The sequence below is a fragment of the Xanthomonas sp. LMG 12459 genome (assembly GCF_009192905.1).
Taxonomy (GTDB): Bacteria; Pseudomonadota; Gammaproteobacteria; order Xanthomonadales; family Xanthomonadaceae; genus Xanthomonas_A; species Xanthomonas_A sontii.
Map to the genome: position 1 here is coordinate 1 of NZ_NSGT01000040.1, position 45,024 is coordinate 45,024.

Sequence of the window (45,024 nt, forward strand, 5' to 3'; positions counted from 1 at the left end):
CCCTTGGCATCGTTGAACCACTTCACGGTGCCGTTTTCGCGATTGCCAGTGCCGTTCATGATCGACTTACTCCTTGGAACACGTCTCAGGGGTGGGTACGCCGTGGGGTGCGGCGGCTGGTTGCAAGGAGGAAGCGAGGTATAACGATGTAGCGGATCGGTGGATCTACCGCATCAGGCCACGATTCACGGTGACCTTTGCAAACGCAGCGGCTGCAACTTACCCCGGTCAAAATGAAAATGCAATCAGCAAAAAGACCCCGTCTGTCAACCCCCAAACCTCCCCCGCGGTGAGCCACGTGGACCCTGCGTTCATCTATTACATCTGTGCCGGCCTCCTGGTTCTGGTCGGGCTGGCAGGGGTGCTGCTGCCGGCCCTGCCCGGCACGCCGCTGATGTTCGCCGGGATGCTGCTGGCGGCCTGGGCCGACGGCTTCCAGCGGCTCGGCTGGCCGACGCTGACCGTGCTGGGCGTGCTCACCGCGCTGTCGCTGCTGGTCGACCTGCTGGCTACCGCGTTCGGTGCGCAGCGCGTCGGCGCCAGCCGCAAGGCGCTGTGGGGATCGGTGCTGGGCGGGATCGCCGGCATGTTCTTCATGCCGATCGGGCTGTTCGTCGGCCCCTTCGTCGGTGCTCTGGCCGGGGAGTACTGGCACGGCCGCGAACTGCGCCAGGCGACCCGCGTCGGCGTCGGCACCTGGCTGGGCATCGTCCTGGGCACCGCCGCCAAGCTCGGCCTGGCGCTGGCGATGCTCGCGGTGTTCGCGGTGGCCTGGCTGCTCTGACGCAGCACGCCTGAAGCCGGCGTCGCGGCGGCAGCATGAACGTGTGATGACCCTGTTGTCGTCACTTCCTGTATTTTCCCTGCCGGCCATTCACCCCGGCAGCGCACCACCCGCCCGCGCCGCCCGTTGCAGCGAGAACCGCATGTCCCATCGTCAGGTCCGTCCCCTGTTGCTGCTGTCGATCGCGGCCGTGCCGCTTGCGCACGCGCAGGAAGTCCTGCCCACCCCCGCCTCGCCGGAAGCCTGCGTGGCGATTTCCAGCGACGCCGCCCGCCTGGCCTGCTACGACCAGGCGTTGTCGCGCCGCACCGCCGATCCGCAGGCCGCCGATGCCGCGGCGCAGGCTGCCAGCGAACGCCAGAAGCAACAGCTGGACGCCAGCGTGCCGGAAGACGCCGGCGTCGCCGAGCGCACCCGCCAGCGCGCCGCCGCGATCTTCAAGCAGGACCGCTACGACAGCACCATCGCCAATGCCGGCAAGGGCTCGCTGCTGGACAGCCGCTGGGAACTGGCCAAGGACTCCAAGCTGGGCACCTTCCAGCTGCGCGCCTACAAGCCGGTGTACCTGCTGCCGGCGTTCTGGACCAGCAAGAAGAACGAGCTGCCGTCCTCGCCGAACCCGGTCAACACGGTGACCACCGCCGAGCCGCTGGACAGCGTGGAGGCGAAGTTCCAGCTGAGCTTCAAGACCAAGATCGTGGAGAACATCTTCGGCGACAACGGCGACCTGTGGGGCGCGTATACCCAGAGCTCGCGCTGGCAGGTCTACAACGCGGAGCAGTCGCGGCCGTTCCGCGAGACCAACTACGAGCCGGAACTGATGCTGGTGTTCCGCAACAACTACAGCCTGTTCGGCTGGAAGGGACGGATGACCGGCATCCAGCTGACCCACCAGTCCAACGGCCGCAGCGATCCGCTGTCGCGCAGCTGGAACCGGGCGATGCTCAACATCGGCCTGGACCGCGACAACTGGGCGCTGGTGCTGCGCCCCTGGTACCGCATCCCGGAGAGCCGCAAGCAAGACAACAATCCGGACATCGAGGACTACATGGGCCGCGGCGACGCGACCCTGATCTACAACCGCAACGGCCACGAGGTGGCGCTGATGGCACGGCATTCGCTGCGCGGCGGCGACCGCTCGCACGGCGCGGTGCAGCTGGACTGGGGCTTCCCGATCAGCAACCTGCTGCGCGGCCATGTGCAGGTGTTCGACGGCTATGGCGAGAGCATGATCGACTACAACCACCGCGCCACCTACGTCGGCGTCGGCATCTCGCTGCTGGAATGGTTCTGATCGGCCACGGCTGAGCGGCGCACGCGACGCCCGCCTGGGCGTCGCGTGCACCGATCGCTCAGAACCGGTAGTTGCCCTTCAGCCACAGATTGCGGCCCGGTTCGGCGATGCGAACCGGATCGGCCGGGAAGCCGAAGTCGGCGCTGCCGGCCAGGTTGAGATGTTCGCTGTAGCGGCGGTCGAACACGTTGTCGATGCCGGCGCTCAGCCGCAGCCCCTCACTGACCCGGTAGCCGCCGCTCACCCCCAGCGTGGCGAAACCGGCGCTGCGGCCGAGGTCGCGGCCGACCACATTGCCCTGGTCCAACGCCACCCGCCCCTGCCGCGCCACCGCGCGCAGCAACGCCCCGGCCGACCAGCGCTGCCCTTCCCACTCCAGTCGGAGCCGCGATTCCAGCGGCGGCATCTGCGGCAAGGGCGTGCCGTCGCTGCGGTTCTCGCCCCAGGCGTAGGCCAGCGTGCCGCCGAGGGTCAGGCCGTGCAACGGCTGCCAATCCATTCCCGCCTCGGCGCCGGCGATGCGCGCATCGACATTGTCGACGCGGGTGGTGGTGCCCATCATGCCGCCGTCGGCATAGGTGAAGAGGATGAAGTCCTGCACCCGCCCGGCGTAGGCGGAGACCCAACCCTGCACGGTCGCGCCGCGGTACTGCAGGCCGAGATCGAGCTGGGTGGTGCGTTCCGGGCGCAGCCCGGCGAAGGCGTTGGCCGCGCCCATCGGGCCCATGTCGGCAGAGAACAGCTCCCAGTAGTCCGGCATGCGTGCGCTGCGGCCCAGGCCGGCATACCAGACGGTGTCGGCCGAGAGGTTGCGCTCCACGCGCAGAAAACCGCTGCCCAGGTCTTCGCTGCGCGTCTGTCCGGCAGTGGGATTGGGCATGCCCATCATGCCGATGCTGCGCCGGGTGTCCTCGACCTGCGCGCGGTCCAGGCGCAGGCCGGCGATCCAGCGCTGCGCCGTGCCGGCGCCGAAGGTCGCCTCGGCGAAGGCGCCGAGATTGTCGAACCGCGCGTCGGTGCGCCACGGCACGGTCCGGTATGCGCCCTCGCCGCTGGCGCTGCGGTCGCGGTGGCGGCTTTGCTGGGTGTCGACGCCGGCCTGGACCACGACCTGGTCCCAGCGCCACTCCGATTCCACGCGCCCGCCGCTGGTGCGCCGGTCCACGTTGGCGGCCATCGGCATCGGCATCGCCGACTGCGGGTTGGGCCGGCGCAACGTGTAGTTGTCCATGACGTGGTCGGCGTCGTTGACGTAGGCGTTGGCGCGCAGCGCTTCCCAGGCGCCGGGCAGGTCGGTGCGCTCGAAGCGCGCGGCGTAGCTGGTGCGACGGAACTGGGTGCCGTCCATGCTGCGCCCGGCGTAGCGAGCCAGGCCGTCGCCGCTGCCGGCGGAGAGTTCCAGCAGGGTGTCCGGGTCCGGGGTCCAGCCGACCGCGGCGTCGGCATTCCACTTGCGCCAGCGCGACGGCACCACTGCGCCGTCGCCATCGCGGTAGTCGCCGGACTCGGAGCGGTTGGCGTCCACGCGGGCGTAGCCGCTGCGGTTGCCGCCGCGCAGGTCCAGATTCTGATCGTTGCGGTTCCAGGACCCGACCAGCGCGCTGGCCTCGCCTTCCAGCGTCGGCGCCGCGTAATGCGGGGTGTCGCGCTCGAAGCGCACGGTGCCGGCGGAGGCGCCGGGTCCCCAGCGCACGGTCTGCGGGCCCTTGACGATGGTGAGCCGGTCGAAGGTCTCCGGCGCGATGTAGGACAAGGCGTTGTCCATCCGCGCCGGGCACGCGCCGACCAGGGTGCCGTCGTTGCTGAGCACGTTGAGCCGCGAGCCGAACATGCCGCGCAGCACCGGATCGCCGTTGGTGCCGCCGTTGCGGATCGCGGCAAAGCCCGGCACGGTCTTCAGATAGTCGGCGCCGTCGCTGGCCGGCACCGGCTGCCGCGGCAGCTTCGGATCGACCGTCCAGGTCAGCGGCGCGACCGGCGCGGTGGCGGTCACCTGCATCCGGTCGAGGGTGGTGGCATCGGGCGCCTCGGCATGGCCGAAAGCGGGAAACAGACTGACAAGAATGCAGCACGACAACGCCGCCCGCGCGGGCGACGGCAGGAACTGAGGCATGAGGTGAACTCCAGAAAAGAACGGCGCCGGCGCGCCTAGCGCACCGGAAACAGGAGAGCGTTCTGGAGATTCGGTGGCGGCCCGCGTGCGCCGTGCGCACGCCAGCGCACAGCGGCATGGACGCGATGACGCAGCGGCGTCGCGGCCCTCGGCGCCGGCAAGGCCGTGGCCAGCAGCAGGACGATCGCCAGCCACGGCAGCAGCCGTGCGGCGAGCAGGCAGTAATCGCAGGCGGCATGCGCCGGGCCATGGTCGCGCTGTGCGCTCGACACCTCGTGGTGATCGGCGTGGATCGCGTGCGCGGCACCGTGTTCCGGTGGCAGTTCCGGCATCGCCTGCAACCCGGCCGTCGTGCACATCGGCACCGACAGGCTTGCGGTCTCCAGCAGCCGGCTGGCCACCGGCGCGACCACCAGCAACAGCGCGGCCAGCAAGGCGGGCCAGCGCATCAGGCGGCGCAGTCGGGCGGGAGCACGGAGGACGGACACCGCATCATTCTAGGCGGCCGCGTCGGCAGCGGGTCGGCCGCAGTGGCGGGTGCGACAACGTGACGCAGGAGGGGGCGCCGCATGCTGCTCGGCGACGCGCGACGCCTCTTGCGCGCGGTGAATCACGTGAGCGGTCAGCGCACGTGCTTGTGAATCAGCGCTTTGCTGATTCGGCGACTCTCATGTCGAAGACCAGAAAAAAGGATGAGCGGAGTCTCAACGAACCTATCTTCGTTGTCCGGGGAAGCTGCCGCGCCCCAACAGCCGACGCCCCACGACATAGCCACCGTTGCTTCCGGAACCACGCTTCCGCGCCATACCTCACGCCCAATCGGTAATGCCTTCCCGCCGATAGGTCTCGTGGAACGCCGGGCGCGCCTTCATCCTGTCGGCCAGCGCCTTCAGCGCCGGCCAGCTGTCGGTGGGCCGCGGCATGTTGCGCGACCAGCGCATCAGCATGACCAGCACGAAGTCGGCGGCGCTGCAGTGCTCGCCGAGCAGATACGGGCCGCCCTGCTCCAGGTGGGCCGCCACCTCGTCCCAGGCCTTTTCCAGGAACGTGCGGGCACTGGCGCGCACGCGCTCGGCATTGTCGGCGCCGGCCGGTTCGTCGGGATAGAACCAGTCGCGGTAGGCCGGCATCAGAGTGTAGGCGCCGAACAGCATCCAGCGGTAATAGGCCGCGCGTTCATGGGTGCCGGGCGGCGGCGCCAGGCCGGCGTGCGGATAGAGGTCGGCCAGGTGCATGGCGATGGCGACCGATTCGGTCAGCACCTGCCCGTCCAGCACCAGGGTCGGTACCCGCCCCTGCGGGTTGAGCGCCAGGTACTCGGGGCTCTTCTGCTCCTGGCGCTCGAAATCGAGCATGCGCAGTTCGAAATCGACCTGCAGTTCGATCAGCAACCAGTGCACGACGAACGAGGCGGTACTGGGCGAGCCGTAAAGCACGATGGACACGACGCTTTCCCCGGAGGCGGAACCAGCGCCGATTATTGCCGCGGCGCCGGCGCACCGCCAGCGCCGCGCACGACGCCGGCGACTTCGCCGGCGTTCGCGCTGCGGCCGATCAGGCCTCGACCACCACCGGGATCTTGCCGATGCGCGCCTGCCACTCGCGCGGGCCGGTCTTGTGCACCGACTCGCCGCTGGCATCGACCGCCACGGTCACCGGCATGTCCTTGACCTCGAACTCGTAGATCGCCTCCATGCCCAGGTCTTCGAACGCCAGCACCTTGCTGGCCTTGATCGCCTTGGACACCAGGTAGGCCGAACCACCGACCGCCATCAGGTACACCGCCTTGTTGTCGCGGATCGCGGCGATCGCCGCATCGCCGCGCTCGGACTTGCCGACCATGCCCAGCAGGCCGGTCTGCTCCAGCATCTGCCGGGTGAACTTGTCCATGCGCGTGGCGGTGGTGGGGCCGGCCGGGCCGACCACTTCGTCGCGCACCGGATCGACCGGGCCGACGTAGTAGATGAAGCGGTTGGTGAAGTCCACCGGCAGCGTCTCGCCGCGGTTGAGCATGTCGATCATGCGCTTGTGCGCGGCGTCGCGGCCGGTGAGCAGCTTGCCGTTGAGCAGGATCGTCTCGCCTGGCTTGAAGCTGGCCACTTCCTCGCGGGTGATGGTGTCCAGGTTCACCCGGCGCGCATTGGTCGGGTTGTAGGTGAGCTTGGGCCAGTCCTCCAGCGAGGGCGGATCCAGCATCACCGCGCCGCTGCCGTCCAGGGTGAAGTGCGCATGGCGGGTCGCCGCGCAATTGGGGATCAGCGCCACCGGCAGGTTGGCGGCGTGGGTCGGGTAGTCCTTGACCTTGATGTCCAGCACCGTGGTCAGGCCGCCCAGGCCCTGCGCGCCGATGCCCAGCGCGTTGACCTTCTCGTACAGCTCCAGGCGCAGCTCCTCGGCACGGTTGGACGCGCCGCGGGCCTGCAGGTCGACGATGTCGATCGGCTCCATCAGCGCTTCCTTGGCCAGCAGCATCGCCTTCTCGGCGGTGCCGCCGATGCCGATGCCGAGCATGCCCGGCGGACACCAGCCGGCGCCCATGGTCGGCACGGTCTTGAGCACCCAGTCGACGATGGAGTCGGAGGGATTGAGCATGGCGAACTTGCTCTTGGCCTCCGAGCCGCCGCCCTTGGCCGCGACGATGACGTCGACGGTGTCGCCGGGGACGACCTTAACGTTGACCACCGCCGGGGTGTTGTCCTTGGTGTTCTGGCGCTTGCCGGCCGGGTCGGCCAGCACCGAGGCGCGCAGCTTGTTGTCCGGATGGTTGTAGGCGCGGCGCACGCCCTCGTTGACCATGTCTTCCACGCCCATGGTGGCGTCGTCCCAGCGCACGTTCATGCCGATCTCGAGGAACACGGTGACGATGCCGGTGTCCTGGCAGATCGGCCGGTGGCCCTCGGCGCACATGCGCGAATTGATCAGGATCTGCGCGATGGCGTCCTTGGCCGCCGGCGACTGCTCGCGCTCGTAGGCCGCGGACAGATTCTTGATGTAGTCGACCGGATGGTAGTAGCTGATGTACTGCAGCGCGTCGGCGACGGACTGGATGAGGTCTTCCTGCTTGATCGAGGTCACGGCTGGCTCTGCGGCTGGCGGGGGGAAACCCGCCCATTTTAGGGCAAAGTGGCGGCCCCGCCCGCTGTCACACCGGCACGCCCTGTTCCGTCCTGGTCGTCATGACCCACGATCCGACCTTCGAATCCCACCGCCCCCGGCTGTTCGGCCTGGCCTACCGCCTGCTCGGCAGCCGCGCCGACGCCGAGGACATCGTGCAGGACGCCTGGCTGCGCTGGCAGGCCAGCGACCGCGGCACGATCCGCGACCCCGAAGCCTGGCTGGTGACCGCCACCACCCGGCTCGGCCTGGACCGCCTGCGCGCGGCGCGCAGCGGCCGCGTGCACTACGTCGGCCCGTGGCTGCCCGAGCCGCTGGAGATCGCCGACGACGCCGACCCGGCCGAGCGCCATGACCGCGCCGAGCAGGTGTCGCTGGCGTTCCTGGCATTGCTGGAGCGGCTGAACCCGCACGAGCGCGCGGCGTTCCTGCTGAAGGAGGCCTTCGACCACGACTACGCGCAGATCGGCCGCACCCTGGAGCGCAGCGAGGCCGGCTGCCGGCAACTGGTGCATCGGGCGCGCGAACGGCTCGGCCAGGGCCAGGCGCGCTTCGCGGTCACGCCCGAACGCCACCGCCAGCTGCTGGAGCGCTTCCTGCACGCCTCGCAGCGCGGCGATCGCGCCGCCATCGTCGCCTTGCTGCACGCCGACGCGCAGTTGCGCTCCGACGGCGGTGGCAAGGTCACCGCCAGCCTGCGCCCCCTGCACGGCGCCGAGCGCATCGGCCGGCTGTACTGGGCCGTGGCGCGGCGCGGCCTGGGCCTGCAGGCACGGATCGGCACGGTCAACGGCGAACCGGCGATCCTGCGCTTCCTGGGGCCGCGGCTGCAGTCGGCGACGCTGCTGGTGATCGACGGCGAGCGCATCGCCGAGGTGCTGACGCTGATGAACCCGGACAAGCTGCCGGTGCCGACGGCGCGACCTGCAGCCAGCCGTGACTGACCTGCGCCGGCGCTGTCACGCCGCGACGCACCGCCGCGTCCTGGAGGGGAAGGCGGCCATGGTGGCCGCCATGCGCGACCCACCATGCACTTCCATCGCATCGACTACACCCGCCACGAACCCGACGCATTCCGCGCCCTGCTCAGCGCCAGCCAGCAGGTCCACGACGGCACGCTCGGCAGTGCCCTCACCGAACTGGTGTTCCTGCGCGTCTCCCAGCTCAACGGCTGCGCCTACTGCATCGACATGCATGCCACCGCCCTGCGCAGGGCGGGCACCGAACCGCGCAAGCTCGACACCCTCGCCGCCTGGCGCGACAGCCGCTTCTTCGACGCCCGCGAGCGCGCCGCGCTGGACTGGGCCGAAGCGCTGACCACGCTGCCTGCCGGCGCGCCGCCGCAGGCGGTGTACGACGCACTGACGGCGCAGTTCGACCCGGCCGGGATCAGCGCGCTGACCATGGCCGTGGCCGTGATCAACGCCTGGAACCGGTTGGGCGTGGGGCTGCAGCCGGCGCTGCCGTAAGGGCGCTGCGCGCCGGGATTGGGGATTCGGGATTGGGGATTCGGAGGCAGGATCGCGTCGTCGGCAAGGATGCGTAGCATTTCAAAACTCCCGAATGCTCACCGCTGGACGCACGACCACGCATGCCAACACCAGGCAAACCCAGCGCGCGCGGCTCTGCTTGCACGAATCCCCAATCCCGAATCCCCGGCTTTTCAGCAGCCGAATGGCTGATCATCCCGCTGGCGTACGCCAGCAGTCCACCGACATGTCCCCGCAACACGCCGCCGCTAGCGTGGCGCGCATCCCAGACGTGGAGCGCGCGCATGATCGAGAACGCCCTTGCTGTCAGCCTGGCCGACGAGACCGACCTGGCCCTCGCCTCCCCCGAACCGCAGTCCCGCGCCAGCGCCAGCTACCGCCACCGCCTGCTGATGTGCGCGCCGCAGCACTTCGCGGTGGACTACGTGATCAATCCGTGGATGGAAGGCAACGTCCACGCCGCCAGCCGCGAGCGCGCGCAGGCGCAATGGAACGCGCTGGTGGCCGCGGCCGAGGCGGCAGGCGCCCGCGTCGACTGCATCGCTGCCGCGCCGGGCCTGCCGGACATGGTGTTCAGCGCCAACGCCGGCCTGGTGCTCGGCGACCGTTTCGTGCCAAGCCGCTTCCGCCACGCCGAACGCCGTGGCGAGGAAGCCTTGTTCGCCGCCTGGTGCCGCCAGGCCGGCCTGCGCATCCAGGAATTGCCCGAGCAGGTGTATTTCGAAGGCGCCGGCGATGCGCTGCTGGACCGCGGCGCACGCCGGCTGTGGATGGGCCACGGCCACCGCAGCGACCTGGCCGCCGCGCACGAACTGACCGACCTGCTGGACATCGAGGTGGTGCCGCTGCGCCTGATCGACGCGCGCTTCTATCACCTGGACACCTGCTTCTGCCCGCTGCGCGACGGCTACCTGCTGTACTACCCGGCCGCGTTCGACGCCGACGCGCAACAGGCGATCGCCCAGCACATCCCGGCCTCGCGGCGCATCGCCGTCGGCGAGGCCGACGCCCTCGCCTTCGCCTGCAACGCGGTGGACCTGGACGACACCCTGCTGCTCAACCGCGCCTCGTCCGAACTATGCGCCGCACTGGCCGCGATCGGCTACCGCGTGGTGCAGACCCCGCTGGACGAATTCCTCAAGGCTGGCGGCGCCGCCAAGTGCCTGACCTTGCGGCTGGACGAGTAAGCCGAAAGAGGCTCCAGCCAGACGCCTCCATCAGCCCCTCTCCCCCCGGGAGAGGGGTTGGGGTGAGGGTACGGCCGCCATGGAACGCCTGGCGGTAGCAAGCATTTCGAGGCTTCGCCCGTACCCTCATCCGCCCCTTCGGGGCACCTTCTCCCGCAGGGAGAAGGGAAGCGCTCGCCCCTCTCCCCAGGAGAGAGGTTGGGGTGAGGGTGCGACACGCCGCATGACACAGCCGTCGCGCCGGGCAGCCCACGCCGCTACGAACCCCATCAGCACAGCCCAAGGACCGCATTGAGCAACTCGCGCCACAACTGCTCGAGGTCGATGCCACCACGACCGCCGAACAAGCGGAACAGGCTGTAGCCGATCGCGAAGACCGCATACGACAGCGTCAACACCACCATGGTCGCCTCGCCACACCGCAGCAGCGCGGCGGCAAGCAGGACGAGAATCGTGCAGCCGAGCAGTTCGCGCCACGACGGCAGATGCGCACGCAGGCGGGCGAACACAGAGACGGCAGGGACGAACATGGCAACAGCCTCGGCTGGACAACGACGAGGCTACCCCATGCCCCGCCCTCAGCAAGCGCGCGCCCGCCACCGGCGTCAGCGACGGTGCAGCCTTCGTCGCCGCGCAGCCCACACTCCCCGCGCACACCCTGCCCCGGCACAATGCGCCGATGGCCTCAACCTCCCCCTCCCATGGCGGCGCCCGCGCCGCGTCCCGTACCAGTCCGAGCCTGCGCGAGCGCTTCGACGCGATGCGCAACCTGCCGCCCTTCCTGCGCCAGATCTGGCAGACCAGCCGCTGGCTGACCCTCAGCAGCATCGGCCTGCGCGTGATCCGCGCGCTGCTGCCGGTGGCCGCGCTGTACGTCGGCAAGCTGATCATCGACGAGGCCATCCACCTGGTTGGGCAATCGCCCGGGTTCGACACGCTGGGCCAGGCCCTGGCCAGCGGCCGCCTGAACCGGCTGCTGGAACTGCTGGCCCTGGAGCTGGCGCTGGCGATCGCCTCGGACCTGCTCGCGCGGCTGGTCAGCTATGCCGACACGCTGCTGTCGGAGCTGTTCAACAACACCACCAGCGTGCAGTTGATGGAGCATGCCGCGCAACTGGACCTGGAGGATTTCGAGGATCCGGAGCAGCAGGACCGGCTGGACCGCGCGCGGCGCCAGACCATGGGCCGCATGAACCTGATGAGCCAGTTGTTCGGCCAGGTGCAGGACGCGATCACCGTGGTCAGCTTCGCGGTCGGCCTGCTGGTGTACGCGCCGTGGCTCATCGCTCTGCTGGCGGTGGCGCTGGTGCCGGCCTTCATCGGCGAGGCGCACTTCAACGCGCTGGGCTACTCGCTCAACTTCCAGTGGACGGCCGAGCGCCGCCAGCTCGACTACCTGCGCCAGCTCGGCGCCAGCGTCGAGACCGCCAAGGAAGTGAAGATCTTCAACCTGCACAACTTCCTGATCGCGCGCTACCGCGCCCTGGCCGACCGCTACTTCCAGGCCAACCGCGCGCTGGCGCGCAAGCGCATGCTGTGGGGCACCCTGCTGGCGGCGCTGGGCACGCTGGGCTACTACGGCGCCTACGGCTACATCGCCTGGCGTACGGTGCGCGGCGACTTCAGCATCGGCGACCTGACCTTCCTGGCCGGCAGCTTCCTGCGCCTGCGGCAGTTGCTGGAAGGCCTGCTGATCGGCTTCTCGCAGGTGGCCGGGCAGGCGCTGTACCTGGACGACCTGTACTCGTTCTTCCGCATCGTCCCGGAGATCCGCACCCGCCCGGGCGCGGTACCGGTGCCGCGGCCGATCGTGCAGGGCTTCGTGTTCGAGAACGTCGGCTTCCGCTACCCGGACGCCGAACAGTGGGCGGTGCGGCACCTGGACTTCGCCCTGCGCGCGGGCGAAGTGCTGGCCCTGGTCGGCGAGAACGGCGCCGGCAAGACCACCCTGGTCAAGCTGCTGGCGCGGCTGTACGACCCGGACGAGGGCCGCATCCTGCTCGACGGGCGCGACCTGCGCGACTACGACCTGGACGACCTGCGCGCCAACCTCGGGGTGATCTTCCAGGATTTCGTGCGCTATCACTTCAGTGCGGGCGAGAACATCGGCGTCGGCCAGGTCGACGCGCTGGACGACGCGCCGCGGATCCGCGCCGCCGCGCAGCGGGCGATGGCCGCCGAGTTGATCGACGGCCTGCCGCAGGGCTACGCGCAGGTGATCGGGCGCCGCTTCAAGACCGGTGTGGACCTCTCCGGCGGGCAGTGGCAGAAGATCGCCATCGCCCGCGCCTACATGCGCGACGCGCAGGTGATGATCCTCGACGAGCCGACCGCCGCGCTGGACGCGCGCAGCGAGTTCGAGGTGTTCCAGCGCTTCAAGGAACTGTCCGACAACCGCACCGCGGTGCTGATCTCGCACCGCTTCTCCAGCGTGCGCATGGCCGACCGCATCCTGGTCCTGGCCGACGGGCGGATCGAGGCCAGCGGCACCCATGATGAACTGATGGCGCAGGGCGGCCGCTACGCGGAACTGTTCGAACTGCAGGCCGCTGGGTATCGTTAGCCCGTCCGCCCCTTCCGACACCGCCATGTTCCGTACCCTGCCCTGCCTGTTCGCCGCCGCCCTCGCCGTCCCGGCGCTCGCCGCTCCCGCCGCGGACACGCCGGCGCCGCCCGACTACGCCGCGGCCAAGGCCCTGGCCGACCGCGACGAGGCCGGCCTGCCGGCGGCCATGCAGGAACGCCTGCAGACCCTGCAGCGCGCGGCGCTGGACGAGGGCGTGGCCAGTTGCGCCACGCCGCGTCCGGACACCTCGCCGTTCACCGTGGTGGTGCAGGTGCAGGCCGACGGCAGCGTCGGCGCCAGTTGGCGCAACGGCACCACCCCGCTGGCCTTGTGCCTGGAACGTTTCCTGCGCCAGCGCTCGCTGCTGGCGCCGCCGCAAGCGCCGCTGTACCTGTCCTACGAGGTCTCGTTCGAGAAGTGAGCCGGATCGCCGCGATCGGCCCACCCCCAAATGAGAGTTGATCTCATTTGAACCGGCATGGGGTAGAATGGCCGCCGTTCCTTCCCCATCACGATCAACGGCATGTCTTCCGCTTTTGGCCCCGAAACGGTGCTCGATGTCCGCCACTGGACCGAGGACTACTTCAGCTTCACCACCACCCGCAACGACGGCTTCCGTTTCGACAACGGCCAGTTCGTGATGATCGGCCTGGAGACGGAGACGCGGCCGCTGCTGCGCGCCTATTCCATCGCCAGCGCCAACTGGGAAGAGCAACTGGAGTTCTTCAGCATCAAGGTGCCGGACGGCCCGCTGACCTCGCGCCTGCAGCACATCAAGCCGGGCGATTCGGTGCTGGTCGGCAAGAAGCCCACCGGCACCCTGCTGATCAGCGACCTGCATCCGGGCCGTCACCTGTACCTGCTGGGCACCGGCACCGGCCTGGCGCCATGGCTGTCGGTGATCAAGGACCCGGAGACCTACGAGCGCTTCGACAAGGTGATCCTCACCCACGGCGTGCGCTTCGAGAAGGACCTGGCCTACCGCGACTACTTCGAGAAGGAACTGCCGCAGCACGAGTTCCTCGGCGAGACCATCCGCGAAAAGCTGCTGTACTACCCGGCGGTGACCCGCGAGGACTTCCGCAACCGCGGCCGCCTCACCGAGTTGCTCGAGAGCGGCGAAATGCAGCGCACCCTCGGCCTGCCGCCGCTGAACCCGGAACACGACCGCGCGATGATCTGCGGCAGCCCGCAGATGCTGGCCGACCTGCGCCATACCCTGGACGCCCGCGGCTTCGTCGCCTCGCCGCGCATCGGCTCGCCGGGGCATTACGTGTTCGAGCGCGCGTTCGTCGAGAAGTGATGGCGCTGCGCGTCTCCCGTTGTAGGAGCGGCTTCAGCCGCGATGGGCTTTCCCGGTAAAACATCGCGGCTGAAGCCGCTCCTACCGGATAAGCGATACGGCGGCAGGTCAAAGCGAATAGTGGCGAAATAGTGTGGGAGGGACTTCAGTCCCGACGCCTTTAACTCGAACGCGTCGGGACTGAAGTCCCTCCCACAAGAGCAAGCATCCAGCATTCAAGACCACGCCGAGCGTCCTCGGCCGAATCGTTACCCCAGCGCCCGCTCGATCTCGTCGGCCAGCGCTTCCGGCTTGTCGGTCGGCGCATAACGCGCCAGCACCTGACCATCGCGGCCGACCAGGAACTTGCTGAAATTCCACTTGATCGCGGCGATGCCGAGCAGCCCGGATTTCTGCTGCTTGAGCCAGCGCCACAGTGGATGCGCGCCGTCGCCGTTGACCTGCACCTTGGCGAACATCGGGAAATCCACGTCGTAGCTGAGCGAACAGAACTGGCGGATCTCGGCGGCATCGCCCGGCTCCTGATGGCCGAACTGGTCGCAGGGAAAACCCAGCACCACCAGCCCGCGCTCGCGATAACGCTGCCACAGCGCCTGCAGCCCGGCGTACTGCGGGGTGAAACCGCACTTGGAGGCGACGTTGACGATCAACAGCACCTTGCCGGCGTAGTCGGCAAGCGGCTGCGCCTGCCCGTCGAGCGTGGTCGCGGTGAAGGCGTAGGCGGTGGTCGGCGTGTGCATGGATCCTCGTGGTGCGGCGCGCCGCAGCGGCGCTGGGTCGAGGCGATGCTACGCGGTGGCCGCACGCGTCGCCAGCGAACCGGGGCCGATGCGCGGGGCCGCGTCGCAGAGGTGGGCGCGAACGAGCCAACACACCGCCAGCGCACCACCGATGCGTGCCGGCACCGGCGCCGCCATGCGCGCGAGCGCACTGCATCAAGGTTCACGCCAAATGCCGCAAATCCTTGCGAAACAAGCGCCGATGCTGCAGCGCCCCCATGGCTTTCGTCACGGGTCACGCCTGCCGGCCTGGGGTAGCCTGCCCGATCACCATGATTGCGGATACCGCTTGATGACCTCTCGCCTCGCCCTTGCCCTCGCCGCCACGCTCGGACTCGCCATGCCCGCCTACGCCGCTCCGGCCACCACGCCCACCGCCGCCACGGCGGCCACGCAGGCCAACCCGTTCTTCGCCGAAAGCCCACTGCCGCTGCACTACCCGCAGTTCGACAAGATCAAGGACAGCGATTTCGCGCCCGCGTTCGACGCCGGCATGGCGCAGCAACTGAAGGAAATGCAGGCCATCGCCGATCAGACCGCCAAACCGACCTTCGACAACACCATCGTGGCGATGGAGAAGAGCGGGCAGGTCCTGGACCGCGCCACCACCGTGTTCTTCAACCTGGTCGGCGCCGACACCAACGACACCCGCAAGAAACTGCAGGCCGAGTACGCCGGCAAGCTGGCCGCGCACCGCGATGCGATCGCGCTCAATCCCAAGCTGTTCGCGCGCATCCAGACGCTGTACGACACCCGCAACCAGCTCGGCCTGGACGCGGAGGGCGTGCGCCTGGTCGAGAAGTACCACAGCGACTTCGTCCGCGACGGCGCCAAGCTCAACGACGCCGACAAGGCCAAGCTCAAGGCGATGAACGCCGAACTGGCCGAACTGGGCACCAAGTTCAGCCAGAACGTGCTGGCCGAAGTGAACGCCGCGGCGGTGGTGGTGGACGACGTCAAGCAGCTCGACGGCCTGTCCGACGCGCAGATCGCCGCGGCCGCCGAAGCGGCCAAGGCGCGCAAGCTCGACGGCAAGTACGTGATCGCCCTGCTCAACACCACTGGCCAGCCGCCGCTGGCCCAGCTCAAGGATCGCGCGCTGCGGCAGAAGATCTACGAGGCCTCGGTGTCGCGCGGCAGCCACGGCGGCGCGTACGACAACACCGCGCTGGTGTCGCGGATCATGACCCTGCGCGCCGAACGCGCCAAGCTGCTCGGCTATCCGAACCACGCTGCCTACTCGCTGGAAACCCAGACCGCCAAGACCCCCGAAGCGGTCAACGCCATGCTCGGCAAGCTGGCCCCGGCCGCGGTGGCCAACGCCAAGCGCGAGGCGGCCGACCTGCAGGCGATGATCGACCAGGAGCAGAAAGCCGCCGGCAAGCCCAGCTTCAAGCTCGAGGCCTGGGACTGGGCCTACTACACCGAGAAGGTGCGCCAGGCCAAGTACGACTTCGACGAGGCCCAGCTCAAGCCCTACTTCGAACTGAAGAAGGTGCTGGAGAACGGCGTGTTCTACGCCGCCAACCAGGAGTACGGGCTGACCTTCAAGCAGCGCACCGACCTACCCACCTACCGCGACGACGTGCTGGTCTACGACGTATTCGACGCCGACGGCAGCCAGTTGGCGATCTTCATCGCCGACATGTACGCGCGCGAGTCCAAGCGTGGCGGCGCCTGGATGAGCTCCTACGTGTCGCAGTCGGCGCTGACCGGCGACAAGCCGGTGGTCGCCAACCACCTCAACATCCCCAAGCCGCCGGCCGGGCAACCGACCCTGCTGACCTGGGACGAGGTCACCACCGCCTTCCACGAGTTCGGCCATGCGCTGCACGGCATGTTCTCGAACGTGAAGTACCCGTACTTCTCCGGCACCAGCGTGCCGCGCGACTTCGTCGAGTTCCCCTCGCAGGTCAACGAGATGTGGGCCGACGATCCGGCCATCCTCAAGCACTACGCCAAGCACTACCAGAGCGGCGCGCCGATGCCGCAGGCGCTGCTGGACAAGGTGGTGGCCACCGCCAAGTTCAACCAGGGCTTCGCCACCACCGAGTACCTGGGCGCGGCGATGCTCGACCAGCGCTGGCACCAGCTGAGCGCCGGCCAGGTGCCGCCGGCATCGGGCGTGATGGACTTCGAGGCCAAGGCGCTGGCCGCCGACGGCATCGCCTATGCGCCGGTGCCGCCGCGCTACCGCACGCCGTACTTCAGCCACATCATGGGCGGCTACGCGGCCGGCTACTACGCCTACATCTGGGCCGAGGTGCTGGACGCCAACACCCAGCAGTGGTTCAAGCAGCATGGCGGGCTGAGCCGCGCCAACGGCGACCGCTTCCGCAAGACCCTGCTCTCGCGAGGCGGCAGCGTCGATGCGATGCAGTTGTTCCAGGACTTCGCCGGACACGCGCCGCAGATCGAACCCTTGCTGGAGAAGCGCGGCCTCAACGCCACGCCGGCGGCGACGCCGAGCGCACGCTGAGGCGCAGCGCGGCGCGGCCCGTGCGGCCGTGCCGCCACGTCGCGACGGAACACACCCGCGACCGACCGCAGAACGCAACACGCACGACGCCCGGCTCAGCCGGGCGTCGTGTTTTTCAGCCTGCCGTCGCGAAGGCGACGCGCGGTACGCCGCGCTTGGCCGTCAGCGGCTTACTGGCCGTCGCTGGAGGCGTTGATGCTGGCACCCAGCGAGGCATTGCCACCGGCCTGCCCTTGCGCCTGACCGCTACCGGCCTGCGCACCGCCCTGGCCGCCCGCACCCGCCTGGCCCGACACCGACCCGCCATGCGTGCCCGCGCTGTGCGAGGCGCTGCCGCTGGCCGCACCGTTGGCACTGCCGTTGCCGGACAGCGCCGGCACCGTCGGCAGGCTGCCGCCGCTGGCGGCGCCGTTGCCGCTGCCGTTACCGGCCGCAGTCGACGCAGCACCGTTACCGGTCACGCCATTGACGGCACCGGCGGCATTGCCGGCGGTCGCCAGCGCCGCCGTGGGATTGGCCGCGCTGGTCGCCGCGCCGAGCGCGCCGTCGGCCTGGCCCATCGCGCTACCGGCCGCGCTGCGTGCCGCCGCACTGCCGCTGGCGGCGGCATTGCCGGCCAGCGTGCGGCCCTGGTTCACCGCAGCACCGGCGGTCTGCGCCGCGCCGTCCGCGGTGGCCGCGCCACGCGCCGCCGCCCGCTGCGCCGCCATCCGCGCACGCTGCGACGACTGCTCGATGCCGCTGCGGGCGCGATCCAGCGGCACTCCGGCGTCCAGGCGGCCGGCGCCCATGCCGTTGCCGCCGAGGCTGCCGCCGCCCAGGCCGCCCAGGGTGCCGTTGACCGCGCCGCCCACGCTGCCCGCACCGCCCAGCAATTGCGCGCCGGCCACGCCCGGGATCAGCGCCACCGACGCCACCAGCACCGCGCTCGCCAACAGAGTCTTGCCGTTCATCGCATTCTCCTCGTGTCGCCGCAGGCCATCTGCGGCTCTCATGTCTCCCTACGAATCGAGCGACGCAGAACATCCCGTGCAGGCGGGACGCAGACAGAATGCGTTCAGCCGCCCGGCATGCGCTGCAGCGGCAGGTCCGCGCCGAGCAGCCCGGCGCCGTACACCGGATCGGTGCCGGGCGCACCGAGATCGCGCGCCTGCGCCTGCAACTGCGTGCGCAGCTGCGCGGCCGCCTGCGGATTCGGCTGCGACAGTGCCTGCGCCGCCAGCCGCGCCACCAGCGGCGCCGCGAAGGAGGTGCCACGCTGCGTCTGCCAGCGGCCTTGCGGTGCCGCGGCGATCAGTTCGCCGACCGCGGCGAAGGCCACCTGCGGCCCTCGCCCCGCCTCCGGCAAGACCCGCGCACGCGCATCCACCGCGGTGACACCGATCACCCCGGGATAGGCCGCGGGATACAGTGGCGGTGCTGCCGGGCCGTCGTTGCCCACCGCGGCGACCAGCACGTGGCCGCGCGCGAGCATGCGCTGCACGGCGAGTTGCAACGCACGGTTGGGCCCGCCGATCAGGCTGATGTTGATCACCGGCACCTGTTGCTGCGCCATCCATGCCAGTGCCCCGACCAGCTCGACCACGGTGCCGCCATCGGCCTGTCCGCAATAGATGTCGGCCGCATACAGGGTGCGCGCGAACGGCCCGTGCGCCACCGCGCGTCCGGCCAGCAGCGAGGCGACCGCCGTGCCGTGCGGCTGCGCGCGCACCTGCCCGTCGCAGCCCCAGGATTGCACCTGCACGCCGGCCAGCGCCGGATGCGCCGCGTCCACGCCGCTGTCGATCAGGCCGACCACGAAGTCGCCCGTCGCGGCGCCAGCGGCTGCCGGAGCGGCGGAGGCGCTGGCGGGCGCCGGTGGCACCGCCGCCGATCCGCTGTAGACGTGGTTGTAGTCGTACTCGCCCTGCGGATCGCGCTCGCGCAGTTGCTGCAGGGCGCGGCGCGTGGACAGGCCCGACGGCACCTGCAGCACCACCAGGCGCAGGCCGAATTCGCCGAAGCTGCGCTGCTCCAGCACCGCGAAGCCGGCCGCCTGCGCCGCTTGCAGCGCCGCCGGATCCGGCTCCAGCGCCACCACCTGCCCGCGCATCACCACCGCGCCGCCCTCGTCGCGCTCCAGCCCGCGCGGATCGCTGCGCAGCAGCGCCTGCAGGCGTTTCAGCCGCAGCCGTTCGACCTCGCCGCGCGCATCCTGCAGCGACTCCCCCACCCGATTCATGCCGCCCTGCATGCCCTGGGTGACGTCCTGCACCAGCCCACCGGCCGACGGCAGCGCCAGCTGCGCCAACGCTGGTGTCGCCACCGCCAGCCATGCCACGGCCATCCAGCGCATTCGTCTGCCCGTCGCCATGCCCCGCTCCGTTGTCCGCCCCTGTTGGCGTGCCACACTAATCCTGCCATCCCGACACGCGGTGAACGCCGCGCCGCGCCCATGGAAGAAAACCCCTCCGCCGAACGTATCACCGACATGCACGCCGATCCCACGGCCGCCGTCGGCGACGGCATCTGTACCCTGCTGCCGCAGTTGCGGCGCTTCGCGCGTGCCGTCGCCGGCCATCGCGAGGACGCCGACGACCTGCTGCAGATCGCGATCGAGCGCGCCCTGCGCCGCGCCGGGCAATGGCGGCCGGAGACGCCGCTGCAGTACTGGCTGTACGGCATCATCCGCCACGCCTGGATCGACGAGGTGCGGGCGCAGCGGCGACGGCGGCAGGTGTTCGTCGATGCCGCCGAGGGCGAGCACGTCGGCGACACGCCGCTGGAGCGGCAGCAGGACTGGATGGCGGTGCAGGCCGCGATGGCCGGCCTGCCCGAGGAACAACGCCTGGCGATCGCGCTGGTGCTGATCGAAGGCCTGTCCTACAAGGATGCCGCGGCGGTGCTGGAGATTCCGCTCGGCACACTCACCAGCCGGCTCGCGCGTGGGCGCGAAGCCCTGCAGGCATCACTGGAGGCGACCGCATGAACACCACGATCGACGCACTCACGCTGCAGGCCTACGCCGACGGCGAACTGGATGCGGCGCAGGCCGCCCAGGTGGAAGCGGCGTTGCGCAGCGACCCGCAGCTGACACAGGCCCTGGAGCGGCTGCGCAGCCTGCAGGCGCGGCTGCGCGCCGGCTTCGCCCCGGTGCTGGACGAAGCGGTGCCCGCACGCTTGCTCGCCGCGGCGCGCGCACGGCCGGCCGACGCCCCCGGCCAGGACGCCGCTGTCGCCGCGCTGCCGCCCTCGCCCATCCATGCGACGGCGCAGGCAAGCCGACCGACGCCGCTGCGGCCACGCGCACGACGCCGCTGGGCGCTGCCGGCGGCCTTGGCGGCGGCGCTGTTGCTGGGGCTGTGGATCGCGCAGCGGCAATTGCCGCAGGGCGATGCGCACGGCCCGACGGTCGCGGCGGCCCAGGGGAGCGTCGCCGAGGGCGCGCTGGCGCAGGCGCTGACGCAGCAGTTGTCCGGCCAGTCCCAGGGCAGCGTGCGCATCGGCCTGAGCTTCCGCGATCGCGACGGCCATTACTGCCGCACCTTCGCGCTGTCGAACGCCAACGCCGGCCTGGCCTGCCAGCGCGACGGCGCATGGCGGGTGGAACTGCTGGTGCCGGCCGGCGAACGCGAAGACGGCGGCGGCATGCGCATGGCGGCCAGCCCGATGCCGGCCGCGGTGCTGCAGGCGGTGGATGCGCGCATCGCCGGCGAGGCGCTGGATGCCGACGGCGAACAGCGCGCGCGCGCACGCGGCTGGCGCTAGGAACAGGCCGATGCTCTGCCTGCTTTGGGATGGGCAACGCGCCTAGAACACCTCCGAAGCACACCGGAACGCGTCCGGCAGGAGCCGCTTCAGCCGCGACGCGCGTTTCCGAAACGCCGGTCGCTGCTGAAGCCGCTCCTGCAGCGCATCGATTCACGCTCGATGCCGCGGACGCACCTTCTTCGAGGTTGCCCTCAGGGCAGCGCCGCCTGCGTCTTCGACTCGGTGGCAGCGTCGAGGCCGTCGATGCCGGCCAGCATCTTCTTCAGCAGTCTCTCCAGTTGCTGCTGCTCGCCGGCATCCAGTGCCGCGGTTTCCGTCTCCAGGAACGCACACACGTCCGGCAGCAAGCGTTCGATCAGGGCGATGCCGGCCGGCTGCAGGGTCAGCGCGACCTTGCGCCGGTCTTCCGGACTGGCCGTGCGCGACAGCAGCCCCTTGCTGCACAGGCTGTCGGTGAGACGGGTGATGTTGGCCGGCTTCTCGCTGGCGGCCTCGGCCACCTCGGTGGGGGTGATGCACTGCTCGGGCGTGCCGTACAGCATCATCAGGATCTCGTACTCCGGCGGGCTGATGCCGTACTCCTTGAGCACGCCGCTGGCGTTGGCATGCACGCGCTTGTACAGGTGCTTGACCAGCCGGACCAGGACGGCGGGCTCGCGCGGGAAGGCCGGATAGCGCGCGCAGGTGTGCGCCACGCGCCGCTCGGTCTGATCGAAACTGCCCATAAGAAATCGATTGCAAGTGGGGTAGCCGCCAATGCTACCCATTGCGCATCGTTCCGACGAGGGCACGCGTTGCGTTCCCGCATACTGTCGACGCGGTGCACCGCACGCCGACGCCGACGCGCGCTGGCGCGCCGGCCACCGCTCAGGCGGCGAACAGCGGCGCGTATTCCGGTGCCACCAGCTCGCGCAGCACGCTGGCCGGCACGTCCACCGTCTGCGTGCCATCGGCGTACGGCCCCACCTGGTACGGCGGAAACACGAAACGCAAGGCGGTGATCTTGCCCGCCGCGTCGACCAACGGCTGGAACTGGCTGAAGTTGCCGGGCTGCGGCTCGGTGCCTTCGGCGATCATCTTGCTGGCGCTGCGCACCTGCTCGTCCTGGTCCTCCGGCGGCACATGTTCGGCATCCACCCGCGTCTGCACCGCCTGGCGCAGCTGCGCGGCGACATAGCCGGCCACCTGCTTCCAGTGCGACGCATCCGGGATCAGTGTCTCGGCGGTGAGCATGCGCTGCTGCTGCGGCAGCCACACCCAACGCGCCACCAGCGGTTCGCCGTGCGCACCGCCGGTGTAGCGGCTGCCGTCGGCGCTCAGCGCGACCAGGTCCGGACGCTCCAGCAGCATTTCGAACTGCAGCGAGAGTTCGTAGGGCGCGCGCGGGCGATCGTTGCCCAGCCCGTCGACCGCTTCCATCAGCTCGCTGCGCGCGCTCTGCGCGTAGCGGTTGGCCGCCTCGGCCAGTCCGGGGTAGCGGTTGATCGACGGCGGAAAAGTGATGCCGACCACATAGCTGGGGCTGTGTTCGACGATGTCCTTCAGTTCCGGCGGTGTGGTCTGCGCCGGCTCCGGCGCCGCGGAAGCCTCGCTTTGTGCCGGTGCCGCGGCGGGCGCCGGTACGGCGGCCGGTTCCTCGCGTTTGCAGCCGGCCAGTGCCAGCGCCGCGGCGACCGCCAGTGCCGTCCATGCCATCCGCCCGTTGCCCATCGTCTCTGCCCTGCTCACGTCGACTGCCCCTGTTCCTGCAATGCCTGTAAAAGTGGCGCGCATTATCGCGCCGTTGCGGTGCCCGATGCTCAATCGAGCAGCGCCGCGTATTGCGGATGCCGCTGGATGAACACGGCCGCGTACGAACACGCCGGCACCACCTTCCAGCCTTGTGCCTGCGCATGGTCCAGCGCGGCGGCGACCAGTTGCGCCGCCAGCCCGCGCCCGCCGATCGGGCCAGGCACCCCGGTGTGGGTGATGACCATGCGCCCCTGCTCCAGCACGTAGTCGAGTTCGGCGCGGTGGCCGTCGACCTGCAGGCTGAAGCGGTGCTGCTGCGGATCGTGCGCGATCGGGACGTTCGGTACGGACATGGGAAGTGGAATGTGTCGCGGAGCAGGCAGTGTCCGCTGCGGCTTGCCGCGGCGATGTGAAACACCTGCCCCAGGGCGTCACGCCGCCGACGCGGCGCGTCAGCCGTACGCCGCTCAAGTCGTGCCGCGCGCGGCCGATACCGCCAGGACAGGCCGAAAACCTGGCATGGGAGTTGCACCTCCCATCACGCAGCGATCCAACAGGGAACCACGCGCATGAGCGAGACCGAGAGCAAATACGACCAGGGCGACCACAACGCCTCCTTGCTGGAAGGGCTGTTCCAACTGTCGGTCAGCGGCGACCACCAGGGCGGCGAGTTCCAGCAGCTCGACGACGAGGTCTACCAGCGCCTCAAGCGCACCTACGAGAACGCCGCCATCGGCAGCGCCAAGGTGCAGTTGCGCGGGCAGCAGACCCGCTGAACACAGAGGGCGGCCTGACGGACCGCCACCTGCCCCATGCGCGATGCGTGCCCACGACCGCATCCGCGCCATGGCGCATACCCAGCGCAGCGAATGAGAGATGTGCCGATCGCGCGGCGCCGCACGCCCGTGCGGACGCCACCGCGTCGCGGATCAGCCGCGCCCGAAGCGCGGGTTCGCCAGCTCGCCCAGAAAGTGCTGCAGCACCGACGGCTCCATGATCAGCAGGAACATGACGCCGAACGCCGCGCCGGCCAGGTGCGCGCTGTGGTTGACGTTGTCGCCGCCGCGGCGGTCCATCCAGATGCTGTAGCCGACATAGAACACGGCATACAGGATCGCCGGGATCGGAATCGGGATGAAGAAGAAGAAGATCCCGGTCCACGGCGCCATCAGGATGAAGGCGAACAGCACCGCCGACACCGCGCCGGAGGCGCCCAGGCTCATGTAGTTGGGGTTCTTCTGGTTCTTCAGGTAGCTGGGCAGGATCGAGACCACCAACGCCGACAGGTAGAACAGCGGATACACCAGCATGTTGCCGGTCAGCCGCTCCATCAGCACCTCGATCGGTCCGCCGAAGAAGTACAGCGTGACCATGTTGAACAGCAGGTGCGGGAAATCGGCATGGATGAAGCCGTAGGTCACCAGCCGGTCGTACTGCTTGTGGCGGTCGATCGCCGGCGGCCACAGGATCAGCCGGTCGAGCAGCCGGCGGTTGTTGAACGCCGCCCACGACACCAGCACGGTGAGGACGATCAGGATCAGGTTGACGGGGGTGACGGAGGGCATGCGGGGTCTCAGGCGGGGCGGTAGTGGTCGACCATGCGGTAGCGGCGCGCGTACAGCCCGAACAGCAGTGCGGCGACGAACGCGAAGGCGGCGAAGAAGAACATCAGGAACGCGGTCTCGCTGAGCCCGGTGCTGCCGATGTGCGCGGTGACGCGGTCGTTGCGCACCGCCGCGTTGGACAGCAGCACCCACAGGTTGCCGACCGTGGTGGTGAGGTTCCAGAAACTCATCACCACGCCCTTCATCGACTGCGGCGCCTGGCTGTAGGCGAACTCCAGGCCGGTCGCCGAGACCAGCACTTCGCCGAAGGTCAGCAGCGCGTACGGCAGGATCTGCCAGGCGATGGACAGGGCGTCGCCGCCGTCCATCATCACCTGCAGCGTGCCGACCACGATCCAGGCCAGGCCGCTGAAGGCGATGCCGGCGGTCATCCGCCGCAGCGCGGTCGGCTCGTAGCCGCGCCGGCGCAGCAGCGGATACAGCACCAGGTTGTTGAAGGGGATCAGCAGCATCACCAGCGCCGGATTCAGCGCCTGCATCTGCGAGGCGCTGAACCACGCCGGCATCTGCATCTGCTGGCCCTGCAGCACCCAGGTCGAGGCCTTCTGGTCGAACAGCGAGAAGAACGGGGTGACCAGCGCGAACACCACCAGCACCCGCAGCACCGCGCGCACGCCGTCCACCGCCGCATCCGGATGCAGCGCGCGGGCGCGCTCCAGTTGCCACCAGGTGCCGCCGCCGATGCCGGCCAGCAGCAACACCAGCGCCAGGCACAGGCAGATCACCAGACCCAGGGTCGGCACGAGGGCGAACGTCGCCAGCGCCAGCAGCACCGCCACGCCGGCCAGGACCAGGCCGGGGCGGCCCTGCCCCGGCGCCTGCCGCAGCAGCGCGGTGCGCACCACCTGGGCGAAACCGTGCGGATCCTTGGGCGGCAGCGGCACGCGCACGTAGCGGTGACGCCCGGCCCAGAACACCAGGGTCGCCACCAGCATCAGGATGCCGGGGATGCCGAACGCCCACGCCGGCCCCAGGTTCTTCAGCGCCAGCGGGATCAGCAGCGAGGCGAACAGCGAGCCGAAGTTGATGATCCAGTAGAAGGCGTCGAACACCACCTTCGCCAGGTGCTTGTTGCCCTGGTCGAACTGATCGCCCATGAACGAGGCCACCAGCGGCTTGATCCCGCCCGCGCCCAGCGCGATCAGGCCCAGGCCGAGGAAGAAGCCGTTGCGATGGCCCTCGAACAGCGCCAGGCACAGGTGGCCCACGCAGTAGATCAGGCTGAACCAGAGAATGGTGCTGTACTTGCCGAAGAAGCGGTCGGCCAGCCAGCCGCCGAGCAGCGGGAAGAAGTACACGCCGATCATGAAGCTGTGCATGATGTGCTTGGCTTCGGCCTCGCGGCCGGGCGCGGTCACTTCCTGCAGCAGCAGCGAGGTGATCAGGAACTGCACCAGGATGTTGCGCATCCCGTAGAAGCTGAAGCGCTCGCAGGCCTCGTTGCCGATGATGTACGGAATCTGCCGCGGCATGCGCGCGGCGGTGCGCTCCTGCGCCGCGCTCATGCGGCGTGTCTCGTGGTGGCTTGGCTGCTCACGGGCCCTCGTCCAGGCAAAATTTTCAGAAGGTTACCCGATCGTTCCGGCGAATCGAACCGCTAGGACACGCCCTGGGTGCTTTCGCAATCGGCGCGCTGCCCGCATCATGGGGGCCTGTCCCGAGACGGTGCCGAGATGATCCGACCCTGGCTGGCCACCCTGCTGTTTCCGATGCTGCTGTGCAGCATGCCATCGCTGGCCAGCGAGGCGGGCCTGTCCACCGAAGCCGAGCGCAGCGGGTTCGCGCGCACCGGCCGCTACGCCGAAACCATCGCGCTGTGCGATGCCTTCGCGCAGCGCTATCCACAGGCGGTGCGCTGTTTCGACTTCGGCACCACCCCGGAAGGCCGGCCGATGATGGCGCTGGCGGTGTCCACCTCCGGCGCGCTGGATCCAGCGGCCGCACAGGCGCGCAAGCTGCCGGTGGTGCTGATCCAGGGCGGCATCCACGCCGGCGAGATCGACGGCAAGGACGCCGGCTTCCTGGCGCTGCGCCAACTGCTCGACGGCCAGGCCGCGCGCGGCGCGCTGGACAAGCAGGTGTGGCTGTTCGTACCGGTGTTCAACGTCGACGGGCACGAGCGCTTCGGCGCCTGGAACCGGCCCAACCAGCGCGGCCCGGAGCAGATGGGCTGGCGCACCACCGCGCAGAACCTCAACCTCAACCGCGACTACGTCAAGGCCGACGCGCCGGAGATGCAGGCGATGCTGCGCCTGGTCGAGCAGTGGGACCCGCTCGTGTATGTGGATCTGCACGTCACCGACGGCGCGCAGTTCGAGCACGACGTGTCGATCCAGGTGGAACCGCTGCACGCTGGCGATACCGCACTGCGCGGCGACGGCCTGCGCCTGCGCGACAGCGTGCTGGCCGATCTGAAGCGGCAGGGCTCGCTGCCGCTGCCCTACTACCCCTCCTTCGTGGTCAACGACGACCCCGCCTCCGGCTTCGAGGACGGGGTGCCGACGCCGCGCTTCTCGCACGGCTATTTCCAGCTGCGCAACCGCTTCGGCATGCTGGTGGAAACGCATTCCTGGAAGCGCTACCCCGAGCGCGTGCGCATCACCCGCAACACCATCGTCTCGGTGCTGCAGCAGGTGGCGCGGCACGGTGCGCAGTGGCGCGCCGACGCGCTGGCGGCCGACACCCGTGCACAGGCCCTGGGAGGGAAGACCGTGGCGCTGGACTACCGCACCACCGACGCTTCGCACCTGGTGGATTTCCGCGGCTATGCCTACACGCGCACGCCCTCGCCGGTGTCCGGCGCGCTGATGACCCGCTACGACGAGCGCACCCCGAAGATCTGGCGGGTGCCGCTGCGCGACCAGATCGTGCCCAGCGTGGAAGTCGCCGCGCCGCGCGCCGGCTACCTGGTGCCGGCGGCGCAGGCGGCCCTGGTCGGCACCAAGCTGCGCCAGCACGGCATCGCCTTCCGCACGCTGGAGCACGACGCCACCCTGCCGGTGCAGACCTTCCGCGCCGACACCGCCAGCTTCGCCGCCCGCTCGTCCGAAGGCCACCAGCGGCTCAGCGTCGCCGGCGCCTGGAAGCCGGAGACCCGCGCCGTCGGCGCCGGCGCGCTGTTCGTGCCGATCGCCCAGCCCAAGGCGCGGCTGTTGATGGCGCTGCTGGAACCGCAGGCGCCGGACTCGCTGCTGCAATGGGGCGAGTTCAACAGCGCGTTCGAGCGCGCCGAGTACATGGAAGACTACGTCGCCGAGGACGTGGCGCGGCAGATGCTGGCCAGCGACCCGGCGCTCAAGGCCGAGTTCGAGGACAAGCTCGAACACGACGCGGCCTTCGCCAAGGATCCGCAGGCGCGGCTGGAGTTCTTCTACCGCCACCACAGTTCCTGGGACGAGCGCTACCGCCTGTACCCGGTCATGCGCAGCGACGAAGCACCGTCCTGACGCGCGGTTCCACCCTCCCCCCGACTCCCCCGATGCGCCTTCCCGTCATCTGCTGAAGAGGCTGTTCGCCCCGATATGAAAACGTTTACAGGATCCCTTTGCCTGACCCTCGCGCTGGCCTCGCCTGCCGTCGCCGCGCCGCCGGCGGCGGCCGCGGGCACGGCGTCCACGCCGAACGCCGCCGCTGCGCAGCGCCCGTGGAACGACCGCAACCTGTCGCCGGACCGGCGCGCCGCGCTGCTGGTGCAGGCGATGACCCCGGACGAGAAGTTCCAGATGCTGCACAGCTACTTCGGCCTGGGCAAGGACGGCGGCCCGAAGCCGGCCGGTGCGCTCGGCTCGGCCGGCTACGTGCCGGCGATCGAACGCCTGGGCATCCCGTCGCAGCAACTGGCCGATGCCGGCCTCGGCGTGACCAACCCCGGCAACATCCGCCCCGGCGACCACGCCACCGCGCTGCCCTCCGGCCCGGCCACCGCCGCCACCTGGAACCGCGCACTGGCTTTCGCCGGCGGCGCCACCATGGGCCGCGAGGCCTGGCAGCAGGGTTTCAACGTGCTGCTGGCCGGCAGCGTCAACCTGCAGCGCGACCCGCGCAACGGCCGCAACTTCGAGTACGCCGGCGAGGATCCGCTGCTGGCCGGCACGATGGTCGGCGAATCGATCCGCGGCGTGCAGAGCCAGCATGTGGTCTCGACCATGAAGCACTTCGCGATGAACGACCTGGAGACCGGGCGCAACACCCACAGCGCCGACATCGGCGAGCAGGCCATGCACGAGTCGGACCTGCTGGCCTTCGAGCTGGCGCTGAAGATCGGCCAGCCCGGCTCGGTGATGTGCTCCTACAACCGCATCAACGGCGTGTACGGCTGCGAGCACGACTACCTGCTCAACCAGGTGCTGAAGCAGGAATGGAAGTTCCCCGGCTACGTGATGTCCGACTGGGGCGGCGTGCACAGCGGCTCCAAGGCGGCGCTGGCCGGCCTGGACCAGCAGTCGGCCGGCGAAGTGTTCGACAAGGCGGTGTATTTCGACCAGCCGCTGCGCATGGCGGTGGCCGCCGGCACCGTGCCGCAGGCGCGCCTGGACGACATGGTCAAGCGCATCCTGCGCGCCTTCATCGCCACCGGCAGCTTCGACAACCCGCCGCAGCACCAGCCGATCGACGACGACGCCGGCGGCCTGGCCGTGCAGCGCGTGGTCGAGGAAGGCACGGTGCTGTTGCGCAACGAGGGCAAGCTGCTGCCGCTGTCGCGCACCGTGCGCCGCATCGCGGTGATCGGCGGCCATGCCGACAAGGGCGTGATCGGCGGCGGCGGCTCGTCGATGGTCGGCGTCACCGTCAACGGCGGCAACGCGGTGCCGGGGATCGCCCCGACCACCTGGCCGGGCCCGGTGATGTTCCATCCGTCCTCGCCGCTGCAGGCGCTGCGCAAGGCCCTGCCCGACGCGCAGATCGACTACGCCAGCGGCGACGACCCGGCGGCGGCGGCCAAGCTCGCGCGCGAGGCCGACGTGGCCATCGTGTTCGCCACGCAATGGTCGGCCGAGTCGGTGGACCTGCCGGACATCGCCCTGCCCGACAAGCAGGACGCGCTGATCGCCGGCGTGGCCAAGGCCAACCCGAAGACCGTGGTGGTCCTGGAGACCAACGGCCCGGTCGCCATGCCGTGGCTGCAGCAGGTGCCGGCGGTGCTGGAAGCCTGGTATCCGGGCATCCGCGGTGGCGAAGGCCTGGCGCGGCTGCTGCTGGGCGAGGTGAACCCGTCCGGCCGCCTGCCGGTCACCTGGCTGCGCGACGTGTCGCAACTGCCGCGGCCGTCGATTCCCGGCCTGGGCTTCAAGCCGGCGCAACCGGCCGGCAGCAACGTCGACTACAACATCGAAGGCGCCAATGTCGGCTATCGCTGGTTCGCCGCGCGCGGCCTGGAGCCGGTGTATCCGTTCGGCTACGGCCTGTCCTACACCACGTTCGCCTACGGCAACTTCAAGGTGCAGGCGGACGGTCGCCGTGTCGTCGCCAGCTTCGACGTGCGCAACACCGGCGATCGTGAAGGGGCAGACGTGCCGCAGCTGTACCTGCGCCTGCCGCAGGGCCATCACACCCCGATCCGCCTGGTCGGCTGGGACAAGGTGCTGCTCAAGCCGGGCGAGAGCCGCCACGTCAGCATCGTCGCCGAGCCCAAGACCCTGGCCGACTACGACCCGAAGCAGCGCCACTGGCACATCGTCGCCGGCGACTACGAACTGCTGCTGGGCCGTTCGGCGACGCAGGTGGAGGCGCGCGCGCCGCTGCACCTGAAGGACGGCGTGCTGCAGCATTGACCGAGGCGCGCGGCGCACGCGCGCCGTGTGTACCGGTCCCCGCCCCGCCTCCGCGCCTGTGCGCGCCGGAGGTGGGGCGATGTTCGTCATTGCCACCTGCGCGCCACCGATTGTGTGGCGGACGCCGCAGCACCATCGGCTGTATACGCAACCCTGAGACGCTGCGCCGTAGCATCGCCCGCATGACTCCCCGCGTCTTCCGATGGCATCGCACCGGCTGGCTGTTGCTGGCCGTGGCGGCATTGGCGCAGGCGCACGTGGCGGCGGACGCGGTGCCGACGGCCTCGGCCACGGCAGACGCCGCCCTCACCGTGGTCACGCTCACGCTCGCCCCGGACCCGCGCGCCACGCGGGACGGCGACGACTGGATCGCGCGCCGCGAGCGCATTGCCGTGGCCCTGCAGCGCCTGCATCCCGACGCCATCGCCCTGCAGGAAGTGCTGCAGACGCCGGAGATGCCGAACCAGGCGCAATGGCTGGCCGCGCGCCTGGGCTACCACTGCCACTTCATCAGCCCCGATCCGCCGAGCCGGCCGCAACGCCGCGGCAATGCGCTGCTGACCCGCCTGCCGGTGCTGGAAGAGGCCGAGACCTTGCTGCATCCGCTGGAGGACTACAGCGTCGCCGGCCTGGTGCGGGTGGACCTGCACGGGCAGCCGGTGAACCTGTACTTCACCCGCCTGCACGCGACGCGCGACGGCGGCGCCAGCCGCCGCGAACAGGCCGAGGACCTGATGGCCTGGATCGATGCCACCGCCGAGGGCGTGCCCTCGCTGCTGGCCGGTGGCTTCTTTGCGGCGGCGCGCGCCCCCGAGCTTGCGCCGTTGGCGGTGCGCTTCGAGGACGGCAGCGTGCGCGGCGAAGCGGCGCGCAACCGGATCGACGTGCGTGCGCCCGGCACGGCGGCGGCCGCCGACCACGTGTTCTTCGAACGCGGCCACTTCCGCCCGCTGCACGGCGCACGCTTGCTCGCGCCGGCGCCCGACCTGCCAGTGGCCGGTACGCGCGGCCTGCTGATGGCGCTGCAACCGCTGGACCCGATACCGACATCGCTGCAACCGGCGCCATAGCGGACGGCAGGCTGGGCACGTTCGCGCGCCGTGCGATCACCGCCTTGCGATGCGGCGCATGGGGGTGGATCGGCATCGGCATGCCATCGGACCGGAACGATCGGGCATCGCCGATTCCCTGCTTTCGTCACGCACAGCGTCATCTGCAGGAGCGTCTTCGGCCGCGACAAAGCATTCCCGGTAACGCCCATCGCGGCTGAAGCCGCTGCTGCCAGTTGTCTTTCGTCGTTGGCAGAGCTGCCCTGAAGCCGCTCCTGCGCCTGCACGCCAAAGGTTTAGCGCGCCCTGGCGACGCAGCGGCGCAAGCGGCGGCCAATGCGGCGTAGGCCGCCATCGCTGCCGAAGCACGCTGGTCACGCGCGCGAGGGCAGCATACCAACCTGGCAGCCACGCCCCACCCGCACTTCCAGCGCTTATGGCGGGCATCCACACAAAAAAAGGCCGGGCGAACCCGGCCTTCTTCATGGTGCAGCGCTGACGCGCGATCAGCCGATCGCGGCGTGGTAGCGGCGCTCCACTTCCTTCCAGTCGACCACGTTGAAGAACGCGCCAATGTAGTCCGGACGACGGTTCTGGTACTTCAGGTAGTAGGCGTGTTCCCACACGTCCAGGCCCAGGATCGGGGTGTTGCCTTCGAACAGCGGGCTGTCCTGGTTGGCGGTGCTCTCGACCACCAGCTTCTTGTCCGGGGTGACGCTCAGCCAGGCCCAGCCGCTGCCGAAGCGGGTCAGTGCAGCCTTGGTGAAGGCCTCTTTGAACTTGTCGAAGCCGCCCAGTTCGGCGTCGATCGCCTTGCCGACGTCGCCGCTCGGGGTGCCGCCGGCATTCGGCGCCATCACCGTCCAGAACAGCGAGTGGTTGGCATGGCCGCCACCGTTGTTGCGCACCGGGCCCTGCAGGTTCTCCGGCAGCGACTTCAGCTTGGACACCAGCGCCTCGATCGGCAGGTCGGCGTACTCGGTGCCTTCCAGCGCGGCGTTGACGTTGTTGATGTAGGTCTGGTGATGCTTGGTGTGATGGATCTCCATCGTCTGCGCATCGATGTGCGGTTCCAGCGCGTCGTAGGCGTAGGGCAACTTGGGGAGGGTGTAGGCCATGCGGTTCTCCTGGACTTTCGCCGTCGAAAGGACGAGCGTTGCGTGAGCAATGGTAGGGACGGTCGGCGACCTTACCAAGGGCGCGGCTGGGGAAACATCGTCCCATCCCGCGGCGGTGATGCCGGCCGGCCTAGCGAATCGGCGCCTACCATGCCCCACGCCCCGGTTAGTCGGATGTGAATCGCATGCGTCACCACCGTGACCGGCGGCGTTTAGAGCGCGAACAGGCAGGCCGGCCCATACTGTGCACGAGGGCGCCTTGCTGCGCGCCGCCGCCGTTCCTGCAGGAGAGTCCATGCGCAAGCCCGTGCTGTTGATCGCCGCCATCGTGTTGCTGGTGGGCGGGCTGTGGGGCATCCGCGGGCTGCAGCATCCGCCGCACCAGCAATTCGCCCCCTCGCTCGACGCGGCCGCACAGGCGCCGTACACCGCGCCCGGCAAGGCAGCCGCGGCATCGGATGCCGCGGCGCCGGAGCTGCCCGCGTTCCTGCCGCCAGAAGCGCGCGCCACGGTGGCATTGATCCAGCGCGGCGGCCCGTTCCCGCATCGCCAGGACGGCAGCGTGTTCGGCAACCGCGAGAACCGCCTGCCGGCGCAACCGCGCGGCTACTACCGCGAGTACACCGTCGATACGCCCGGACTGTCGCATCGCGGCACGCGCCGCATCGTCACCGGCGGCACGCCGCCGCAAGTCTGGTATTACAGCGACGACCACTACGACAGTTTCCGCAGCTTCCAGGTCGGTGGCGCGGGGCCGGCGCGATGAGCGGCTTCCCGTTCGCGCTGAACCTGGCCGAGCCGGCCGCCTCCGGCGTCTACCGCGTCGCCAACCGCGACCTGGACAGCGTCGCCGCCCTGGCCCGCGACGCCGGCCTGCGGCTGTGCCGGATCGACCTGCACGGCTGCACCGGCAAGGCCATGTTGCTGATGCGCCTGGCCGCGCAACTGGACTTCCCGCCCGGCTTCGGCCGCAACTGGGACGCGCTGACCGACGGCCTGCGCGACCTGTCCTGGCTGCCCTCGCCGCGCGGCTACGCGCTGCTGCTGGAGGACGCCGGGCAGTTGCAGGCGGTGGCGCAGCCGGCCTTCGACGTGCTGCTGGACATCCTCGACGACGTCGCCCGCGAGTGGGCGCAGGACGGCGTCAGCTTCGTCGCGTTCGTGGGCGGCAGCGAGGAAGCGGAAGCACCCGCCGAGTCGGATTGATCTGACCGCGCTGCGCCGAGAACCGCTCGCACAACAGGCCACCGCACATGCCCCCCCTGTGGGAGGGGCTTCAGCCCCGACGCGATCCCCCCAATGCCCACGCATCCGGTCTTCGATCTCGGTAAAGCGGCCGCCGTGTTCGTTGCCGCCGCAGGCCCAGGGTGTTTGTCCCGAGCCCCGGCTCTTCAACCGTCCAGCTCGCTCCACCGCGCATACGCCGCATCGAGGTCCGCCTGCGCCTGGCTCAAGGCCTGGGTGTGCGCGGTCACCGCCGCCGCGTCGCGCTGATAGAACGCCGGGTCGGCCATCGCCTCGGTCAGCGCCGCGACCTGCTGTTCCAGCGCTTCGATCCGCGCCGGCAACTGCTCCAGTTCGCGCGCGTCCTTGTAGCTGAGCTTGCGCTTGGCCGGCGCGGGTGCCGGCGCCGCTGCAGCGGCCGCCACCGGCGTGGTCGCCGCCGCGGTGGCCGAGGCCTTGGCCACCGCCATCGCGCTGGCCGGCGTCGCCGGGCGCTGGCGTACCCAGTCGCTGTAGCCGCCGACGTATTCGCCGATGCGGCCGTCGCCTTCCATGACCATGGTCGAGGTGACCACGTTGTCGATGAAGTCGCGGTCGTGGCTGACCAGCAACAGCGTGCCGCTGTAGTCGCCGAGCAGTTCTTCCAGCAGCTCCAGGGTTTCCACGTCCAGGTCGTTGGTCGGTTCGTCCATCACCAGCAGGTTGGACGGCTGCGCGAACAGCCGCGCCAGCAGCAGGCGATTGCGCTCGCCGCCGGACAGGCGGGTGATCGGCGCGCGCGCACGCTCCGGGGTGAACAGGAAGTCCTGCAGGTAGGCGTGCACGTGCTTGCGCTTGCCGTTGACCTCGATGAAGTCGCGGCCCTCGGCCACGTTCTCGATCGCGCTCCAGTCCTCGCGCAGGGTGGCGCGGTACTGGTCGAAATACGCCACCTGCAGATTGGTGCCGGCGCGCACTTCGCCCTGGTCCGGGGTCAGTTCGCCCAGCAGCAGCTTCAGCAACGTGGTCTTGCCGCTGCCGTTGGGGCCGATCAGGCCGATACGGTCGCCGCGCAGGATGGTGGTGGAGAAGTCGCGCACCATGCTGCGCGCGCCGAAGGCGAAGCTCAGGTCCTTGGCCTCGATCACCTTCTTGCCGGAGGACTCGCCCTGCGCGGCCTCCATGCGCACGTTGCCGCCGAGTTCGCGGCGCTGGGTGCGCTCGCGGCGCATCGCTTCAAGCCGCCGCACACGCCCCTCGTCGCGGGTGCGCCGGGCCTTGATGCCCTGGCGGATCCACACTTCTTCCTGTGCCAACAGCTTGTCGAAGCGCGCGTTCTCCTGCGCCTGCGCATTGAGCCGCTCCTCGCGGCGGCGCTCGTAGTTGGCCCAGTCGCCCGGCCAGCTGCTGACCTGGCCGCGGTCGATCTCGACGATGCGCGTGGCCAGGGCACGCAGGAACCGCCGGTCGTGAGTCACGAACACCACGCTGCCGTTCCAGCCCTTGAGGAAGCCTTCCAGCCAGTCGATGGCCTCGATGTCGAGGTGGTTGGTGGGCTCGTCCAGCAACAACAGGTCCGGCGCCGAGACCAGCGCGCGCGCCAGCAATACGCGGCGCTTCATGCCGCCGGACAGCCGCGCGAATTCGGCGTCGCCGTCCAGTTCCAGCCGCGTCAGGGTCTCGTTGACCCGCTGGTCCAGTGCCCAGCCATTGGCGCCATCGATCTTGGACTGCACCGCGCCCAGCGCATCGCCGTCGAATTCGGCGGCATGGCTGAGCCGATGGAACTCGGCCAGCCAATGGCCGAGTTCGCCCAGGCCGTCGGCGACCACGTCGAACACGCTGCCGGCGGCGCCATGCGGCACCTCCTGTTCCAGCCGGGCGATGCGCACGCCCTGCTGCACGCGGACCTCGCCGTCGTCGGGCTTGAGCTCGCCGGCGATGAGTTTCATCAGGGTGGATTTGCCGGCGCCGTTGCGGCCGATCAGGGCGATGCGTTCGCCCGGCTCGATCGACAGGTCGGTCTTTTCCAGCAGCAAGGGGCCGCCGACGCTGTAGTCGAGGTTCTGCAGAGTGATAAGAGGCATGCCGTATTGTACGGGACCCGGGAGCCGGGACCCGGAAAGCAAAAAGCGGCGCGTGGTGCGAGTCGAAATGCCCTTTTGCTGTTGACGTTCCGGGTCCCGGGTCCCGAGTCCCGGCCCCACCAGCTAAAATGCCGCATGAACGATTTCGCCACCCTCTCCCTTTCCCCGGCGCTCGCGCCCGGCATCGACGCGCTCGGTTACACCCGCATGACCCCGGTGCAGGCGCAGAGCCTGCCGCCGATCCTGGCCGGCCAGGACGTCATCGTGCAGGCGCCCACCGGCAGCGGCAAGACCGCGGCGTTCGGCCTGGGCCTGCTGCACAAGCTGGATCCGGCGCTGAGCCGTGCGCAGGCGCTGGTGCTGTGCCCGACCCGCGAACTGGCCGACCAGGTCGGCAAGCAGTTGCGCAAGCTGGCCACCGGCATTCCCAACATGAAGCTGGTGGTGCTGACCGGCGGCATGCCGCTGGCGCCGCAACTGGCCTCGCTGGAGGCGCACGACCCGCAGGTGGTGGTCGGCACGCCCGGCCGCATCCAGGAGCTGGCGCGCAAGCGCGCGCTGCACCTGGGCGGGGTGCGCACACTGGTGCTGGACGAGGCCGACCGCATGCTCGACATGGGCTTCGAGGAGCCGATCCGCGAGATCGCCAGCCGCTGCGACAAGCATCGGCAGAGTCTGCTGTTCTCGGCCACCTTTCCCGAGGAAATCCGCGCATTGGCGCGCGACCTGCTGAAGGAACCGGCGGAAATCACCGTCGAGGGCGCCGACAGCGCGCCGGAGATCGACCAGCAGTTCTTCGAGGTCGACCCCACCTACCGGCAGAAGGCGGTGGCCGGCCTGCTGCTGCGCTTCACGCCTGAGTCCAGCGTGGTGTTCTGCAACACCCGCAAGGAGGTCGACGAGGTCGCCGGATCGCTGCAGCAGTTCGGGTTCTCCGCGCTGGCGCTGCATGGCGACATGGAACAGCGCGACCGCGACGAGGTGCTGGTGCGCTTCGTCAACCGCAGCTGCAACGTGCTGGTCGCCAGCGACGTGGCCGCGCGCGGGCTGGACGTGGAAGACCTGGCGGCGGTGATCAACTACGAACTGCCGACCGACACCGAGACCTACCGCCACCGCATCGGCCGCACCGCGCGCGCCGGCAAGCACGGCCTGGCGCTGAGCCTGGTGGCGCCGCGCGAGACCGCGCGCGCGCAGGCGCTGGAAACCGAGCAGGGCCAGCCGCTGCGCTGGTCGCGCGCGCCGCTGGCTACCGCACGGCCGGCGCAGCTGCCGCAGGCGGCGATGGTCACCCTGCGCATCGACGGCGGCAAGACCGACAAGCTGCGTCCCGGCGACATCCTCGGCGCACTGACCGGCGATGCCGGGCTGTCCGGCGCGGCGATCGGCAAGATCGCGATCTACGCCACACGCTCCTACGTCGCCATCGCCCGCGCCCATGCCGGCAAGGCGCTGGCGCAGCTGCAGGCCGGCAAGATCAAGGGCCGCCGCTTCCGGGTCGCCAAGCTGTGAGCGCGATGCAACAGATCCTGGCGTCGCTGCAGCCGGACGAGGACGGCAACCTGTGGAGCGATGCGGTCGCGGTGGCGTGGATGCACCATACCTGCTGCTTCATCCTGGAGGACTGCGCCGCCGGCGACATCCCGGCCGACGCCGCGTCCGCCATTGCGACGTTCCTGCAACTCGACGCCGCGGTCTTCGCCGCCGCCGCGCCGCACGTGTTCGCCTACTACACGCACACGCAGGCGCTGTGCGCCGAGTACGGATGGCCGTGCCCGGACATCGCCGGCCCCGACGAAATATGGGCGCACGTGCAGTTCGGCAGCGAAGCCTACGTCAGCCGCTACCGCGACGGTCGCCTGCGCATCAGCCTGGAGTGCAACTGCGACTGGGAAGCCGAACACGGACTGCAGCTGGTGTTCGCCGACGACGGCCGGATCTGCAAGGTCGGTCCGTTCGATGGCCACCTAAGCCATGCCGCCGCGCATGCGGACCCCAGCCTGGAAGCGGTGATCTACCCGAGCTGACACGGCGCCTGCGGTTGCGGCGTCAGGCGTCGCCCGCGCCATGCGCGATCGCCACGACGCATGTGCGCCGCGGCCGCGCCCAATGCGTCGATCCCCGGCCGCGCCACCTGCGCTGCCATGAGCAGTGGCCGTGCTCAGTACGTCAGCGTCGCCAGCAGCGGCAAGGTCTCGCTCCAGCGATCGCGTCCACGCAGCCCCTGCAGTTCCACCAGCACCGCGGCGCCGACCACTTCCAGTTCCAGTTGCTGCGCCAACGCCAGGGCCGCGCGCAGGGTACCGCCGGTGGCGAGCACGTCATCGACCAGCAGCACGCGCGAACCGGCCGGCAGCGCATCGGCGTGCATTTCGATGCGGTCGCTGCCGTACTCCAGCGCGTACTCCTGGGTCACCGTCCTGCCCGGCAGCTTGCCCGGCTTGCGCACCGGCACGAAGCCCGTGCGCAGTTCGTGCGCCAGCGCCGCGCCCAGGATGAAGCCGCGCGACTCGATGCCCAGCACCGCCTGCAGCGGCGTGGTGCGCCACGGACGCGCCATCTCGTCCAGCGCCGAGGCGAAATCCGGGCCGTCGGCCAGCAGCGGGGTGATGTCCTTGAACACGATGCCCGGCTTCGGGAAATCGGCGATATCGCGAATGCGGCCGGACCAGTGGGCCGGTGCGTCGCTGGGCGCGCCGCAGCAGGAGGAATCGTTCATCGCACAGTCGTATGCCGTGGGGGAACGCAAAGTCTAGTCGCAAGGCAGCACCGCGTCGCGGAGCCGCCTCGTCGGTCTACGACTTACGCCGCCGCTGCGCCCGCGTCCTGCCGCGCGGCCCCGCGAAACAGGCCGCGCACCAGCACGAAGAACAACGGCACCAGCAACACTGCCAGCACGGTGCCGGTGACCATTCCGCCGATCACGCACACGCCGATCTCGCGGCGGCTGGAGGCGCCGGCTCCGGTGGACAGCGCCAGCGGCAGCACACCGGCGACGAACGCCAGCGAGGTCATCACGATCGGCCGCAGGCGCAGCCGCGCGCCTTCCAGTGTCGCCTCCAGCAACGGTCGCCCGGCACGCTGCCGCGCCTCGGCGAATTCGACGATCAGGATCGCGTTCTTCGCCGACAGGCCGATCGTGGTCAGTAGGCCGACCTGGAAGTAGATGTCGTTGACGAACCCGGCCAGGGTGGTCGCCAGCACGGTGCCGACCACACCCAGCGGAATCACCAGCAGCACCGCCACCGGGATCGACCAGCTTTCGTACAGCGCCGCCAGGCACAGGAAAATGAACAGGATCGAGGCGGTGTACAGCCACAGCGTCTGGTTGCTGGACAACTGCTCCTGGTAGGACAGCCCGCTCCATTGCAGATCGAAGCCCTCCTGCTTGGCCACCAGGGCCTGCATTCGCTGCATCGCCTCGCCGGAACTGCTGCCGGCCGCCGCGCCGCCCTGGATCTGCGATGCCGGCAGGCCGTTGAAGCGCTGCTGCAGCTGCGGGCCGCGGGTCCAGTGGGTGCTGGCGAAACTGGCGAACGGCGCCATCTGCCCGCCGCTGCCGCGCACGTACCACTGCGCGATGTCCTCCGGCAGCGCGCGGTACGGCGCATCGCCCTGCACGTACACGCGCTTGACCCGGCCGCGGTCGATGAAGTCGTTAACATAGCTGCCGCCCCAGGCGGTGGCCAGGGTCGCGTTGATGTCGCTCTGCGCCAGGCCCAGCGCGCTGGCCTGGGCGTGGTCGATGTCCACCTGCAGTTGCGCCTTGTCGCCCAGGCCGTTGAGGCGCACCGCGGTCAGCTGCGGATCGTCGCCGGCCTCCTTGAGCACCTGCTGCTGCGCCTTCAGCAGCGCCGCGCGGCCGGCGCCGTCGCTGTCGCGGATCCACAGCTCGAAGCCGCTGGACTGGCCCAGGCCGCGCACCGCCGGCGGCGACAGCACGCTGATCTTGGCGTCGCCGACGCCGCGGAAATGCGCGTTGGCGCGGTCGATGATGGCCTGTGCGGTGTTGTCGCGGTTGCGCTCGCCCCACGGCGTGAGCGCCACGAAGGCCTGGCCGGCGTTCTGCCCGGTGCCGGCGTTGTTGCGGCCGACCACCATGAAGATCGCGGTGAGATTGGCCTTCTCGTGGGTCATGAAGTAATCGCTGATGCGCTTGCCCAGCGCCTGGGTCTTGGCCAGCGGCGTGCCTTCCGGGGTGGTGAACTGGATCTGCACCTGGCCTTGGTCCTCCACCGGCAGGAAGCCGGTCGGCATGCGCATGTACAGCACCACCATCGCCAGCGCTACCAGCGCATACAGCGCCATCCAGCGCCGCGGCCGCTGCAGCACCGTGCCGAGGCGGCGCTGGTAGGCCTGCTGGCCGCGTTCGACGCTGCGGTTGAACCACTGGAAGAAACGGCCGAGCTTGCGCTCCTGCTCAACCGGCTTGAGCAGGGTCGCGCACAGCGCCGGGGTCAGGGTCAGCGCGACCAGCGCCGACAGCGCCATCGCCGAGGCGATGGTGATCGAGAACTGCCGATAGATGATGCCGGTGGAGCCGCCGAAGAACGCCATCGGCAGGAACACCGCGCCCAGCACCACGGTGATGCCGATCAGCGCACCGGTGATCTCGCCCATCGAGCGCTCGGTAGCCTCGCGCGGCGGCAGGTGTTCCTCATGCATGATCCGCTCGACGTTCTCCACCACCACGATGGCGTCGTCGACCAGCAGGCCGATCGCCAGCACCATCGCGAACAGGGTCAGCGTGTTGATGGTGAAGCCTGCCGCGGCGAGGATGCCGAAGGTGCCCAGCAGCACCACCGGCACGGTGATCGCGGGGATCAGCGTGGCGCGCGCGTTCTGCAGGAACAGGAACATCACCACTACCACCAGCACGATGGCCTCGGCCAGGGTGTGCACCACGTTCTCGATCGAAATGCGCACGAACGGCGTGCTGTCGCGCGGATAGGCCACGTCCAGGCCCGGCGGGAAGGTCGGCTTGAGCCGTTCGATGGTGGCGTGGATCGCGTCGGAGGTGGCGATCGCATTGGCGCCGGCAGACAGCGTCACCGAGAAGCCGGACGCCGGGTGGCCGTTGAGCGTGGCGTTGTTCTGGTAGTTCTCCGCGCCGATCTCCACCCGCGCCACATCGCCCAGGCGCACGCTGGAACCGTCCGCGCGCGTGGCCAGGATGATCTGCCGGAACTGCTCGGGCGTCTGCAGCCGCGACTGCGCGGTGACCGTGGCGTTGAGTTCCTGCTCGGCGCCGGTGGGCAGCGCGCCGAGCTCGCCGGCGGTGACCTGGGTGTTCTGCGCCAGGATCGCGCTGCGCACGTCGCCGGGCATCAGTTGGTAGGCATTGAGCTTGTGCGGGTCCAGCCACACCCGCATCGCGTACTGCGCGCCGAACACGTTGATCTCGCCGACGCCGTTGATGCGACTGATCGGGTCCTGCAGGGTGCTGACCAGGTAGTCGGAGATGTCGACGTTGTCCATGCGGTCGGTGCGGTCGTAGATCGCCACCGCCATCAGGCTGTCGCCCTGCGACTTGGCCACGGTCACGCCCTGCTGCTGCACTTCCTGCGGCAGCCGGTTGAGCGCTTGGTTGACCGCGTTCTGCACCTGCACCTGGGCGATGTCCGGGTTGGCCGCCTGGTCGAAGGTGATGCTGATCCGCGCCTGCCCCGACGAGGAACTGGTCGAGGAGAAGTACAGCAGATGGTCGATGCCCTTGATCTGCTGTTCGATCACCTGGGTGACGCTGTCTTCCACGGTCTGCGCCGAGGCGCCGTTGTAGGTGGCGGTGACGTTGACCGATGGCGGCGCGATGTCCGGGTACTGCTCGATCGGCAGGGTGAACACGGCGATGGCGCCGGCGGCCATGATGCAGATGGCCAGGACCCAGGCGAAGATCGGGCGGTGGATGAAGAAACGCGGCAGCATGCCGGCTCAGCCCTGGCTGGCGGCAGGCGCGGCCGTGGCGGCGGCGGTCTTCACCGTCACCTTGGCACCGTCGCTGAGGCCTTGCCGGCCCGCCACCACCACCCGCTCGCCGGGCTTGAGGCCATCGCCGACCAGCCAGCGGTCGCCGACCGCGCGCAGCGTGGTGAACTCGCGCTGCCGCACCACGTTGTCGGCGCCCACCACCCAGGCCACCGCCTCGCCGCGCGGGGTGCGGTCCACCGCCGCCTGCGGCACCAGCAGCGCCTGCTGGCGCACGCCCTGCCCGACCAGCGCGCGCACATACATACCCGGCAGCAGTTGCGCATCGGGATTGGGGAAACGCGCGCGCAGGGTCACCGCACCGGTGGTCTCCTCCACATCGAGGTCGGCGAACTCCAGCGTTCCCGGCAGCGGATACGCGGTACCGTCGGACAGGGTCAGCCGCACCTGCGTGCTGGCCGGCTGCACGCCACCGGCGGCGATCGCCCGGCGCAGCGCCAGGAACTGATTGCCGGACTGGGTGATGTCCACGTTCATCGGATCCAGTTGCTGGATCTTGGCGATGGCATCGGTCTGGTTGGCGGTGACCAGCGCGCCGGGGGTCACCCGCGCGCGGCCGATGCGCCCGCCGATCGGCGCCAACACCGTGGCGAAGCGCAGCTGCGTGCGCGCGGTGTCCAGCGCCGCGCGTTGCGCGTCGCGGCTGGCCAGCGCCTGCTTGTAGGCGGCCTGCGCATCGTCCACATCCTGCTGCGCGGCCAGCCGGGTCTTGCCCAGGGTGCGGTAACGCTCGGCGCGCAGCGTGGCGGCGGCGAGCGTGGCCTCGGCGGTGGCCAGGTTGGCCTGCGCCTGGTTGGCCGCGGCCTGGTACAGGGTCGGCTCGATCTGGAACAGCGGCTGCCCGGCCCGCACCGTGGCGCCCTCCTCGAACAGCCGCTGGCGCAGGATGCCGCTGACCTGCGGCCGCACCTCCGATTCTTCCGAGGCCACGGTACGCCCGGCCAGTTCCACGCTCAGCGGCACGCTCTGCGGCTGCAGGGTCACCACCTCCACCGTCTTCGCTGCCGGCGCCGGCGCCTTGCCTCCCCCCTTGCAGCCGGCGAACGCGAGCACGACGACGGACAGCAGCAACGGCAGCGCGCGGCGGCGCTGGACGAAAGGCGCGGGCATGCGCTTGATCCTGGGGACGGCGGGGAGGATCATTTAATTTACTCAAAGACAAAAAAACAATCATGAAGGGAAGCACAACCCTTCGCCGCCAGGATGCGCAAACTGCGACGGCGACGGCCGAGCCGGCGACGACGGGCGTGCCCGCGCGCCCGCGTGGACGGCCGGCACTGGCGCGGCCGCGCCTGCTGGCGGCGGCACGCACCCTGCTGCTGGAACACGGGCTGGACGTGTCGCTGGAACAGATCGCCAGCCAGGCCGGGCTGACCCGGCAGAGCCTGTACAACCACTTTTCCAGCAAGGCCGAGCTGCTGATGCAGGTGTTCGAGGCCTTGAACGAGGAACTGCAGGCGCGCTTCGAAAACATCGGCAGCGCCACCGCACAGGACCTGCCGGCGACCCTGCGGCAGATCGCGGTGACCGTGCCGGCGCACCTGTACGCGCCCGACGCCTTGCGCCTGCATCGCCTGCTGGTGCAGGCCAGCGCGCAGATGCCGGACCTGCTGCAGTCGCTGCACCAGCGCCGCGCCGGCCGCCTGCGCGAGCGCCTGAGCGCCTTGCTGCAGACCCTGCACGCGCGCGGCGACGTGCAGGTCGCACGCCCCACCCTCGCCGCAACCGCGTTCATCGGCGCCACCTTCGGCTATGCCTATCCCGGCGCGATGCTCAACGGACAGGCGCCGGACGCGGCCGCGCAGCAGGCGCTGGCGGAGGAAGTGGTGGCGACCTTCCTGGCCGCCTGGCGCTATCGCGGCGCGACCGCGCCCTGAGCGCACGCGCCGGCCCCGCTCAGGAACTGCACGACAGCATCGAACAACCAGCCCGGCTGCGCGCCCAGTCCGGACGCTTCGCCGCGAAGGCCTCGCGCCCGGGCTGCTCGTCGTAGGGACGCCGCATCACCTCCAGCAGCTCGTCGATGCCGCCGGTGTCGCCCTGCTCGGCGCGGTCGATCGCCTGCTGCGCCAGGTAGTTGCGCAGCACGTAGCGCGGGTTGGCCGCGCGCATCTGCTCCGCACGCACGGCGGCGGGCAGCGGATCCTGCTGCAGGCGCTGCGCATAGCGGGCCAGCCAGGCCTCGAACGCCGGCGCCTGCGTCGCCAGCTTGGCGGGGTCGTAGAACGCGTCGGCCAGTGCCGCCAGGGCCTGCGCCGGCGTCCACGGCGGCAGCGGCAATGCGCTCAAGCCGCGGAACCACAGGGTCATGTCGACCTCGCCCTGCTGCAGCAGATCCAGCAGGTCGCGCATCAGCGCCACATCGGCGTCGCCGCAGGTCGCCAGACCGAGCTTGGCCGCGATGTTGTCGCGCTCGGCCTGCGCATACTCCGCACGGAACCGCTCCAGGCCGTCGTGCAGTGGCGCGACGTCGTCGAACAGCGGCGCCAGCGCCTGCGCGAGCCGGCCGAGGTTCCAGTACGCAACCTGCGGCTGTGTACCGAAGCGGTAGCGGCGCCCCTGCGCATCGGTGGTGTTGGGCGTCCAGTCCGGGTCGTAGTCGTCGACCCAGCCGTAGGGGCCGTAGTCGATGGTCAGGCCCAGGATCGACATGTTGTCGGTGTTCATCACCCCGTGCACGAAGCCGACCCGCATCCAGTGCGCCACCATGCGTGCGGTGCGCGCACAGATCTCGGCGAACCAGGCCGCATCGCGTGCGCCACCGGTGCCGGACAGCGCCGGGAAATCGCGTGCGATCACCAGATCGGCCAGGCGCCGCAGCAAGGCGGTGTCGCCGCGCGCGGCCGGCAGTTCGAAACTGCCGAAGCGCACGAACGACGGCGCCACCCGGCACACCACCGCGCCCGGTTCGGCGCGCGGGTGGCCGTCGTAGAACATGTCGCGCACCACCGTCTCGCCGGTGCCGACCAGGCTCAGCGCACGTGTGGTCGGCACGCCCAGGTGATGCATGGCCTCGCTGCACAGGAACTCGCGGATCGACGAGCGCAGCACGGCGCGGCCATCGGCGCCGCGCGAATACGGCGTGGGCCCGGCGCCCTTGAGCTGCAGCTCCCAGCGCCGCCCGTCCACGCCCAGCGCCTCGCCCAGCGAGATCGCGCGGCCGTCGCCGAGTTGTCCGGCCCAATGCCCGAACTGGTGCCCCCCATAGTTCGCGGCATAGGCCTGCATGCCCGGATAGCGCGCATTGCCGGCGAACACCGCGGCGAACTCCGGCGCCCGCACCTCCTGCTCGGACAGCCCGAGCAAGGCGGCCACCTCCGGCGAATACGCCAGCAGCCGCGGCGCCGCGACCGGCGTCGGCTCGACCGGCGACCACAGCGCGCCCAGCACCTCGCGGCGCCTCGGACCGGTTTCCGGGTCGCCAGGCAGCTCGGCGACGAAGCGATTGTCGAAACGCAAGGAAGGCATGGGCAAGAGCGTAGAAGTCGCAGGCTTCATTGGAAAGTCCGCGAGGTGAGCATCCAGTGCACGCCAGATATCGCGAGAGCCCGAAAAGCCCCTCTCCCCCGGGAGAGGGGTTGGGGTGAGGGTCCGAC

The 45,024-nt window shown here is 69.9% G+C and carries 39 protein-coding genes; 20 read left to right on the forward strand and 19 right to left on the reverse strand.

Features of this window, described 5'->3' with window-relative positions:
• Positions 1 to 298: 298 nt before the first annotated feature.
• Both CEK65_RS10565 and CEK65_RS10570 read left to right on the forward strand, forming a co-directional pair.
• Positions 299 to 784 carry a DUF456 domain-containing protein gene (locus CEK65_RS10565; protein ID WP_043090812.1) on the forward strand — a complete coding sequence of 162 codons (486 nt, stop codon included), beginning with the start codon at positions 299 to 301 and terminating at the stop codon, positions 782 to 784.
• 142 nt (positions 785 to 926) lie between these two features.
• Positions 927 to 2,078: a phospholipase A gene (locus tag CEK65_RS10570; RefSeq protein ID WP_048491344.1), complete on the forward strand. Its 1,152-nt coding sequence runs from the start codon at positions 927 to 929 to the stop codon at positions 2,076 to 2,078.
• 58 nt (positions 2,079 to 2,136) lie between these two features.
• Here the strand turns inward: CEK65_RS10570 and CEK65_RS10575 are convergent, their stop codons facing one another.
• The 4 genes from CEK65_RS10575 to CEK65_RS10590 form a co-directional block, all read right to left on the reverse strand.
• Entirely contained in the window at positions 2,137 to 4,191 is a 2,055-nt protein-coding gene (locus CEK65_RS10575) for a TonB-dependent copper receptor (RefSeq protein ID WP_152181693.1), read from the reverse strand.
• A gap of 35 nt (positions 4,192 to 4,226) precedes the next feature.
• Positions 4,227 to 4,640, reverse strand: a complete 414-nt coding sequence (locus tag CEK65_RS10580) for a DUF2946 family protein (protein WP_152181714.1) — start codon at positions 4,638 to 4,640, stop codon at positions 4,227 to 4,229.
• Between the two features lie 360 nt (positions 4,641 to 5,000).
• Entirely contained in the window at positions 5,001 to 5,636 is a 636-nt protein-coding gene (locus tag CEK65_RS10585) for a glutathione S-transferase family protein (protein ID WP_152181694.1), read from the reverse strand.
• Between the two features lie 109 nt (positions 5,637 to 5,745).
• Positions 5,746 to 7,266: a fumarate hydratase gene (locus tag CEK65_RS10590; RefSeq protein WP_017912810.1), complete on the reverse strand. Its 1,521-nt coding sequence runs from the start codon at positions 7,264 to 7,266 to the stop codon at positions 5,746 to 5,748.
• A gap of 101 nt (positions 7,267 to 7,367) precedes the next feature.
• On the opposite strand from CEK65_RS10590, the gene CEK65_RS10595 reads away from it, so the two are divergent.
• The 3 genes from CEK65_RS10595 (at position 7,368) to CEK65_RS10605 (ending at position 9,982) form a co-directional block, all read left to right on the forward strand.
• The gene (locus CEK65_RS10595; protein WP_152181695.1) at positions 7,368 to 8,249 is read left to right on the forward strand and encodes an RNA polymerase sigma-70 factor; all 882 of its coding nucleotides are present in this window, start codon (positions 7,368 to 7,370) and stop codon (positions 8,247 to 8,249) included.
• A gap of 84 nt (positions 8,250 to 8,333) precedes the next feature.
• Complete coding sequence (locus CEK65_RS10600) at positions 8,334 to 8,774, forward strand: carboxymuconolactone decarboxylase family protein (protein ID WP_152181696.1); 441 nt, start codon at positions 8,334 to 8,336, stop codon at positions 8,772 to 8,774.
• Positions 8,775 to 9,079: 305 nt separating this feature from the next.
• Complete coding sequence (locus CEK65_RS10605) at positions 9,080 to 9,982, forward strand: arginine deiminase-related protein (protein ID WP_152181697.1); 903 nt, start codon at positions 9,080 to 9,082, stop codon at positions 9,980 to 9,982.
• Positions 9,983 to 10,251: 269 nt separating this feature from the next.
• Here the strand turns inward: CEK65_RS10605 and CEK65_RS10610 are convergent, their stop codons facing one another.
• The gene (locus CEK65_RS10610) at positions 10,252 to 10,512 is read right to left on the reverse strand and encodes a hypothetical protein (RefSeq protein ID WP_152181698.1); all 261 of its coding nucleotides are present in this window, start codon (positions 10,510 to 10,512) and stop codon (positions 10,252 to 10,254) included.
• Between the two features lie 149 nt (positions 10,513 to 10,661).
• On the opposite strand from CEK65_RS10610, the gene CEK65_RS10615 reads away from it, so the two are divergent.
• From CEK65_RS10615 to CEK65_RS10625, 3 genes are all read left to right on the forward strand, one after another.
• Entirely contained in the window at positions 10,662 to 12,545 is a 1,884-nt protein-coding gene (locus CEK65_RS10615; RefSeq protein ID WP_152181699.1) for an ABC transporter ATP-binding protein, read from the forward strand.
• A 25-nt stretch (positions 12,546 to 12,570) separates the two neighbouring features.
• Complete coding sequence (locus CEK65_RS10620; RefSeq protein ID WP_152181700.1) at positions 12,571 to 12,969, forward strand: hypothetical protein; 399 nt, start codon at positions 12,571 to 12,573, stop codon at positions 12,967 to 12,969.
• A 102-nt stretch (positions 12,970 to 13,071) separates the two neighbouring features.
• Positions 13,072 to 13,851, forward strand: a complete 780-nt coding sequence (locus tag CEK65_RS10625; RefSeq protein WP_026143480.1) for a ferredoxin--NADP reductase — start codon at positions 13,072 to 13,074, stop codon at positions 13,849 to 13,851.
• A 248-nt stretch (positions 13,852 to 14,099) separates the two neighbouring features.
• Here the strand turns inward: CEK65_RS10625 and CEK65_RS10630 are convergent, their stop codons facing one another.
• Positions 14,100 to 14,591: a glutathione peroxidase gene (locus CEK65_RS10630; protein WP_152181701.1), complete on the reverse strand. Its 492-nt coding sequence runs from the start codon at positions 14,589 to 14,591 to the stop codon at positions 14,100 to 14,102.
• A 331-nt stretch (positions 14,592 to 14,922) separates the two neighbouring features.
• Between CEK65_RS10630 and CEK65_RS10635 the strand changes: the two genes are divergently transcribed.
• Positions 14,923 to 17,109, forward strand: a complete 2,187-nt coding sequence (locus CEK65_RS10635; RefSeq protein ID WP_193314755.1) for a M3 family metallopeptidase — start codon at positions 14,923 to 14,925, stop codon at positions 17,107 to 17,109.
• A 170-nt stretch (positions 17,110 to 17,279) separates the two neighbouring features.
• Here the strand turns inward: CEK65_RS10635 and CEK65_RS10640 are convergent, their stop codons facing one another.
• On the reverse strand, positions 17,280 to 18,062 hold the full coding sequence (locus CEK65_RS10640; RefSeq protein WP_152181702.1) for a hypothetical protein: 783 nt from the start codon (positions 18,060 to 18,062) through the stop codon (positions 17,280 to 17,282).
• A gap of 104 nt (positions 18,063 to 18,166) precedes the next feature.
• The gene (locus CEK65_RS10645; RefSeq protein WP_226980547.1) at positions 18,167 to 19,435 is read right to left on the reverse strand and encodes a S8 family serine peptidase; all 1,269 of its coding nucleotides are present in this window, start codon (positions 19,433 to 19,435) and stop codon (positions 18,167 to 18,169) included.
• Between the two features lie 108 nt (positions 19,436 to 19,543).
• Here CEK65_RS10645 and CEK65_RS10650 point away from each other — a divergent pair, with 108 nt between their 5' ends.
• Both CEK65_RS10650 and CEK65_RS10655 read left to right on the forward strand, forming a co-directional pair.
• Entirely contained in the window at positions 19,544 to 20,077 is a 534-nt protein-coding gene (locus CEK65_RS10650) for an RNA polymerase sigma factor (RefSeq protein ID WP_017907990.1), read from the forward strand.
• The gene (locus CEK65_RS10655) at positions 20,074 to 20,856 is read left to right on the forward strand and encodes a hypothetical protein (protein WP_152181703.1); all 783 of its coding nucleotides are present in this window, start codon (positions 20,074 to 20,076) and stop codon (positions 20,854 to 20,856) included. The genes CEK65_RS10650 and CEK65_RS10655 overlap by 4 nt, the downstream gene beginning before the upstream one ends.
• A 194-nt stretch (positions 20,857 to 21,050) precedes the next feature.
• On the opposite strand, the gene CEK65_RS10660 is transcribed toward CEK65_RS10655, so the two are convergent.
• The 3 genes from CEK65_RS10660 to CEK65_RS10670 all read right to left on the reverse strand — a co-directional run bounded on the left by CEK65_RS10660 (position 21,051) and on the right by CEK65_RS10670 (position 22,943).
• Complete coding sequence (locus CEK65_RS10660; protein WP_043092243.1) at positions 21,051 to 21,584, reverse strand: MarR family transcriptional regulator; 534 nt, start codon at positions 21,582 to 21,584, stop codon at positions 21,051 to 21,053.
• Between the two features lie 142 nt (positions 21,585 to 21,726).
• Complete coding sequence (locus CEK65_RS10665) at positions 21,727 to 22,554, reverse strand: DUF3298 and DUF4163 domain-containing protein (RefSeq protein ID WP_152181704.1); 828 nt, start codon at positions 22,552 to 22,554, stop codon at positions 21,727 to 21,729.
• Between the two features lie 104 nt (positions 22,555 to 22,658).
• Positions 22,659 to 22,943, reverse strand: a complete 285-nt coding sequence (locus CEK65_RS10670) for a GNAT family N-acetyltransferase (protein ID WP_017915076.1) — start codon at positions 22,941 to 22,943, stop codon at positions 22,659 to 22,661.
• 216 nt (positions 22,944 to 23,159) lie between these two features.
• Between CEK65_RS10670 and CEK65_RS10675 the strand changes: the two genes are divergently transcribed.
• Positions 23,160 to 23,366, forward strand: a complete 207-nt coding sequence (locus CEK65_RS10675) for a hypothetical protein (protein WP_017909505.1) — start codon at positions 23,160 to 23,162, stop codon at positions 23,364 to 23,366.
• A gap of 153 nt (positions 23,367 to 23,519) precedes the next feature.
• Here the strand turns inward: CEK65_RS10675 and CEK65_RS10680 are convergent, their stop codons facing one another.
• On the reverse strand, positions 23,520 to 24,155 hold the full coding sequence (locus CEK65_RS10680) for a rhomboid family intramembrane serine protease (RefSeq protein WP_017912452.1): 636 nt from the start codon (positions 24,153 to 24,155) through the stop codon (positions 23,520 to 23,522).
• Between the two features lie 8 nt (positions 24,156 to 24,163).
• Positions 24,164 to 25,720, reverse strand: coding sequence for an oligopeptide:H+ symporter (locus tag CEK65_RS10685; RefSeq protein ID WP_017909503.1), 1,557 nt, complete (start codon positions 25,718 to 25,720; stop codon positions 24,164 to 24,166).
• Positions 25,721 to 25,888: 168 nt separating this feature from the next.
• Here CEK65_RS10685 and CEK65_RS10690 point away from each other — a divergent pair, with 168 nt between their 5' ends.
• The 3 genes from CEK65_RS10690 (at position 25,889) to CEK65_RS10700 (ending at position 31,056) form a co-directional block, all read left to right on the forward strand.
• Complete coding sequence (locus CEK65_RS10690) at positions 25,889 to 27,661, forward strand: M14 family metallopeptidase (RefSeq protein WP_152181705.1); 1,773 nt, start codon at positions 25,889 to 25,891, stop codon at positions 27,659 to 27,661.
• A gap of 75 nt (positions 27,662 to 27,736) precedes the next feature.
• Complete coding sequence (locus tag CEK65_RS10695) at positions 27,737 to 29,986, forward strand: glycoside hydrolase family 3 C-terminal domain-containing protein (RefSeq protein WP_152181706.1); 2,250 nt, start codon at positions 27,737 to 27,739, stop codon at positions 29,984 to 29,986.
• 182 nt (positions 29,987 to 30,168) lie between these two features.
• The gene (locus CEK65_RS10700; RefSeq protein WP_152181707.1) at positions 30,169 to 31,056 is read left to right on the forward strand and encodes an endonuclease/exonuclease/phosphatase family protein; all 888 of its coding nucleotides are present in this window, start codon (positions 30,169 to 30,171) and stop codon (positions 31,054 to 31,056) included.
• 485 nt (positions 31,057 to 31,541) lie between these two features.
• Here the strand turns inward: CEK65_RS10700 and CEK65_RS10705 are convergent, their stop codons facing one another.
• Positions 31,542 to 32,153: a superoxide dismutase gene (locus tag CEK65_RS10705; protein WP_017914072.1), complete on the reverse strand. Its 612-nt coding sequence runs from the start codon at positions 32,151 to 32,153 to the stop codon at positions 31,542 to 31,544.
• A gap of 295 nt (positions 32,154 to 32,448) precedes the next feature.
• Between CEK65_RS10705 and CEK65_RS10710 the strand changes: the two genes are divergently transcribed.
• Together CEK65_RS10710 and CEK65_RS10715 are read left to right on the forward strand one after the other, a co-directional pair.
• On the forward strand, positions 32,449 to 32,919 hold the full coding sequence (locus CEK65_RS10710) for a ribonuclease domain-containing protein (protein ID WP_152181708.1): 471 nt from the start codon (positions 32,449 to 32,451) through the stop codon (positions 32,917 to 32,919).
• On the forward strand, positions 32,916 to 33,359 hold the full coding sequence (locus tag CEK65_RS10715) for a barstar family protein (RefSeq protein ID WP_150410214.1): 444 nt from the start codon (positions 32,916 to 32,918) through the stop codon (positions 33,357 to 33,359). The genes CEK65_RS10710 and CEK65_RS10715 overlap by 4 nt, the downstream gene beginning before the upstream one ends.
• Before the next feature lie 185 nt (positions 33,360 to 33,544).
• On the opposite strand, the gene CEK65_RS10720 is transcribed toward CEK65_RS10715, so the two are convergent.
• Positions 33,545 to 35,443: an ATP-binding cassette domain-containing protein gene (locus tag CEK65_RS10720; RefSeq protein ID WP_152181709.1), complete on the reverse strand. Its 1,899-nt coding sequence runs from the start codon at positions 35,441 to 35,443 to the stop codon at positions 33,545 to 33,547.
• A 135-nt stretch (positions 35,444 to 35,578) separates the two neighbouring features.
• On the opposite strand from CEK65_RS10720, the gene dbpA reads away from it, so the two are divergent.
• Entirely contained in the window at positions 35,579 to 36,955 is a 1,377-nt protein-coding gene (dbpA, locus tag CEK65_RS10725; RefSeq protein ID WP_017914076.1) for an ATP-dependent RNA helicase DbpA, read from the forward strand.
• A 5-nt stretch (positions 36,956 to 36,960) separates the two neighbouring features.
• Positions 36,961 to 37,470 (forward strand): hypothetical protein, encoded by a 510-nt coding sequence (locus tag CEK65_RS10730; protein WP_226980549.1) that lies wholly within the window; start codon positions 36,961 to 36,963, stop codon positions 37,468 to 37,470.
• 134 nt (positions 37,471 to 37,604) lie between these two features.
• On the opposite strand, the gene CEK65_RS10735 is transcribed toward CEK65_RS10730, so the two are convergent.
• The 3 genes from CEK65_RS10735 to CEK65_RS10745 form a co-directional block, all read right to left on the reverse strand.
• Positions 37,605 to 38,162 carry an adenine phosphoribosyltransferase gene (locus tag CEK65_RS10735; RefSeq protein WP_017914078.1) on the reverse strand — a complete coding sequence of 186 codons (558 nt, stop codon included), beginning with the start codon at positions 38,160 to 38,162 and terminating at the stop codon, positions 37,605 to 37,607.
• Positions 38,163 to 38,245: 83 nt separating this feature from the next.
• Entirely contained in the window at positions 38,246 to 41,368 is a 3,123-nt protein-coding gene (locus tag CEK65_RS10740) for an efflux RND transporter permease subunit (RefSeq protein ID WP_152181711.1), read from the reverse strand.
• Between the two features lie 6 nt (positions 41,369 to 41,374).
• Positions 41,375 to 42,538 (reverse strand): efflux RND transporter periplasmic adaptor subunit, encoded by a 1,164-nt coding sequence (locus tag CEK65_RS10745; RefSeq protein ID WP_152181712.1) that lies wholly within the window; start codon positions 42,536 to 42,538, stop codon positions 41,375 to 41,377.
• 137 nt (positions 42,539 to 42,675) lie between these two features.
• Between CEK65_RS10745 and CEK65_RS10750 the strand changes: the two genes are divergently transcribed.
• On the forward strand, positions 42,676 to 43,305 hold the full coding sequence (locus tag CEK65_RS10750; RefSeq protein WP_017916726.1) for a TetR/AcrR family transcriptional regulator: 630 nt from the start codon (positions 42,676 to 42,678) through the stop codon (positions 43,303 to 43,305).
• Between the two features lie 19 nt (positions 43,306 to 43,324).
• Here CEK65_RS10750 and CEK65_RS10755 read toward each other — a convergent pair whose 3' ends face one another.
• Complete coding sequence (locus CEK65_RS10755; protein ID WP_152181713.1) at positions 43,325 to 44,896, reverse strand: YdiU family protein; 1,572 nt, start codon at positions 44,894 to 44,896, stop codon at positions 43,325 to 43,327.
• Positions 44,897 to 45,024 lie beyond the last annotated feature (128 nt).

What these genes read in the sequence shown, in the direction of transcription:
- CEK65_RS10570 (WP_048491344.1), top strand. Translation starts at nt 927, where the DNA reads ATGTCCCATCGTCAGGTCCGTCCCCTGTTGCTGCTGTCGATCGCGGCC.
- CEK65_RS10575 (WP_152181693.1), bottom strand. Translation starts at nt 4,191, where the DNA reads ATGCCTCAGTTCCTGCCGTCGCCCGCGCGGGCGGCGTTGTCGTGCTGC.
- CEK65_RS10580 (WP_152181714.1), bottom strand. Translation starts at nt 4,640, where the DNA reads ATGCGCTGGCCCGCCTTGCTGGCCGCGCTGTTGCTGGTGGTCGCGCCG.
- CEK65_RS10595 (WP_152181695.1), top strand. Translation starts at nt 7,368, where the DNA reads ATGACCCACGATCCGACCTTCGAATCCCACCGCCCCCGGCTGTTCGGC.
- CEK65_RS10600 (WP_152181696.1), top strand. Translation starts at nt 8,334, where the DNA reads ATGCACTTCCATCGCATCGACTACACCCGCCACGAACCCGACGCATTC.
- CEK65_RS10605 (WP_152181697.1), top strand. Translation starts at nt 9,080, where the DNA reads ATGATCGAGAACGCCCTTGCTGTCAGCCTGGCCGACGAGACCGACCTG.
- CEK65_RS10610 (WP_152181698.1), bottom strand. Translation starts at nt 10,512, where the DNA reads ATGTTCGTCCCTGCCGTCTCTGTGTTCGCCCGCCTGCGTGCGCATCTG.
- CEK65_RS10615 (WP_152181699.1), top strand. Translation starts at nt 10,662, where the DNA reads ATGGCCTCAACCTCCCCCTCCCATGGCGGCGCCCGCGCCGCGTCCCGT.
- CEK65_RS10620 (WP_152181700.1), top strand. Translation starts at nt 12,571, where the DNA reads ATGTTCCGTACCCTGCCCTGCCTGTTCGCCGCCGCCCTCGCCGTCCCG.
- CEK65_RS10625 (WP_026143480.1), top strand. Translation starts at nt 13,072, where the DNA reads ATGTCTTCCGCTTTTGGCCCCGAAACGGTGCTCGATGTCCGCCACTGG.
- CEK65_RS10630 (WP_152181701.1), bottom strand. Translation starts at nt 14,591, where the DNA reads ATGCACACGCCGACCACCGCCTACGCCTTCACCGCGACCACGCTCGAC.
- CEK65_RS10635 (WP_193314755.1), top strand. Translation starts at nt 14,923, where the DNA reads ATGACCTCTCGCCTCGCCCTTGCCCTCGCCGCCACGCTCGGACTCGCC.
- CEK65_RS10640 (WP_152181702.1), bottom strand. Translation starts at nt 18,062, where the DNA reads ATGAACGGCAAGACTCTGTTGGCGAGCGCGGTGCTGGTGGCGTCGGTG.
- CEK65_RS10645 (WP_226980547.1), bottom strand. Translation starts at nt 19,435, where the DNA reads ATGGCCGTGGCATGGCTGGCGGTGGCGACACCAGCGTTGGCGCAGCTG.
- CEK65_RS10650 (WP_017907990.1), top strand. Translation starts at nt 19,544, where the DNA reads ATGGAAGAAAACCCCTCCGCCGAACGTATCACCGACATGCACGCCGAT.
- CEK65_RS10655 (WP_152181703.1), top strand. Translation starts at nt 20,074, where the DNA reads ATGAACACCACGATCGACGCACTCACGCTGCAGGCCTACGCCGACGGC.
- CEK65_RS10660 (WP_043092243.1), bottom strand. Translation starts at nt 21,584, where the DNA reads ATGGGCAGTTTCGATCAGACCGAGCGGCGCGTGGCGCACACCTGCGCG.
- CEK65_RS10665 (WP_152181704.1), bottom strand. Translation starts at nt 22,554, where the DNA reads ATGGCATGGACGGCACTGGCGGTCGCCGCGGCGCTGGCACTGGCCGGC.
- CEK65_RS10670 (WP_017915076.1), bottom strand. Translation starts at nt 22,943, where the DNA reads ATGTCCGTACCGAACGTCCCGATCGCGCACGATCCGCAGCAGCACCGC.
- CEK65_RS10675 (WP_017909505.1), top strand. Translation starts at nt 23,160, where the DNA reads ATGAGCGAGACCGAGAGCAAATACGACCAGGGCGACCACAACGCCTCC.
- CEK65_RS10680 (WP_017912452.1), bottom strand. Translation starts at nt 24,155, where the DNA reads ATGCCCTCCGTCACCCCCGTCAACCTGATCCTGATCGTCCTCACCGTG.
- CEK65_RS10685 (WP_017909503.1), bottom strand. Translation starts at nt 25,720, where the DNA reads ATGAGCGCGGCGCAGGAGCGCACCGCCGCGCGCATGCCGCGGCAGATT.
- CEK65_RS10690 (WP_152181705.1), top strand. Translation starts at nt 25,889, where the DNA reads ATGATCCGACCCTGGCTGGCCACCCTGCTGTTTCCGATGCTGCTGTGC.
- CEK65_RS10695 (WP_152181706.1), top strand. Translation starts at nt 27,737, where the DNA reads ATGAAAACGTTTACAGGATCCCTTTGCCTGACCCTCGCGCTGGCCTCG.
- CEK65_RS10700 (WP_152181707.1), top strand. Translation starts at nt 30,169, where the DNA reads ATGACTCCCCGCGTCTTCCGATGGCATCGCACCGGCTGGCTGTTGCTG.
- CEK65_RS10705 (WP_017914072.1), bottom strand. Translation starts at nt 32,153, where the DNA reads ATGGCCTACACCCTCCCCAAGTTGCCCTACGCCTACGACGCGCTGGAA.
- CEK65_RS10710 (WP_152181708.1), top strand. Translation starts at nt 32,449, where the DNA reads ATGCGCAAGCCCGTGCTGTTGATCGCCGCCATCGTGTTGCTGGTGGGC.
- CEK65_RS10715 (WP_150410214.1), top strand. Translation starts at nt 32,916, where the DNA reads ATGAGCGGCTTCCCGTTCGCGCTGAACCTGGCCGAGCCGGCCGCCTCC.
- CEK65_RS10720 (WP_152181709.1), bottom strand. Translation starts at nt 35,443, where the DNA reads ATGCCTCTTATCACTCTGCAGAACCTCGACTACAGCGTCGGCGGCCCC.
- dbpA (WP_017914076.1), top strand. Translation starts at nt 35,579, where the DNA reads ATGAACGATTTCGCCACCCTCTCCCTTTCCCCGGCGCTCGCGCCCGGC.
- CEK65_RS10730 (WP_226980549.1), top strand. Translation starts at nt 36,961, where the DNA reads ATGCAACAGATCCTGGCGTCGCTGCAGCCGGACGAGGACGGCAACCTG.
- CEK65_RS10735 (WP_017914078.1), bottom strand. Translation starts at nt 38,162, where the DNA reads ATGAACGATTCCTCCTGCTGCGGCGCGCCCAGCGACGCACCGGCCCAC.
- CEK65_RS10740 (WP_152181711.1), bottom strand. Translation starts at nt 41,368, where the DNA reads ATGCTGCCGCGTTTCTTCATCCACCGCCCGATCTTCGCCTGGGTCCTG.
- CEK65_RS10745 (WP_152181712.1), bottom strand. Translation starts at nt 42,538, where the DNA reads ATGCCCGCGCCTTTCGTCCAGCGCCGCCGCGCGCTGCCGTTGCTGCTG.
- CEK65_RS10755 (WP_152181713.1), bottom strand. Translation starts at nt 44,896, where the DNA reads ATGCCTTCCTTGCGTTTCGACAATCGCTTCGTCGCCGAGCTGCCTGGC.